Source organism: Herbaspirillum sp. C9C3 (genome assembly GCF_013359625.1).
GTDB lineage: Bacteria > Pseudomonadota > Gammaproteobacteria > Burkholderiales > Burkholderiaceae_D > Herbaspirillum.
Genome location: NZ_JABFMQ010000003.1, coordinates 123,097 through 179,656, shown reverse-complemented (window position 1 = coordinate 179,656; position 56,560 = coordinate 123,097). Strand labels below are relative to the sequence as shown.

55 protein-coding genes and 1 tRNA gene (1 of these 56 cut by a window edge) are annotated in these 56,560 nt (G+C 63.0%); 37 read left to right on the top strand and 19 right to left on the bottom strand.

Annotation, left to right across the window (positions count from 1 at the left end; translation table 11 throughout):
* The 6 genes from HNO82_RS04840 to lpxC form a co-directional block, all read left to right on the top strand.
* Window positions 1-763 carry the 3' portion of a D-alanine--D-alanine ligase gene (locus HNO82_RS04840; RefSeq protein WP_008334541.1) on the top strand. Its footprint begins 242 nt before the window's first position, so 763 of the gene's 1,005 nt are visible here — the last part of the coding sequence; its start codon lies beyond the left edge, outside the window; its stop codon occupies window positions 761-763.
* A gap of 28 nt (window positions 764-791) precedes the next feature.
* Window positions 792-1,562, top strand: coding sequence for a cell division protein FtsQ/DivIB (locus tag HNO82_RS04835; RefSeq protein ID WP_008334542.1), 771 nt, complete (start codon window positions 792-794; stop codon window positions 1,560-1,562).
* A 10-nt stretch (window positions 1,563-1,572) separates the two neighbouring features.
* A complete protein-coding gene (gene ftsA / locus HNO82_RS04830) occupies window positions 1,573-2,805 on the top strand; it encodes a cell division protein FtsA (protein WP_008334543.1) in 1,233 nt (410 codons plus the stop codon).
* A gap of 315 nt (window positions 2,806-3,120) precedes the next feature.
* Window positions 3,121-4,311: a cell division protein FtsZ gene (gene ftsZ, locus HNO82_RS04825; protein ID WP_175342923.1), complete on the top strand. Its 1,191-nt coding sequence runs from the start codon at window positions 3,121-3,123 to the stop codon at window positions 4,309-4,311.
* 194 nt (window positions 4,312-4,505) lie between these two features.
* Window positions 4,506-5,012, top strand: a complete 507-nt coding sequence (locus HNO82_RS04820) for a peroxiredoxin (RefSeq protein WP_175342922.1) — start codon at window positions 4,506-4,508, stop codon at window positions 5,010-5,012.
* A gap of 196 nt (window positions 5,013-5,208) precedes the next feature.
* A complete protein-coding gene (gene lpxC / locus HNO82_RS04815; protein ID WP_008334548.1) occupies window positions 5,209-6,144 on the top strand; it encodes a UDP-3-O-acyl-N-acetylglucosamine deacetylase in 936 nt (311 codons plus the stop codon).
* Window positions 6,145-6,260: 116 nt separating this feature from the next.
* On the opposite strand, the gene HNO82_RS04810 is transcribed toward lpxC, so the two are convergent.
* Window positions 6,261-6,815, bottom strand: coding sequence for a DciA family protein (locus HNO82_RS04810; protein WP_175342921.1), 555 nt, complete (start codon window positions 6,813-6,815; stop codon window positions 6,261-6,263).
* A gap of 53 nt (window positions 6,816-6,868) precedes the next feature.
* Here HNO82_RS04810 and HNO82_RS04805 point away from each other — a divergent pair, with 53 nt between their 5' ends.
* The 7 genes from HNO82_RS04805 (at window position 6,869) to HNO82_RS04775 (ending at window position 15,218) form a co-directional block, all read left to right on the top strand.
* Window positions 6,869-7,846, top strand: coding sequence for a M23 family metallopeptidase (locus HNO82_RS04805; RefSeq protein WP_008334553.1), 978 nt, complete (start codon window positions 6,869-6,871; stop codon window positions 7,844-7,846).
* A 299-nt stretch (window positions 7,847-8,145) separates the two neighbouring features.
* The gene (secA, locus tag HNO82_RS04800; RefSeq protein WP_175342920.1) at window positions 8,146-10,902 is read left to right on the top strand and encodes a preprotein translocase subunit SecA; all 2,757 of its coding nucleotides are present in this window, start codon (window positions 8,146-8,148) and stop codon (window positions 10,900-10,902) included.
* Window positions 10,903-11,074: 172 nt separating this feature from the next.
* Entirely contained in the window at window positions 11,075-11,881 is an 807-nt protein-coding gene (locus tag HNO82_RS04795) for a DUF2272 domain-containing protein (protein ID WP_175342919.1), read from the top strand.
* A gap of 13 nt (window positions 11,882-11,894) precedes the next feature.
* Window positions 11,895-12,647: an SGNH/GDSL hydrolase family protein gene (locus tag HNO82_RS04790; RefSeq protein WP_175342918.1), complete on the top strand. Its 753-nt coding sequence runs from the start codon at window positions 11,895-11,897 to the stop codon at window positions 12,645-12,647.
* Window positions 12,648-12,682: 35 nt separating this feature from the next.
* Entirely contained in the window at window positions 12,683-13,918 is a 1,236-nt protein-coding gene (gene argJ / locus HNO82_RS04785) for a bifunctional glutamate N-acetyltransferase/amino-acid acetyltransferase ArgJ (protein ID WP_175342917.1), read from the top strand.
* Between the two features lie 8 nt (window positions 13,919-13,926).
* Entirely contained in the window at window positions 13,927-14,802 is an 876-nt protein-coding gene (locus tag HNO82_RS04780; RefSeq protein ID WP_008334570.1) for an ATP-binding protein, read from the top strand.
* Entirely contained in the window at window positions 14,802-15,218 is a 417-nt protein-coding gene (locus tag HNO82_RS04775) for an NUDIX domain-containing protein (protein WP_175342916.1), read from the top strand. The genes HNO82_RS04780 and HNO82_RS04775 overlap by 1 nt, the downstream gene beginning before the upstream one ends.
* A 42-nt stretch (window positions 15,219-15,260) precedes the next feature.
* Here HNO82_RS04775 and yacG read toward each other — a convergent pair whose 3' ends face one another.
* From yacG to HNO82_RS04730, 9 genes are all read right to left on the bottom strand, one after another.
* Window positions 15,261-15,446 carry a DNA gyrase inhibitor YacG gene (gene yacG / locus HNO82_RS04770; RefSeq protein ID WP_034351612.1) on the bottom strand — a complete coding sequence of 62 codons (186 nt, stop codon included), beginning with the start codon at window positions 15,444-15,446 and terminating at the stop codon, window positions 15,261-15,263.
* Between the two features lie 36 nt (window positions 15,447-15,482).
* Window positions 15,483-16,238, bottom strand: coding sequence for a cell division protein ZapD (gene zapD, locus HNO82_RS04765; RefSeq protein WP_008334573.1), 756 nt, complete (start codon window positions 16,236-16,238; stop codon window positions 15,483-15,485).
* 216 nt (window positions 16,239-16,454) lie between these two features.
* Window positions 16,455-17,075 carry a dephospho-CoA kinase gene (gene coaE / locus HNO82_RS04760; RefSeq protein ID WP_175342915.1) on the bottom strand — a complete coding sequence of 207 codons (621 nt, stop codon included), beginning with the start codon at window positions 17,073-17,075 and terminating at the stop codon, window positions 16,455-16,457.
* Window positions 17,076-17,079: 4 nt separating this feature from the next.
* Window positions 17,080-17,943, bottom strand: coding sequence for a prepilin peptidase (locus HNO82_RS04755; protein WP_008334584.1), 864 nt, complete (start codon window positions 17,941-17,943; stop codon window positions 17,080-17,082).
* A 55-nt stretch (window positions 17,944-17,998) separates the two neighbouring features.
* A complete protein-coding gene (locus HNO82_RS04750) occupies window positions 17,999-19,255 on the bottom strand; it encodes a type II secretion system F family protein (protein ID WP_175342914.1) in 1,257 nt (418 codons plus the stop codon).
* Complete coding sequence (locus HNO82_RS04745; RefSeq protein WP_175342913.1) at window positions 19,242-20,381, bottom strand: GspE/PulE family protein; 1,140 nt, start codon at window positions 20,379-20,381, stop codon at window positions 19,242-19,244. Before HNO82_RS04745 ends, HNO82_RS04750 begins: the two co-directional genes overlap by 14 nt.
* A 150-nt stretch (window positions 20,382-20,531) precedes the next feature.
* The gene (locus tag HNO82_RS04740; RefSeq protein WP_175342912.1) at window positions 20,532-21,824 is read right to left on the bottom strand and encodes an HlyC/CorC family transporter; all 1,293 of its coding nucleotides are present in this window, start codon (window positions 21,822-21,824) and stop codon (window positions 20,532-20,534) included.
* A gap of 152 nt (window positions 21,825-21,976) precedes the next feature.
* On the bottom strand, window positions 21,977-22,945 hold the full coding sequence (locus tag HNO82_RS04735) for a 2-hydroxyacid dehydrogenase (RefSeq protein WP_175342911.1): 969 nt from the start codon (window positions 22,943-22,945) through the stop codon (window positions 21,977-21,979).
* Entirely contained in the window at window positions 22,942-23,799 is an 858-nt protein-coding gene (locus HNO82_RS04730; RefSeq protein ID WP_175342910.1) for an IclR family transcriptional regulator, read from the bottom strand. The genes HNO82_RS04735 and HNO82_RS04730 overlap by 4 nt, the downstream gene beginning before the upstream one ends.
* A 265-nt stretch (window positions 23,800-24,064) precedes the next feature.
* On the opposite strand from HNO82_RS04730, the gene HNO82_RS04725 reads away from it, so the two are divergent.
* The 10 genes from HNO82_RS04725 (at window position 24,065) to HNO82_RS04680 (ending at window position 33,638) form a co-directional block, all read left to right on the top strand.
* Window positions 24,065-25,150: an ABC transporter ATP-binding protein gene (locus HNO82_RS04725; protein ID WP_008334600.1), complete on the top strand. Its 1,086-nt coding sequence runs from the start codon at window positions 24,065-24,067 to the stop codon at window positions 25,148-25,150.
* On the top strand, window positions 25,147-26,064 hold the full coding sequence (locus tag HNO82_RS04720) for an ABC transporter permease (protein WP_175342909.1): 918 nt from the start codon (window positions 25,147-25,149) through the stop codon (window positions 26,062-26,064). The genes HNO82_RS04725 and HNO82_RS04720 overlap by 4 nt, the downstream gene beginning before the upstream one ends.
* 3 nt (window positions 26,065-26,067) lie before the next feature.
* Complete coding sequence (locus HNO82_RS04715; RefSeq protein ID WP_008334602.1) at window positions 26,068-26,862, top strand: ABC transporter permease; 795 nt, start codon at window positions 26,068-26,070, stop codon at window positions 26,860-26,862.
* Window positions 26,859-27,173: a (2Fe-2S)-binding protein gene (locus HNO82_RS04710; protein ID WP_008334604.1), complete on the top strand. Its 315-nt coding sequence runs from the start codon at window positions 26,859-26,861 to the stop codon at window positions 27,171-27,173. Before HNO82_RS04715 ends, HNO82_RS04710 begins: the two co-directional genes overlap by 4 nt.
* Window positions 27,170-28,621: an NAD(P)/FAD-dependent oxidoreductase gene (locus tag HNO82_RS04705; RefSeq protein WP_175342908.1), complete on the top strand. Its 1,452-nt coding sequence runs from the start codon at window positions 27,170-27,172 to the stop codon at window positions 28,619-28,621. The genes HNO82_RS04710 and HNO82_RS04705 overlap by 4 nt, the downstream gene beginning before the upstream one ends.
* Entirely contained in the window at window positions 28,618-29,790 is a 1,173-nt protein-coding gene (locus tag HNO82_RS04700) for an NAD(P)/FAD-dependent oxidoreductase (protein WP_008334608.1), read from the top strand. Before HNO82_RS04705 ends, HNO82_RS04700 begins: the two co-directional genes overlap by 4 nt.
* The gene (locus tag HNO82_RS04695; protein WP_008334609.1) at window positions 29,787-30,836 is read left to right on the top strand and encodes an ABC transporter substrate-binding protein; all 1,050 of its coding nucleotides are present in this window, start codon (window positions 29,787-29,789) and stop codon (window positions 30,834-30,836) included. Before HNO82_RS04700 ends, HNO82_RS04695 begins: the two co-directional genes overlap by 4 nt.
* Window positions 30,837-31,354: 518 nt before the next feature.
* Window positions 31,355-31,618 carry a translation initiation factor IF-1 gene (gene infA, locus HNO82_RS04690; RefSeq protein ID WP_006713209.1) on the top strand — a complete coding sequence of 88 codons (264 nt, stop codon included), beginning with the start codon at window positions 31,355-31,357 and terminating at the stop codon, window positions 31,616-31,618.
* Window positions 31,619-31,723: 105 nt separating this feature from the next.
* On the top strand, window positions 31,724-31,984 hold the full coding sequence (locus HNO82_RS04685) for a hypothetical protein (RefSeq protein WP_175342907.1): 261 nt from the start codon (window positions 31,724-31,726) through the stop codon (window positions 31,982-31,984).
* A gap of 577 nt (window positions 31,985-32,561) precedes the next feature.
* A complete protein-coding gene (locus tag HNO82_RS04680; protein WP_175342906.1) occupies window positions 32,562-33,638 on the top strand; it encodes an acyltransferase family protein in 1,077 nt (358 codons plus the stop codon).
* Between the two features lie 325 nt (window positions 33,639-33,963).
* Here the strand turns inward: HNO82_RS04680 and HNO82_RS22085 are convergent, their stop codons facing one another.
* The 4 genes from HNO82_RS22085 to ispB form a co-directional block, all read right to left on the bottom strand.
* On the bottom strand, window positions 33,964-34,839 hold the full coding sequence (locus tag HNO82_RS22085) for a hypothetical protein (RefSeq protein ID WP_217509806.1): 876 nt from the start codon (window positions 34,837-34,839) through the stop codon (window positions 33,964-33,966).
* Window positions 34,840-34,912: 73 nt separating this feature from the next.
* Window positions 34,913-35,284, bottom strand: coding sequence for a DUF6538 domain-containing protein (locus HNO82_RS22450; protein WP_502709266.1), 372 nt, complete (start codon window positions 35,282-35,284; stop codon window positions 34,913-34,915).
* 101 nt (window positions 35,285-35,385) lie between these two features.
* A tRNA-Pro gene (locus HNO82_RS04670) sits at window positions 35,386-35,462 on the bottom strand.
* Window positions 35,463-35,478: 16 nt separating this feature from the next.
* Entirely contained in the window at window positions 35,479-36,408 is a 930-nt protein-coding gene (gene ispB / locus HNO82_RS04665; protein WP_175342997.1) for an octaprenyl diphosphate synthase, read from the bottom strand.
* A gap of 379 nt (window positions 36,409-36,787) precedes the next feature.
* Here ispB and rplU point away from each other — a divergent pair, with 379 nt between their 5' ends.
* The 4 genes from rplU (at window position 36,788) to proB (ending at window position 39,947) form a co-directional block, all read left to right on the top strand.
* Window positions 36,788-37,099 carry a 50S ribosomal protein L21 gene (gene rplU / locus HNO82_RS04660; RefSeq protein ID WP_006713215.1) on the top strand — a complete coding sequence of 104 codons (312 nt, stop codon included), beginning with the start codon at window positions 36,788-36,790 and terminating at the stop codon, window positions 37,097-37,099.
* A gap of 48 nt (window positions 37,100-37,147) precedes the next feature.
* Entirely contained in the window at window positions 37,148-37,405 is a 258-nt protein-coding gene (gene rpmA, locus HNO82_RS04655) for a 50S ribosomal protein L27 (protein ID WP_006713216.1), read from the top strand.
* A gap of 202 nt (window positions 37,406-37,607) precedes the next feature.
* Window positions 37,608-38,717 carry a GTPase ObgE gene (obgE, locus tag HNO82_RS04650; protein WP_008334622.1) on the top strand — a complete coding sequence of 370 codons (1,110 nt, stop codon included), beginning with the start codon at window positions 37,608-37,610 and terminating at the stop codon, window positions 38,715-38,717.
* Between the two features lie 111 nt (window positions 38,718-38,828).
* Window positions 38,829-39,947 carry a glutamate 5-kinase gene (proB, locus tag HNO82_RS04645; RefSeq protein WP_008334624.1) on the top strand — a complete coding sequence of 373 codons (1,119 nt, stop codon included), beginning with the start codon at window positions 38,829-38,831 and terminating at the stop codon, window positions 39,945-39,947.
* A 135-nt stretch (window positions 39,948-40,082) separates the two neighbouring features.
* Here the strand turns inward: proB and HNO82_RS04640 are convergent, their stop codons facing one another.
* Together HNO82_RS04640 and HNO82_RS04635 are read right to left on the bottom strand one after the other, a co-directional pair.
* Window positions 40,083-40,661, bottom strand: a complete 579-nt coding sequence (locus HNO82_RS04640) for a CNP1-like family protein (RefSeq protein WP_175342905.1) — start codon at window positions 40,659-40,661, stop codon at window positions 40,083-40,085.
* Between the two features lie 5 nt (window positions 40,662-40,666).
* The gene (locus HNO82_RS04635) at window positions 40,667-41,257 is read right to left on the bottom strand and encodes an RNA pyrophosphohydrolase (RefSeq protein WP_008334627.1); all 591 of its coding nucleotides are present in this window, start codon (window positions 41,255-41,257) and stop codon (window positions 40,667-40,669) included.
* Between the two features lie 226 nt (window positions 41,258-41,483).
* Between HNO82_RS04635 and HNO82_RS04630 the strand changes: the two genes are divergently transcribed.
* Window positions 41,484-43,211, top strand: coding sequence for a proline--tRNA ligase (locus tag HNO82_RS04630; protein ID WP_175342904.1), 1,728 nt, complete (start codon window positions 41,484-41,486; stop codon window positions 43,209-43,211).
* A 71-nt stretch (window positions 43,212-43,282) separates the two neighbouring features.
* Here HNO82_RS04630 and HNO82_RS04625 read toward each other — a convergent pair whose 3' ends face one another.
* From HNO82_RS04625 to ffh, 3 genes are all read right to left on the bottom strand, one after another.
* A complete protein-coding gene (locus HNO82_RS04625; RefSeq protein WP_175342903.1) occupies window positions 43,283-43,699 on the bottom strand; it encodes a hypothetical protein in 417 nt (138 codons plus the stop codon).
* Window positions 43,700-44,030: 331 nt separating this feature from the next.
* Entirely contained in the window at window positions 44,031-44,495 is a 465-nt protein-coding gene (locus HNO82_RS04620; protein WP_175342902.1) for an SWIB/MDM2 domain-containing protein, read from the bottom strand.
* A gap of 417 nt (window positions 44,496-44,912) precedes the next feature.
* Entirely contained in the window at window positions 44,913-46,283 is a 1,371-nt protein-coding gene (ffh, locus tag HNO82_RS04615; RefSeq protein ID WP_175342901.1) for a signal recognition particle protein, read from the bottom strand.
* A 319-nt stretch (window positions 46,284-46,602) separates the two neighbouring features.
* Here ffh and HNO82_RS04610 point away from each other — a divergent pair, with 319 nt between their 5' ends.
* The 9 genes from HNO82_RS04610 to HNO82_RS22195 form a co-directional block, all read left to right on the top strand.
* On the top strand, window positions 46,603-47,568 hold the full coding sequence (locus HNO82_RS04610) for an ABC transporter substrate-binding protein (protein ID WP_008334633.1): 966 nt from the start codon (window positions 46,603-46,605) through the stop codon (window positions 47,566-47,568).
* A gap of 16 nt (window positions 47,569-47,584) precedes the next feature.
* The gene (locus HNO82_RS04605) at window positions 47,585-48,406 is read left to right on the top strand and encodes an ABC transporter permease (RefSeq protein ID WP_008334639.1); all 822 of its coding nucleotides are present in this window, start codon (window positions 47,585-47,587) and stop codon (window positions 48,404-48,406) included.
* Between the two features lies 1 nt (window position 48,407).
* A complete protein-coding gene (locus HNO82_RS04600) occupies window positions 48,408-49,229 on the top strand; it encodes an ABC transporter ATP-binding protein (protein ID WP_175342900.1) in 822 nt (273 codons plus the stop codon).
* 136 nt (window positions 49,230-49,365) lie between these two features.
* Window positions 49,366-50,178, top strand: a complete 813-nt coding sequence (locus HNO82_RS04595) for a cytochrome C assembly family protein (RefSeq protein WP_008334647.1) — start codon at window positions 49,366-49,368, stop codon at window positions 50,176-50,178.
* Window positions 50,175-50,474 (top strand): PP0621 family protein, encoded by a 300-nt coding sequence (locus HNO82_RS04590; protein WP_008334650.1) that lies wholly within the window; start codon window positions 50,175-50,177, stop codon window positions 50,472-50,474. The genes HNO82_RS04595 and HNO82_RS04590 overlap by 4 nt, the downstream gene beginning before the upstream one ends.
* 2 nt (window positions 50,475-50,476) lie before the next feature.
* Window positions 50,477-51,100: a 1,6-anhydro-N-acetylmuramyl-L-alanine amidase AmpD gene (gene ampD, locus HNO82_RS04585; protein ID WP_175342899.1), complete on the top strand. Its 624-nt coding sequence runs from the start codon at window positions 50,477-50,479 to the stop codon at window positions 51,098-51,100.
* Between the two features lie 398 nt (window positions 51,101-51,498).
* Window positions 51,499-54,483 carry a ribonucleoside-diphosphate reductase subunit alpha gene (locus HNO82_RS04580; protein ID WP_175342898.1) on the top strand — a complete coding sequence of 995 codons (2,985 nt, stop codon included), beginning with the start codon at window positions 51,499-51,501 and terminating at the stop codon, window positions 54,481-54,483.
* 211 nt (window positions 54,484-54,694) lie between these two features.
* The gene (locus HNO82_RS04575) at window positions 54,695-55,861 is read left to right on the top strand and encodes a ribonucleotide-diphosphate reductase subunit beta (protein WP_008334654.1); all 1,167 of its coding nucleotides are present in this window, start codon (window positions 54,695-54,697) and stop codon (window positions 55,859-55,861) included.
* A 503-nt stretch (window positions 55,862-56,364) separates the two neighbouring features.
* The coding region (locus tag HNO82_RS22195; protein ID WP_249776932.1) for a hypothetical protein at window positions 56,365-56,560 on the top strand (196 nt) is incomplete at its 3' end.

The window sequence follows — 56,560 nt, the reverse complement described above, 5'->3', positions numbered from 1 at the left end:
AGGTGCGCTGGAACAGATGGGCTTGCCCTATACCGGCCCGGGCGTGATGGCCTCCAGCATCGCCATGGACAAGATCATGACCAAGCGCATCTGGCTCTCGCATGCTCTGCCCACGCCGCGCTTCCTGAGCCTGGATGCCAAGGCCACCTCGCGCGAGCAATTGCGCGTGGTGCCCGACGAGCTGGGTTTGCCGCTGATGCTCAAGGCGCCGCATGAAGGCTCGACCATCGGCATTGCCAAGGTCAACGGCTATTCCGACATGCAGGTGAGTTTCGAGATGTGCGCCCGCTATGACAGCGTGGTGCTGGCCGAGGAATTCATCCGTGGCCGTGAACTGACGGTGCCGGTACTGGGGCAGGGACGCGATGCGCGGGCCTTGCCGGTCATCGAGATCTGCGCGCCGGATGGCAACTACGACTACCAGAACAAGTATTTCACCGACGACACGAAATATTATTGCCCCGCCCCTCTGGATGCGGAACTGACGCGCCATATCCAGGATCTGGCGGTACGGGCTTTCAATGCGTTGGGTTGCCGTGGCTGGAGCCGCGTGGACTTCATGCTGCGTGAGGCGGATGGAAAGGCTGAGCCTTACCTGATCGAAATCAACACCTCGCCCGGCATGACCGGCCATTCGCTGGTACCGATGGCGGCCAAGGCGGTGGGCATGAGCTATGAAGACCTGTGCTGCGAGATTTTGGCGATGGCCGCGCTGGACATGAGGCCATCGAAGGACTGGACGCCGCAGGCGGGCCAGCCGTGATGGTCCGGGTTTAAGGAAGAACGCGTCGATGTGGCAGGACGTCAAGATGCTCAACGCCATCAGCAGTGCGCTTTTTGCGCTGGTGCTGCTGGCCCTGGTGGCATCGGGTTTGTGGTGGGTAGCGCAGCGGCCGATGTTTACGCTGCACACGATACGCATCGAATCAGCCAGTGATATGCCGCTGGAGAAGGTCAATGCCTTGACGGTGCGGGCCACTGCGGTGCCGCGCATCCATGGCAATTTCTTCACGGCCGACCTGACGGCGGTGCGCGCGGCCTTCGAAGCCGTGCCCTGGGTGCGCAAGGCCATGGTGCGGCGTGAATGGCCGGACCGGCTGGTGGTGAAGATCGAGGAACACAAGGCCCTGGGTACCTGGGGCGAAGATGGCAAGTTGTTGTCGCAGAAGGGTGACGTGTTCACCGCCAACCTGGCCGAGGCCGAGGATGACGGTGAGCTGCTGGAGTTCGATGGCCCCCCCGGCAGCGAGAAGCAGGTGGTGGCGCGACTGGCCTTGTTCCGTCAGTGGTTCGCGCCCATCAAGCTGGAGCCGGAGTCGGTGGTGCTGTCGAACCGCTATGCCTGGACCGTACGGCTGGACAATGGCATGACGGTCGAGCTGGGCCGCGAGCAGGGCGATGCGATATTGAAGGAACGGGTGGCGCGGCTGGTGGCGGCATATCCGCAGCTGATGGAACGATTGCAGGGAAAGATAGAAAGCGTCGACCTGCGCTATCCCAACGGGATGGCCTTGAAGGCGGATGGCCTGGTGCTGGCGGCAATGAACGGGAAAAAGAAATAAGCGGAACGCTATGACAAAAGACGCAAAAAATCTGATCGTCGGTCTGGACATCGGCACCTCGAAAGTGGTGGCGGTGGTGGCCGAGGTGCTGCCCGATGGCCGCCATGAAGTGATCGGGCTGGGGCAGTCCGAATCCAAGGGGCTCAAGAAGGGCGTGGTCGTCAACATCGAGGCCACCGTCGAATCGATACAGCGCGCCCTGGAAGAAGCCGAGCTGATGGCCGACTGCAAGATCCGCAATGTCTACACGGGCATCGCCGGCAGTCACATCCGCAGCTTCAATTCCAGCGGCATGGTCGCCATCAAGGACAAGGAAGTGACCGCCGCCGACGTCTCGCGCGTGATCGAGACCGCCAAGGCCGTCAACATCCCGACCGACCAGCAGCTGCTGCACACGGTCCCGCAGGAATTCATCGTCGACAACCAGGAAGACGTGCGCGAGCCCATCGGCATGAGCGGTATCCGCCTGGAAGTGAAGGTGCACATCGTCACCGGTGCGGTTTCCGCCGTGCAGAACATCGTCAAGTGCGTGCGCCGTTGCGGTCTGGAAGTCTCCGACCTGATCCTGCAACCGATGGCCTCGGCCGATTCGGTGCTGACCACGGATGAGCGCGAACTGGGCGTGGTGCTGGTCGACATCGGTGGCGGCACCACCGATGTGGCGGTCTTCACCGAAGGCGCGATCCGTCATACCGCGGTGATCCCGATTGCCGGTGACCAGATCACCAACGACATCGCCATGGCCCTGCGCACCCCCACGCTGGAAGCCGAAGAGATCAAGCTGCGCTATGGCGTGGCCAAGCAGATCCTGGCCGATCCGACCGAGACGCTGGAAGTGCCCGGCCTGGGCGACCGCAATCCGCGCACCCTGTCGCGCCAGGCGCTGGCCGCCGTCATCGAGCCGCGCGTCGAAGAGCTGTTTGCGCTGGTGCATCAGGTGGTGCGCGAGTCGGGTTATGAAGAGGTGCTGTCCTCGGGCATCGTGCTCACCGGTGGCTCGGCAATGATGCCGGGCATGACCGAACTGGCCGAAGACATCTTCCTGAAACCGGCGCGCCTGGGCACGCCCGAATACAGCGGCCAGCTGGCTGACGTGGTACGCAGCCCGCGCTACTCGACCGTATTGGGCCTGCTGCAGGAAGCCAAGAAACAGTATCTGCGCGGCTACATCGTGACCCGCCAGGAAGGTTCGGTCAAGGCGGTCTGGCAGCGCATGAAGGAGTGGTTCCTCGGCAATTTCTGAACCCTTCGCGAGGGCCGTCGCGTGCGGCCATCGAGGAATGCTTCAGGATGTAAAAGCATTGGTTGTTGCTGGCGGTTCAGTTGTAGGGTTCTGGCAGTAAAAAAATGATGAAGACCGCAGCAAATTTGCAGCAGGGTTTTCTTGGAATAGCGGTATCAAGGCATCATTCGCAGTATTCGCAGCATTGGCAGTACGGCATTAGAAGAAACAACAGGGAATCAAGTACATAGACAGCAGTGATCAGTTGCTAGTCGTCACACCGCGTGATGCCTATCAACTGCCAGCTGCAGGACACATATATTTTAAGGAGTCATCATGGAAATCGATATGGTCGACAATGCGACGCTGGGTACGATCATCAAGGTCGTGGGCGTTGGCGGTGCTGGCGGCAATGCCGTGCAGCACATGATTAACAAGGGTGTGTCCGGCGTCGAATTCATCGCCGCCAACACGGATGCCCAGGCACTGAAGCAATCCAAGGCGCACAACGTCATCCAGATCGGCGACACCGGTCTGGGCGCCGGCATGCAGCCCGACGTCGGTCGTCGGCTGGCCGAGGAAACCCGGGCCCGCATCGAAGACTCCCTGCGCGGCGCGCACATGGTCTTCATCGCCGCCGGCATGGGCGGCGGCACCGGCACCGGTGCTGCTCCGGTGGTGGCGCAGGTGGCCAAGTCGCTGGGCGCACTGACGGTGGCCGTGGTCTCCAAGCCCTTCTCCTACGAAGGCCAGAAGTGCATGGACATCGCCGATGCCGGACTGGAAGAGCTGACCCAGCACGTCGATTCGCTGATCATCATCCTCAATGAAAAACTGGAAGAGATCTACGAAGACGACAGCATGATCGAATGGCTGTCTCACGCCGATGACGTGTTGAACAATGCGGTGGCCGGTATCGCCGAAATCATCAACGTGCCCGGCCACATCAACGTCGACTTCAACGACGTCAAGACCATCATGGGCGAGCAGGGCAAGGCCATGATGGGCACCGCTACCGCTGCCGGTGTCGACCGCGCCCGCGTGGCCGCCGAGCAGGCCGTGGCTTCGCCGCTGCTCGATGGCATCGATTTGTCCGGCGCGCGCGGCGTGCTGGTCAACGTCACTGCCAGCCGCAGCCTCAAGGGCAAGGAAATCAAGGAAGTCATGGCCACCGTGCGCGCCTTCGCCGCACCGGACGCCTCGATTGCCCAGGGCATCGCCTACGATGACAGCATGGGTGACGAGATCCGCGTGACCGTCGTGGCCACCGGCCTGGGCCGTGCCCGCAAGGCCGTGCAGCTGGTGCAGACCCCGGTCATGCGCACCGGTACCCACAACGAGCCGATGATGGCCGTCGGTGGCGCCATGCCGCAAGGTACGGCACAACCGGCCGGTGCCACTTTCGGTGGTCTGAAGGCCCCGGCCGTGTGGCGTCGCGAGTCGGCTTCGGACACCGTGCGCGCCCTGGAAAAGAACGGCATGGAAACCTACGACATCCCGGCCTTCCTGCGCAAGCAGGCGGACTGATCGTCGTTGTCGAGGAGCGGTCGGCGGCTTCAAAGCAGGCCGGCCGGTTCCAAGGCATACTAACGCCGCGCCACGTGCGCGGCGTTTTTTCGTGCGCAGCGTGCCGGCAATTCATCTGCTGAATCGATCAATCGCGGCAGAGGCATCTGTTTCACCACTTAATTCACAGTCCTACAACCAGACGAGGAAACACCATGACCATCAAGATCGGCGACCGCCTGCCCGAAGGCACCCTGACCGAATTCATCGAGACCGAAACCGAAGGCTGCAGCCTGGGGCCCAATGCCTTCAAGGTGTCGGACCTGGTCAAGGGCAAGAAGATCGCCCTGTTCGCACTGCCCGGCGCCTTCACCCCGACCTGTTCGGCCAAGCACGTGCCGGGCTACATCGCCCTGGCCGACCAGTTCAAGGCCAAGGGTGTGGATGAGATCTGGTGCCTCTCGGTCAACGACGCCTTCGTCATGGGCGCCTGGGGCCGCGACCAGAAGGCCACCGGCATCGTGCGCATGTTCGGTGACGGCAGCGCCACCTTCACCAAGGCCCTGGGCATGGAATTCGACCTGACCGAACGCAACATGGGGGTGCGCTCGCAGCGCTATTCCATGCTGCTCGACGACGGCGTGGTCAAGCAACTGAACCTGGAAGCCCCGGGCAAGTTCGAAGTCTCCAACGCCGAAACCCTGCTGGCCCAGCTGGGCTGATGCGTCCGGGGAGCTCCCCGGCCAGGCAGTGAGCGCAAGACGGCATGCTGCGGCATGCCGTTTTTCCTGGGGGAAAGGTATTCATCGATCTGATTGCTCAATACCCCCGCCGTCGCCTGTTTTACAGATAGGAACGATTTGCAACAAAGCCGTACCATACGGGGCGGGGCCGGGGCATCTTGGCTATAATGACCGGATGTTGAAACAGCGCACAATCAAGAATCTGGTCAAGACCACGGGCGTGGGCCTGCACTCCGGCACCAAGGTCGAGCTGACCCTGCGTCCGGCGGCAGCCGATACCGGCATCCTGTTTCGCCGCGTGGATCTGGACCCGGTGGTCGAGCTGCCGATGATCGCTACCGGCGTGGGCGATACCCGCATGGCTTCGACCCTGACCAAGGATGGCGCCAAGGTGTCCACCGTCGAGCACCTGCTGTCGGCCTGCGCCGGCCTGGGCATCGACAATCTCATCATCGATCTGACCGCCGAAGAAATCCCCATCATGGATGGCTCGGCTTCGTCCTTTGTCTTCCTGCTGCAGCAGGCTGGCCTGCAGGAGCAGAACGCGCCCAAGAAATTCATCCGCGTGAAAAAGCCCGTGGAAGTGCGTGAAGGCAGCGGCGACAAGGAAAAATGGGCGCGTCTTGAACCGTACGACGGTTTCCGCCTGAAGTTCTTCATCGAATTCAATCACCCGGCCGTGGACGGCACCGGGCAGGTGGCCGAGGTCGATTTCGGCATCGACTCCTACGTCAAGGAAATCGCCCGCGCGCGCACCTTCGGTTTCATGCAGGATGTGGAAACCCTGCGCGGCATGGGCCTGGCCCGTGGCGGTTCCTTCGAGAACGCCATCGTCATGGATGAGTACCGCATCCTCAATGCCGACGGCCTGCGCTACGACAACGAGTTCGTGCGCCACAAGATCCTGGATGCCATCGGCGACCTGTACATCATCGGCCATCCGCTGCTGGCCAGCTACGATGCCCACAAGTCCGGCCACGGCCTGAACAATCTGCTGTTGCGTGAACTGCTCTCGCAACCGGATGCCTATGAAATCGTCAGTTTCGACCAGCTCGACCAGGCACCGCAGACCTATGTGATGCAGGCCCAGCAGGAGTGGGCACTGAACTGACCGATCCCCGCATCGACCCCATGAACGAACGCCCCGGCCTGGACCGGGGCGTTTGGTTTTCTGGCGATCTGACGAAAGAAATCTCGTAAATTTTTTATAAGGATTTCGTCAAGCGGCTATTTTCCCTCGGGAAATGGCGGATCTTCGCCTGCCTGTTTGGCCAATATGCGCTGGTCGCGGCGGCGTATCATGGCGTCGATGGCTTCCTTCAAGCCTTGGCTGCGCGGGTCGCGCGCCAGCGTACTGCTGAGTTCGGCAAAGGAGGAGAGGGCGTTTTCGGTCAGTTCCAGCACCCGTTTGGGCGCTGGGGGAGGGGCCGTCCGGCCAACTTGCACTTTGATTCGGATTGAATTAACCTGCCATCCGTCCTTCAGCAGGCGGTCCTGCAGCTTCGGGGTTTGCTGCTTCAACCGTGCCGCCAGCGCTGCATTGGGCGCGCTCATGACCAGCACGCCAGCTTCAAACTGCAAGATCTGACACGCGGCAAACATCGCCGGCAAGCTCGCGGCGACCGACTGCTGCAGCGTGCCCATGCGAGCCAGGGCGGGCAAGAGCGCCGCCATCGTCGAATTCGACCGCAAGAAATCCGCGGCTCCCTTCGTGCTCTTCGCCATGCGTTGGGCGCTCGTGGGAGCGGGCCGATAAGGGGTAAACGTAGATGGGACCTTCATCTTTAAACCTTATCACATCCGGTGTCTGACCGGCCGGAGACCAAGGAGCAAAGATGCAAATTATCCTGCTGCACCCCCGCTTTACCAAAGCCCGGTCTGTCACCCTCGGGACCCGGCACCTGCTGCTGATGATGTTGCTGCTGGTGGTGCTGATCGCCGCTTCCTCGCTGGGGATCACCTACTTCCTGATCAACAAGGCCACCGATCCGGATGCCGCGCCCATGTTGCACAAGCTGGCCGTCTCGATGAGCCAGGAAGAAGATGGCCGCAACGAGAAATTCCTCAAGGAAAACCTCGCCATGATGGCCGTGAAGGTCGGCGAGATGCAGGCCCAGATGATGCGTCTGGATGCCCTGGGCGAGCGGGTGCAGGGCCTGGCCGGCATCCGCCCCGAGGAATTCAACTTCAAGGAGTCACCCGGTCGCGGCGGCGCCGAAGTCTCCAGCCTGGCCGGACCCGGCCGCGACGTCGGCATGGACGAGCTGCGCCGCATGCTCGACACCCTGGCCGTGGACGCCGGTCACCGCACCGACTACCTCAACGCCGTCGAATCCACCCTGATGGGCGACAAGATCAAGTCGCGCCTGTTGCCGACCAATCAACCGGTCAACGTGGCCTACAACTCGTCGAGTTTCGGCTGGCGCCTGGACCCCTTCACCGGCCACAACGCCTTCCACGAGGGCCTGGACTTCCCGGCACCGGTGGGCACCCCCATCGTGGCCGCCGCCGCCGGGGTGGTGATCGCGTCCGAATATCATTACCAGTTTGGCAACATGCTGGAAATCGACCACGGCAACAACATCATCACCCGCTACGCCCACGCCTCGCGGCTGTACGTGAAGGTGGGCGACATCGTCAAACGCGGTCAGCGCGTGGCCGATGTGGGTTCGACCGGGCGTTCGACCGGGGCGCACCTGCATTTCGAGGTACGTATCCGGGGCGTGGCCCAGGATCCGCGCAAGTTCCTGGCCTTGGGCGCCACCGGCGGCAACCAGCCCAAGCAGTTGCCGGTCTTCGTGGCGGGGCGCTAGGCCGGACGGGTGTTTCCGGCCAGGCGAGCCGTCTGCAGGCCGCATTCCCGGCAAATTGCTGCATGCCGGGCAAGCGCAATATGGCGATTTCTGCCAAATTGCGTCCCCCCATTGAAACCTTGCAAACACGCCCGATCTAAAGCGAATGCTGCGCGTGGCCGCCCCGGCGAGCCAATGCCTTCGGCCTGCGTGCTAGAATCCATGGTTTATTTTCGGGCGTTATCGGCTGGAATCCCGCGAGCCGGGAGCCCAACGTCATTCTGCCGGATCGTTCATCGGCGCTTTTATAGAATCCAAGCATGTCATTCCTGACCAAGATTTTCGGCAGCCGTAACCAGCGACTGCTCAAACAATATCAAAAAATCGTCCGCCAGATTAATGCGCTGGAGCCGTCGGTCGAGAAGCTGAGCGACGCCGAACTGCAAGCCAAGACGCCCGAATTCAAGCAACGCATCGCCGGCGGCGAGGCGCTGGACGCGATCCTGCCGGAAGCCTTCGCGGTCTGCCGTGAAGCTTCCCGTCGCGTACTCAAGATGCGCCACTTTGACGTTCAGCTCATCGGCGGCATGGCGCTGCACTTCGGCAAGATCGCCGAAATGCGCACCGGTGAAGGCAAGACCCTGATGGCAACCCTGCCGGCCTACCTCAATGCCCTGGCCGGCAAGGGTGTCCACGTGGTGACCGTCAACGACTACCTGGCCCAGCGCGATGCCGAAGACATGGGTCGCCTCTACAGCTGGCTGGGCCTGACCACCGGCGTGAACCTGTCGCAGATGGAACACGACGTCAAGCAGGAAGCCTACGCCGCCGACATCACCTACGGTACCAACAACGAGTTCGGTTTCGACTACCTGCGCGACAACATGGTCTTCGACGCCGATGACCGCGTGCAGCGCGCCCTGAACTTCGCCATCGTCGACGAAGTGGACTCGATCCTGATCGACGAAGCGCGTACCCCGCTGATCATCTCCGGTCAGGCCGAGAACCACACCGAGCTGTATCACAAGATCAACGCCGTACCGCCGCTGCTGACCCTGCAGATCGGTGAGGAAACCCCGGACGGCAAGGGCAAGATCGAAGTCCCCGGCGACTACACCAAGGACGAGAAGAGCCACCAGGTGCTGCTGACCGAAGCCGGTCACGACAAGGCCGAGGAAATCCTCACCCAGATGGGCCTGCTGCCCGAAGGCGCCTCGCTTTATGATGCCGCCAACATCACCCTGATCCACCATCTGTATGCCGCCCTGCGTGCACACACCCTGTATCACCGCGACCAGCACTACGTGGTGCAGAACGGTGAAGTGGTGATCGTCGACGAATTCACCGGCCGCCTGATGACGGGCCGTCGCTGGTCCGACGGCCTGCATCAGGCCGTCGAAGCCAAGGAAGGCGTGAAGATCCAGAACGAGAACCAGACCCTGGCCTCGATCACCTTCCAGAACTACTTCCGCATGTATGCCAAGCTGTCCGGCATGACCGGTACGGCCGATACCGAAGCCTACGAATTCCAGGAAATCTATCACCTGGAAACCGTGGTGATCCCGCCCAACCGTCCCAATGCCCGCAAGGACCGCCAGGACCAGGTCTACAAGACCGCGCAAGAGAAGTACATGGCCATGGTCAAGGACATCCAGGACTGCTACGAGCGCGGCCAGCCCGTGCTGGTGGGCACCACCTCGATCGAGAATTCGGAACTGCTCTCGGGCATCCTGACCAAGTCCAAGCTGCCGCACAATGTCCTGAACGCCAAGCAGCACGCGCGTGAAGCGGAGATCGTGGCGCAGGCCGGCCGTCCCAAGATGATCACCATTGCCACCAACATGGCCGGTCGCGGTACCGACATCGTGCTGGGCGGCAACGTGGGCAAGCAGATCCAGCTGATCGAAGCCGACGAGTCCCTGTCGGAGGCCGACAAGGCCGCCAAGTCGCAGCAGCTGCGCGATGAATGGCAGTCCCTGCACGACCACGTGGTCAATGCCGGCGGCCTGCACATCATCGGCACCGAGCGTCACGAATCGCGCCGCGTGGACAACCAGCTGCGTGGCCGTTCGGGCCGCCAGGGCGATCCGGGTTCCTCGCGCTTCTACCTGTCGCTGGACGATGCGCTGCTGCGCATCTTCGCCGGTGACCGCGTGCGCGCCATCATGGACCGCCTGAAGATGCCCGAAGGCGAACCGATCGAAGCCGGCATCGTGAGCCGCTCCATCGAGTCGGCCCAGCGCAAGGTGGAAGCCCGCAACTTCGACATCCGCAAGCAATTGCTGGAATACGACGACGTCGCCAACGACCAGCGCAAGGTCATCTACCAGCAGCGCAACGAGTTGCTGGAGTCGGTCGAGATGGCCGAGATGATCGCCTCCCTGCGCGAAGGTGTCTTCACCGACCTGTTCCGCCAGTACGTGCCGGCCGAGTCGATGGAAGAGCAGTGGGATATCCCCGGCCTGCAAGCCGTGCTCAACAACGAATGGCAGCTCGAGGTCGATCTGGAAGCCCTGCTCAAGGACGAGCCCGACATGGCCGACGACGAGCTGCTGGAGCGCCTGCTCACCGCCGCCAAGGATGCCTACGAATCCAAGGTGGCCGTGGTTGGCGTGGAGGCCTTCGCCGGCTTCGAGCGCAGTGTCATGCTGCAGAGCATCGACAACCACTGGCGCGAACACCTGGCCGCGCTGGATCACCTGCGCCAGGGCATCCACCTGCGCGGCTATGCGCAGAAGAACCCCAAGCAGGAATACAAGCGCGAAGCGTTTGAGCTGTTCGCCCAGATGCTGGACCTGATCAAGAACGAAGTCATCAAGGTCGTCATGACCGTGCGCATCCAGAGTCGCGAAGAAATCGAAGCGGCCGAGGAAAGCATGTCCGGTGGCTCGCCCATCAACGTCAACTACCAGCACGCCGACTTCGATCCCGAAGCGGCGCCGGAAGAACTGCTGGCACCGACCGCGCAGGCCGGGTCCGAGGACGATGGTTCGGAATACCCCAAGGTCGGCCGCAACGATCCCTGCCCCTGCGGCAGCGGCAAGAAGTACAAGCAGTGCCACGGCAAGCTGGCCTGAACCAGAGTCCCCGGTTCGGCCGCAAACTGGCCAGATGTGAAGAGGCTGTCCACCCAAGCGGGTGGGCGGCCTTTTTTACATCCTGCAGGTGAAGGCTTCTGCAAAATTGCCCCGGCTCCCCTTATGATGAGCGCTCCGGCAGCCAACGCCTGCCGCCCAGGAGAACAAGAAGATGTCCCTCGCCAAGATGTTTCGTGCGTCCCGTTCCGGCTTCACTGCCACCGCCATCGCCGTCCTGCTGGCCGGCTGCGCTTCCTCGCCGCTACCGCAATGGCGCGACAGCGACAACCCGGGCTACGCGCCCATCACTCCCTCCATCCCGGTGACCAACACCGGCGTGCCCGCCGTGGCCATCAGCACGGCTGCGCCCACGCGTGCGGCACTGGTGGAAGCGGCCAAGGCCGAGTGGGATTTCTTCGGCAACCAGCAGATCGACATGCGCCATGAGCCCTTCAGCGCCCCGCGCCTGGGCTTGCTGGAAGACGAGGGCGAGGCCGTGCAGCGGGTGGCCGAATATTGGCACGCGGTCGGCAAGAACCTGACCGGTGCGGACTGCCAGCAAGCCTGGTCGGCTGCCTTCATTTCCTGGCTGATGGTGAGCACCAATGTGCCGCCCCAGGATTTCGCGCCCAGCGAAACCCATTTCAATTACCTCAGTTTCCTCAAGGAGCGGCAGTCACGCCCCTCGCCGCAATTCGTCCTGCGCCCCCCCGAGAGCGAGCCGATTGCACCCGGCGACCTACTCTGCGCCCCGCGCGGCAACAACAACATCACCTCCATTGACGAGATCCGTCCCGGTCTGGCGGGCCACTGCGATATGGTGGTGGAGGTGCATGCCGATGATGGCTGGGCCGGGGTGATCGGCGGCAATGTCTTCAATTCGGTGTCCGAATCCCTGATCCCGGTGGATGAGCAGGGCCGCGCCCAGCCGATTGCGGCGCGTCCCTGGCTGGTGGTGGTCAAGAATCTGCTGCCCTGATGCGCAGGCTGTCATGCTGATACTGGCCAAGCTGCTGTTGGGTCCGCTGTTGCTGGCGCAGGCCAGACGCCTGCGCAAGACCGCGCTGCGGCTGCCGGAAGCGGCCGGTCCGCGCAGCGGCGTGGAGTTCGCTCCCCTGCGCGGGACGCTGGTGGCTGAACCTTTGCGCGTGCTGGTGGTGGGCGACTCTTCCGCAGCGGGCGTCGGCGTCGAGCATCAGGAGCAAGCCCTGGCCCAGCCGCTGGCACGCCAGCTGGCCGTGCGCACCGGCCATCCGGTGGCCTGGCAGCTGGTGGCGCAGAGCGGTGTCAATTCGCTGGAAGCGCTGGATCTGCTGGGACGCCACGAGATCGGCCCGGCCACCGTGCTGGTGGTGGCGCTGGGAGTGAACGATGTCACCTCGCAGATGAGTCCGCAGCGCTACGTGGCCAACCTGCGCCTGCTGTGCGAGCGTCTGATGGCGCAGGCCGGGGTGGAGCACATCGTCTTTTCGGGCTTGCCGCCCATGCACCTGCTGCCGGTGGCGCCGCAGCCGCTGCGCTGGTACCTGGGCCGCTATGCGCGCAAGCTGGACCGGGCGCTGCGCGACTGGATCGGCGCCGACGCCGCGCTGCGCTACTGCTCGCTGCAATGGGCGCTGCCGCATGAGATGGCCATCGACCGCTTCCACCCTGGCCATGGCCAATATGCAGAATGGGCGAGGATGAGCGCCGAGATCATCGAAAGCGAGTTCCTGCGTCATCAGCCGGTGACGGAAAGTGTTTAAAATACGCGTTCCGATTTTTACGCTGAAAGCTCGCCATGGCCGTCAATTCCCCGATTCCCGTTCCTTCTGACCTGAAAGCCGTTGCCGGCATCGAACTCGGCCATGCCGAAGCGGGCGTGCGCAAGGCCAATCGCAAGGACGTGCTGGTCATGAAGCTGGCCGAGACCGCCACTGTGGCGGGCGTCTTCACCAAGAACCGCTTCTGCGCCGCCCCGGTGCAGATCTGCCAGGCCAACCTGGCGCAGCTGAGCGCCGGCAAGCCCATCCGCGCCCTGGTGATCAACACCGGCAACGCCAACGCCGGCACTGGCGAAGAAGGCCTGCAGCGCGCCAAGTCGGTCTGCGCCGCGCTGGCCCGGCAGATGGGTGTGGAGCCGCAGCAGATCCTGCCGTTCTCCACCGGCGTGATCCTGGAGCCGCTACCGGCCGACCGCATCATCGCGGGCCTGCCGCAAGCCATCGGCAACCTGAAGGCCGACAACTGGTTCAATGCGGCCGAGTCCATCATGACCACCGACACCCAGCCCAAGGCCGCTTCGCGTACGCTCACCATCGGTGGCAAGCAAGTGGTGATGACCGGCATCAGCAAGGGTGCTGGCATGATCAAGCCCAACATGGCCACCATGCTGGGTTTCCTGGCCTTCGACGCGAAGCTGCCGCAGGCACTGCTGAACCAGCTGGTCAAGGATGCCGCTGACCATTCCTTCAACTGCATCACCATCGATGGCGATACCTCGACCAACGATTCCTTCATCCTGATGGCCACCGGTGCCGGCGAACTGGAGATCACCAGCGCCGACAGCGAGGAATACAAGCAACTGGCCGCGGCCGTCACCGACCTGTCGCAGCACCTGGCGCACCAGATCGTGCGCGATGGCGAAGGCGCGACCAAGTTCATCGAAGTGGCCGTGGAAGACGGCAAGAGCATCGAGGAATGCCGCCAGATCGCCTATTCCATCGGCCATTCTCCGCTGGTCAAGACCGCCTTCTTCGCCTCCGACCCGAACCTGGGCCGCATCCTGGCCGCCATCGGCTATGCCGGTATCGATGATCTGGATGTGTCGAAGATCAACCTGTGGCTGGACGACGTGTGGGTCGCCAAGGATGGTGGCCGCAACCCGGATTACCGCGAAGAAGACGGCCAGCGCGTCATGAAGAAGGCGGAGATCGTGGTGCGCGTGAAGCTGGCGCGCGGCACCGCCAAGGCCTCCATCTGGACCTGCGACCTGTCGCATGACTACGTGTCGATCAACGCCGACTATCGTTCCTGAGCATCGCCATGACCCAGCTAGATCAATTCCTGCAGCGTGCCGAAGCCTTGCTGGCGCGCGTCGAAGCCATCCTGCCCAACGCCGCCGCCCGTGAACCGGACTGGAACGCCGCCGTCGCCTTCCGCTGGCGCGGCGCCACCGCGCAGCGTGCCGGTTACCTGCAGGCGGTGGGCCACATCTCCAGGATCGGCCTGTCGGACCTGCACAATATCGGTCCGCAAAAGGAACAGATTGACCAGAACACCCGCCAGTTCGTCGAAGGCCGCCCGGCCAACAACGTACTGCTGACCGGTGCGCGCGGTACCGGCAAGTCCTCGCTCATCAAGGCTTGCCTGAACCAGTACGCCGACCGTGGCCTGCGCTTGATCGAGGTGGACAAGGATGACCTGCACGACCTGCAGGACATCGTCGAGCTGGTGGCCTCGCGCCCGGAGCGCTTCATCGTCTTCTGCGACGATCTTTCCTTCGAGGAAGGCGAGGGCGGTTACAAGGCCCTGAAGGTGGCGCTGGACGGCAGCATCGCCGCACAGTCGGACAACGTGCTGATCTACGCCACCTCCAACCGTCGCCACCTGATGCCGGAGCGCCTCTCCGACAACAGCACCTATACCCACACCGAGGACGGCGACCTGCATCCCGGCGAGACGGTGGAAGAAAAGATTTCGCTCTCCGAGCGCTTTGGCCTGTGGGTGACCTTCTACCCCTTCAAGCAGGATGATTTCCTGGACATCGTGGCGCACTGGCTGCGCCACTTCGGTTGCAACGATGCCCAGATCGCCGACGCCCGCGCCGATGCCCTGCGCTGGGCCCTGCAACGCAGCTCGCGCTCGGGCCGCGTGGCCTGGCAGTTTGCGCGCGACTACGCGGGCAAGGCGCAAGGCTGATGGCGGCGACGCCATCCAGGCCCATCGACGTGGCCGTGGGCATCCTGATGCAGCCCAATGGCGACGTGCTGCTGGGCCAGCGTCCGGAAGGCAAGCCCTATGCAGGCTACTGGGAATTCCCCGGTGGCAAGGTGGAGCAGGGGGAAAGCATCTTCGCGGCCTTGCAGCGCGAGTTCAAGGAAGAACTGGGTATCGAGGTGCTCGATGGCGAACCCTGGTGCGGCGTCGAGCATGTCTATCCGCATGCCCATGTGCGTCTGCATTTCTACATCAGCCGCCAGTGGCGCGGCCAGCCGCAGAGCTTGGAAGGCCAGGCCTTTGCCTGGCAGGGCGGTGTGGACGTGGCGCCACTGCTGCCGGCCACCATCCCGCTGATCCAGTGGCTGGATCAGCTCAGGTACGGCGACAAAGGCTGAAAATAGGCGGGTTTGAGGCGATATGAAGGAAAAAGCCCGTGATCACTGCACGGGCTTGTCGCCTTCGTCTTCCAGGGGCAGGTTCACTGCGGGGATGGTGTACTTTTCTTCCGCCCAGGCACCCAGGTCGATCTGCTTGCAGCGTTCGGAACAGAAGGGGCGGTACTTGTTCTTCTCGTTCCATTCCACTTTGGTGCCACAGGTCGGGCAGTCTACGATCGTTGCCATACGTTTTACTTCACTTCATTTCATTCAGATTACAGGTCAAAAGCCGCACAGCGCCAGCTCGAAGGGCACTTCGCCATCGAAGGCACGCGGCTTTTCGTCGCCATCCTGCTGGGTGAAGCGCACCCACAGCATGTATTTGTTGGCCGAGATCTCGGGAATTGCGCCGAGTTCGATGTCGAGCGACAGGCGCAGCATCTGGTAGACCTTTCCCTGCAGCATCTGCTGGTAACTACCGCCTTCGGCGTTGATCTTGACGGCATGTCCCGATTCGCGCAGCAGGCGCATGACGATGCCGATGGCATCGAACAGCGGGATCAGCGGGGCGAACCAGTTGGAGATGTCCTGGAAACGGCGGTCGAAGGGATGCTGTTGCCAGGCGTAATAGGCCGGCAGGTCGAATTCGCAGGCCCCGCCCGGGATGATGGTGCGTCCGCGGATGCTCATCAACCATTCATTGTCGCGGATGTTCTGCCCGGTCTTGCCCTGGGCGGCTGCGAGGGCGCTGCTGGCCTGGTCGACTTCGGCCAGGATGGCGCTGAGCATCTCGGGCTCGACATTGGGGTTGGACTGGTAGGCCAGCAGGATCTGCTTCTGTCGTTCCAGCTCTTGCAGCAGGTCGGACTTGAGGTCGGCGCGTCCGGCGACCTCAAGCATTTCGAAAATGGTGGCAAGGGCGATGTGATGCTGATGCGGGCTTTCCTGGTGCAGGAAGAAGACGAATTTCTCGTAGAGGTCTTCCAGTCGCAACAGCGTGCGAATACGCTCGTTGAAAGGGTATTCGTAGACGATCAAAGCATGATCCCTTTATTGGTTGAACCGGACTTGTTAGGCCGCTGACAGGCCGCGTGGGTGCAATAACCTCGTCAACATGTGCAATGTCTGTGATTCTGACCCATGCAGAAGAAAATTACAAATGCAGTCGGCATCAAATGAAGCTGCTTTGCCGGTTCGCCTTTGCCCGGCTGCCCGTGTGCATTGTCGCCTCATCAGGGGATGCCTGCCCGTGCTTCAGGACGCCCCCGCCAGCGCCAGGTAACGCGCATGCAGCGCACGGACCTGGTCCGGCAGCGCGGCATTGCTGCCACCGTTGTCGATGACATCCTGCGCCACGGCCAGGCGGGCCTGGCGGCTGGCCTGGGCGGCCATGATGGCTTCCACTTCTTCACGCTGCAGGCCATTGCGCTGCATGACGCGCTCGATCTGGACCTCTTCCGGGCAATCCACCACCAGGATACGGCTGGCGCGACCGACCCAGGTGCCGGACTCCACCAGCAGCGGCACCACGAAGATGACGTAGGGGCCGGTGGCGAGCTCGGCCTCGCGCATGGTCTCGCTGCGGATCAGCGGATGCAGGATGGCTTCCAGCGCATGACGCGCGCTCGGATTGCCGAACACGTGCTGGCGCATGCGGGTGCGGTCCATGGCGCCGTGGGCATCGATGAACTGGTCGCCGAAATGCGCGCGAATGGGCCCAATGGCCAGGCCCTGCGGTGCGGTCAGGGCATGGGCGATGGCATCGGTATCCACCAGCGCAGCGCCCAGCGCGCCGAACAGATTGGCCACCGTGGTCTTGCCGCTGCCGATGCCGCCGGTCAGGCCGATGGTGAAGCGTTCAGTCAGTGAGGTCATGGGGTCAGAAATCGTAGAGAAGCCGGGTGAGCCAGCCATGGCCCATCAGCAAGGTCAGCATGCCGGCGAGGGCCAGGCAGGGGCCGAAGGGAATCGCCTGGCCGCGCTGGTGGCGGCCCAGGCCCATCAGGAGCAGGCCCAGCAGCGCACCCAGCGCCGAGGCCAGCAGCAGGACCAGCGGCAGGGCTTGCCAGCCCAGCCAGGCGCCCAGCGCCGCCATCAGCTTGAAGTCGCCATAGCCCAGGCCCTCCTTGCCGGTGGCCAGCTTGAAGATCCAGAAGATCAGCCACAGCAGGACATAGCCGGCCATTGCGCCCAGCACCGCATCCTGCAACGGCACCAGGGGATGTACCAGATTGACCAGCAGCCCCAGCCACATCAGTGGCAGGGTGAGGTCGTCGGGCAGCAGCATGGTGTGCGCATCGATGACGGCCAGCGCAATGAGAAAGGCGGCGCATACCATCAGCGCCACCCCGTGCAGGCCCAGGCCGAAGCGCCAGCCCAGCAGGGCGAACAGCAGCGCGCTCAGCAGTTCCACCAGGGGATAGGCCGCGCCGATGGGGGCCGCGCAGAAGCCGCAGCGTCCGCGCAGCAGCAGCCAGCTCAGGAGCGGAATCTTGTGATGCAGCGCCAGCGGTCTGGTGCAATGGGGACAGGCGGAGGCGGGCAGCCAGAGGTTGTAGCGATCGGTATGCGGCATGGTCTCGCCACGTTCCTGGGCGACGAAGTTGGCAGTCTCGCGCAGCATCATGCGCGGCAGGCGATGGATCACCACGTTCAGGAAACTGCCCACCAGCAGGCCCAGCAGCGCCGCCACGGCCGCTGTGGCCGCATGGCCGGGGAGGGCGAGGGCATCGGGGAAAAACATCGTCGCGTTCAAGTCCGTGTCGATCGAGAAGGAAGCGGGAAGGCGGCCTGTCGTTTCATACCACCGCACCCATGCGGAACACCGGCAGGTACATCGCCACCACCAGGCCGCCGATGACCACGCCCAGCACCGCCATGATAACGGGTTCCATCAGGCTGGTGAGGGCCGTGACGGCCTCGTCGACCTCGCGTTCGTTGAGCTCGGCGATCTTCGCCAGCATGGCATCGAGTGCACCGGCCTCTTCGCCCACGGCCGTCATCTGCACCGCCAGGTCCGGGAAGACGCCCGTGACCTGCATGGCCTCATGCAGCGAGGCGCCGTTGCGCACGGCATCGCGCACGGCCAGCGAGGCCTCGGCATAGACCACGTTGCCGGCGGCTCCGGCCACCGTCTCCAGCGCCTCCACCAGGGCGATGCCGGCCCCGAAGAGGGTGCCGAAGGTGCGGCTCCAGCGCGCCAGGGCGGCCTGTCGCAGCAGTTTTCCGAACAGCGGCAGCGACAGGCTCAGGCGTTGCGCGGCCCGTCGCAGCGCGGGATAACGTCGCCACGCCAGCGTTGCCGTTACGCCCGAGATCAGCAAGCCCAGCAGCAACAGGGGGCCATGGCGACCCAGCAGATGCGCCATGCCCATCACGATGCGCGTGGGCAGTGGCAGTTCGGCACCGAACTGCTGGAACATCTGCTCGAAGGCCGGTACGACCCACAGCATGATGACCACCGTCACCACGACCGCGACCAGCACCACCGCGCAGGGATAGGCCAGTGCCGCGCGCACCTTGCCGCGCAAGGCCAGCGATTTCTCACGATAGAGGGCGATGCGCTCCAGCATGCTATCCAGCATCCCGGCTTCCTCGGCGGCGCGCACCAGGTTGCAGAAGAGCGCATCGAACTGGCGTGGATGGCGCGCCAATGCGGCATGCAGGCTGTCGCCGCGCGCCACGGCTTGCCGCACGTCGGCCAGCAGCCCGGCCAGCGCAGTCCTGGTCGCGCCCCGGATGGCGATGTCCAGCGATTGCAGCAGCGGCAGTCCGGCTTGCAGCATGGTGGCGAGCTGGCGTGTGAAGAGGGCGATCTGTTTGGCGGTGATGCGTCCGCGCATGATCGGGGTGCTACTGCCGTCCTGCGTGAGGTCGGCGGTGCGCGCGCCGTCATCGCGCCGCAGCCGTGCCACGCGCAGGCCCTGTTGACGCAGCCGGGCGCGTGCCTGGGCTTCATCGGCGGCGGTAAGGACGCCGCGCTGCGGACGGCCGTGGCGGTCCAGTCCTTCCCAGCGGAAGGGGAGGCCGGAAGGCAGGCGATCAGGTGCAGGCAAGGATTTCTCCCATGCTGGTTTCGCCCCGCAAGACCTTCAGCAGCCCGGCCCGGCGCAGGTCGATGACGCCTTCGGCCTGCGCCTGCCGTCCCAGCTCCAGCGTGCCGGCCTGGGCCAGGATCAGCGACTGCATGGCCGCGCTGACCGGCATGACCTGGTAGATCCCGGTGCGTCCGCGAAACCCGGTCTGATTGCAGGCCGGGCAGCCCTGCGGCAGGAAGGTGGCGGGCGTGCCGCCGGCCGGACGGCGGCAGCGGCACAGCTTGCGCACCAGCCGCTGGGCCACGATCAGGCTGACGGAAGCCGCGATGTTGTAGGCCGGCACCCCCATGTTGAGCAGGCGCGTGAGCGTGGCGGGAGCGTCGTTGGTGTGCAGGGTGGAGAGCACCAGATGCCCGGTCTGCGACGCCTTGACCGCGATGTCGGCGGTCTCCAGATCGCGTATCTCGCCCACCATCAGTACATCCGGGTCCTGGCGCAGGAAGGCGCGCAACGCCAGGGCGAAGTCCAGACCGGCCCGCTCGTTGATGCTGACCTGGTTGATGCCGGGCAGGTTGATCTCCACCGGGTCCTCGGCGGTGGCGATGTTGATGCCCGGCTGGTTCAGCCGTTGCAGGCAGGCGTATAGCGAGACGGTCTTGCCCGAGCCGGTCGGACCGGTCATCAGCACCAGGCCGTGCGGCTTGGCGATGGCCTGCAGCAGGGCTTCCTGCTGGGCCGGTTCATAGCCGAGCTGGGCAATGGACAGGGTGGCCTGGGTGGTATCGAGGATGCGCAGCACGATCTTCTCGCCGAACTGCGTGGGCAGCGTCGAGACGCGGAAGTCCACCGTGCGCTGGTCCAGCGCCAGGCGCATCTTGCCATCCTGGGGCAGGCGCTTTTCGGCGATATCCAGCCGCGCCAGGATCTTGAGCCGGGTGGCCAGCTTGTCGCGCAGCGTCAGCGGCGGCTGCGCCAGTTCGTGCAGTACGCCGTCCAGGCGCAGGCGTACGCGGAAGAGATGTTCGAAGGGTTCGAAATGCAGGTCGGAGGCGCCCATGCCGACCGCATCGGCCAGCAGCTTGTGCAGCAGGCGCACCACGGGGACATCGTCGTCGGCCACGGCCGTGTCGGGAGCGGATTGCATGGGAGACCTCGCGCGCAGGGGCGCTGCCGCAGGGCAACGCACAGGGAGGGGAAGTCTCCCACGCGTTGCCGCTGCCCGGAAAGCGGAGCGGCGATTTGCGTGGGACAAATTCGGAGGACTTCGATACGGTCCGGCCCGGCGAGGGGCGAATCAGTCCGGTGTCTTCCCGTCAGCCGGCATGGCAATGAGCTTGACCATGCGGATGGCCTGGTTCTGTACCTGCACGATCTCGATCACGCAGCCATCGATCTTGACGGCCACGCTGGCTTCGGGGATGTCCTGCAGGGTTTCCAGCAGCAGGCCGTTGATGGTCTTGGGGCCATCCAGCGGCAGTTTCAGGCCCAGGCGCTTGTTGATGTCGCGCAGGGTGGTACTGCCTTCGAGCAGGCAACTGCCGTCCTTGTCCCAGCCAAAGCCTTCCCCCGAGGAACCGGGCGAGGAGGTGGTGAATTCGCCGATCATTTCCTCGATGATGTCTTCCAGTGTCACCAGCCCCTGCACTTCGCCGTATTCATCGACCACGATGCCCAGGCGCTCGTGGTTTTCCTGGAAATATTGCAGCTGGGTGAAGACATCGGTCTCCACCGGCACGTAGTAGGGGGTCGAGAGCAGGGCGCGGATGTCGTCGTGGGTGATGTCGTCTTCCTGGCGGAACAGCGCGACCGTCTTGCGCACATGCAGGATGCCGGCGATATGGTTGATCTCGCCCTCGAACACTGGCAACTTGTTGTGATAGCAGGTGGCCAGCTGGTGCAGGATGTCTTCCACCGGCGCGGCCAGGTTCAGGGCCTCGACCTGGGCGCGCGGGGTCATGACGTCTTCCACCGAGATTTTTTCCAGGTCGAACAGGTTCAGCAGGATGCTCTTGTGTTTCTGCGGAATGAAGCTGCCGCCCTCCAGCACGATGGAGCGCAGCTCTTCCGGCGAGATGCGCTGCTCCGCTGCGCGGGAACCGGTCTTGATGCGCAGCACCTTGAGGATGGCCGATACGAAGATGTTGACGAACCACACCAGCGGCTTGGCCACCCGCATCAGCGGCTTGAGCACGAAGCTGGTAAACAGCGCAATGCGTTCCGGATGGGTGGCGCCGATCACCTTGGGTACGATCTCGGCGAAGACGATCAAGAGCGCCGCCACGAAGGCGGTGGCCGCCGTGATGACGCGCTGGTGGTTGCCGAAGGCAGCAATGGCCAGCGCCGTCACCAGGGCCGTGGCCAGTGCATTGATGACGGTATTGGCGATGAGGATCAGCGAGAGCAGCCGTTCAGTGCGGTCCAGCAGCCACAGGATGGTGATGGCGGCACGGTTGCCTTGTTTGGCCAGGTGCCGCAGGCGATGGCGATTGGCGGCCATCAGCGCCGTCTCGGTCATGGAAAAGAAGGCCGAGAGCAGGATCAGGAGCAGGAGTGCAAGAGCTTGCACCCATATGGGTACGGTATCCAAACGTTGCCGTCAGTGGGTTGCCCTCACGCATGGGAGGGAGTCGGCGGGCCTGTTCACCTGTCATCACGACAGGCAAGCCAGGGCGGCCAGCAAGCGCCAAAGTCTAGACGATGGGGGCGTATCCCGCAAGCCGTGCGGTCCCGACTTGCTTCTCAGTAACCCCGTGCGCGATCGTAGAGATGCGGTGGCGGCAGGCCGTTGAGCACGGCCGCCATCGCCACCGCCGCCTGTCGTGCGCGCTCGCGCCGCGAGGGGGTGGCCGCTGCATGGGGTGTGACCAGTACGCGCGGATGCCGCCACACGGCGGCCCCGGCAGGCAGCGGCTCTTCCTCGAATACGTCCAGCACCGCAGCCGACAAGTGAGCGCTGTCGAGCGCGGCCAGCAGGTCGGGCAGGCAGACGTGGCTGCCGCGTCCGACGTTGATGAGCGCCGCCCCCTTGGGTAACTGGCTTAGCAGTCCGGCATCGATGATGTGGCGGGTGTCGGCGGTCTCGGGCAGCAGGCAGATCAGGAGGTCGGTTCGGGCCAGGAAGGCCGGCAGCGCCTCGGCGCCGGCAAAGCAGGCCAGACCCTCTTCGCTGCGCGGCGAGCGCGCCCAGCCGGCCGTCTCGAAACCGACCGCCGCATGTATGCGTGCCGCCGACAGGCCCAGCGCACCCAGACCCAGTACGCCCACCCGGGTTTCGCGCGCGGTGCGCGGGGTGGAGAATTCGCGCCACTCGGCGCGCGCCTGCTGGGCGATGATGCGTGGCATGTCCTTCAACAGCATCAGGCTGCTCATGAGCGTGAATTCGGCCATGCGCTGCTGGGTTTCGGGGGTGACCATGCGCACGATGGGCAGCTCCGGCAGGTGCGGGTCGGCGAGGATGTGATCCACGCCGGCTGCCGCACTGAGGATGGCCTTCAGGTTGGGAAACTGCGCCAGTCTTCCCGCTTCGGGCTGCCACACCAGCACGAACTGCACACGCGCCGGATCGACTTCCGGATCGTCCCAGGCGCGCACTTCGAGGCCCAGCCCGGGCGCGAATTCATCAAAGCTGGCGCGCCACTCGGCCAGCGCGGCAGCACCGCCTGACTTGATCAGCAGCACGGGGGCAAGGGCAGAGGCGGGCGAGGTCATGCTTGCGGCTCCCCCGGATTGGCCTGGTGCATGGGCCGACGCAAGGCAGGATCGAAGGGATTCATCCGGCGCGACAGGGCTGCCGCTTCCCGCTGCAGCATCTGCACCACGGTGGGTAGCCGTTCCTCGGTCAGACGCGAGGTCAGCGTGCCCACGCTCAAGGCGCCGACGATGCCGCCGGCGGCATCGAACAGCGGCACGCCCAGGCCCGCCATGCCATCGAGCAAACCGGCCTGGCGTGCCGCGTAGCCGGTTTCCCGCACCCGTTCGATCTCGGTACGCAGGTAGACCTCGTCATAGACACCGAACTCGCGCAGGCGCGGCACGTTGTAGCGGATCACTTCCTCGCGTTCTTCTTCCGGCAGGAAGGCGAGGATGGCCAGTGCTCCCTGCCCCACACCCAGCGCCACGCGTCCGCCGATGTCGCCGGTGAAGGCGCGGATCGGGAAAGGGCCATCGACGCGGTCCACGCACACCGCATCGAAGCGCGAGCGCAGCAGCAGGAAGACCGTATCTCCCAGGCTGCCGCACAGCCGCAGCAGGGCCGGACGGCACAGGCTGCGCACATCCGAGGCATTGCCGGCGCGCGCGGCCAGGGCGAACAGGTCCATGCCCAGGCGGTACAGCTTGCTGCGCTCATCCTGCTCCACCACGCCTTCGACGGCCAGCGATTGCAGCAGCCGGTGCGTGGTGCCCTGGGTCAGACCGATGGCCTTGGCCACCTGGGTCACGCGCATGCCTTGTGGTGGTGCATCGGCCAAGGCACGCAACACCGCGAAGGTGCGCTGGATGCCGTTGACCGGCAGGGAGGCTGGGGCGCTGGCCGCCGCGGCCTGGTCGTTGTGCTCGCTCATGAGGGGACTTTGTCTGCTGGGTGGAATCGGGGGTGGTCGGTCCGCCGATGTATTTCGTTGAACGGAATAAATATAAAAAATTTCCTGACAGTCGAAATACGATAGCAGAATTGGCACCGAAATTGCATCAATAACGAAACAGGAGACGCGCCACCCACCTCGCTCAGCGCCGCGGTGGCGTACTTGAAAGAATGCATCGGAGCGCCCGCCGGCCGACAAGCCCGCCAGCCGTGCAGCGCCCGAGCCTTGCGACAGGGAGCTTGCAATGTCATTTCTTACGCTGACCAATGTCAGTAAGTTCTATGGTGATACCCAGGCGGTATCGGGTTTCAACCTCACGGTGGAAAAGGGCGAGTTCATCTCCCTGCTGGGGCCCTCGGGCTGCGGCAAGACCACCACCCTGCAGATGATTGCCGGTTTCGAAGCCGTCAGCGGCGGCCGCATCGAACTGGACGGACGCGACATCACGCACGCCAGGCCCAACAGCCGTGGCCTGGGTATCGTGTTCCAGACCTATGCGCTGTTCCCGCACATGACGGTGGAGCAGAACGTGGCCTTTGGCCTGGAGATGCGCAAGTGCGGCCGGGCGGAAAAACGTGACCGCGTAGCGCAGGCCCTGGCCCTGGTGCATCTCGAAAAACACGGTGCCCGCTATCCGCGCGAACTGTCCGGCGGCCAGCGCCAGCGGGTGGCCCTGGCGCGTGCGCTGGTGATCGCACCGCCCGTGCTGCTGCTGGACGAGCCCTTGTCCAATCTCGACGCCAAGCTGCGTGAGGAAATGCAGTTCGAGCTGCGCGACATCCAGCGCAAGGTCGGCACCACCACCATCATGGTCACGCACGACCAGAGCGAAGCCATGTCCATCAGTGATCGCGTGGTGGTGATGGAGGCCGGTCACATCACCCAGGTCGGGCGTCCTCTGAACGTGTATGAGCATCCGGCCAATCGCTTCATTTCCACCTTCGTGGGCAAGGCCAATCTGCTCGAGGGTCAGGTGGTCGGTGCGGCCGGCGAGCGCGCCGATATCGCCGTGGGTGGCATGATGCTGTCCCTGGAGAGTAGCGATACCGGCCTGCGCGGCGGTGGTCGCGTGGTGCTCGGCCTGCGTCCGGAAAAGATCCGCTGTACCGCGCCCGGCCAGGGCCGCTGCAATGGCGACGTGGTGCGCCGTTTCTTCCTCGGCAGCCAGTGGATGTATGAAGTGCAGACGCCGCTGGGTCTGCTGTCGGTGCTGTCGGCCAACGATGGCGCCGAGGCGCTGGAGCAGGGCGCTGCCGTCGGCCTGGCGTGGAGCGACTACAGTCTGCGCCTGGTCTCCACCGCCCGCAGCGATGAACAGGTGACGGCATGAGCGCGGCCGGCACGACTTCCGTAGCGCCACCCGCAGTGGCCCCCGGCGACAGCAGCAAGGTCCCCGGCCAGCGCAGCCTGCCCTGGCTGATGTCGGCCCCGGCCATCCTGCTGTGCACGGTGATGCTACTGGTGCCGCTGGTGCTGACCCTGGTGCTGTCCTTCAACGCCTATGATGCCGAGACCGGCCCCAAGGCCGGCACCTTCACGCTGGAGCACTACTATGCGGTGCTGACCGATCCGTACTACTACGGCATCTTCTGGCGCACGCTGTGGATCTCGGGCCTGGTCACGCTGATCTGCATCGTGGTGGGCGCGCCCGAAGCCTACATCCTCAACCGCATGCGCAAGCCATGGCGCTCCGTCATGCTGCTGGTGGTGCTGGCCCCGCTGATGATCTCGGTGGTGGTGCGCGCCTTCGGCTGGAGCATGCTGCTCGGTCCCGAAGGACTCATCAACGGCACGCTGGCCGCACTGGGCTTTGCCCGGGTCAGGCTGCTCTACACCGAAACGGCCATTGTCATTGCGCTGGTGCATGTGATGTTGCCCTTCATGGTGATCCCGGTGTGGACCTCGCTGCAGAAGCTCGACGGTGGCGTGGCCAATGCTGCGCTTTCGCTGGGGGCCACGCCTGCCACCGTACTGCGCCGTATCGTGCTGCCGCAGATCATGCCCGGCATCTTATCGGGCAGCCTGATCGTCTTTGGCCTCTCGGCCAGTTCCTTTGCCATTCCGGGCCTCCTGGGCGGACGGCGTCTAAAGATGATGGCCACCATCATCTACGACGAATACCTGCACGAACTGAACTGGCCACTGGGCGCAGCCATCGCGCTGCTGCTGCTGGTGGCCAACCTGGTCATCATGCTGGGCTGGAACCGCATGATCGAACGCCGCTACAAGAAAGCGCTGGGCTGAACCATGAACAAGAACGGACCGATTGCATTGTGCTTCAATGCGCTGGTGATCCTCTTCACGCTGGCGCCGATCCTGGTGGTGTGCGTGATCGCCTTCACCCCCGAAAACACCCTGACCATGAACGGACCGGAATTCTCGCTGCGCTGGTTCAAGGCAGTGTTTGAATTCCCCGATTTCGTGACTTCCTTCTGGAACAGCCTGTGGCTGGCCCTGGCCGCCGCCACCATCTCCACCGGGCTGGCCATACCGGCGGCCATGGCGCTGGTGCGCTATCCGCATCGCTGGTCGGGCATGTTGCAGGGGCTGTTCCTGTCACCGCTCATCATTCCGCACCTGGTGCTGGGCGTGGCGCTGCTGCAGCTGTTCTCGGTGGTGGGCGGCGCCGGCAACTTCGGCTGGCTGGTGCTGGCGCACTCGCTGGTGGTGACGCCCTATACCATGCGCCTCATCATGGCCGCCCTGATCGGTTTTGATCGCAGTGCCGAGCAGGCGGCGCTGTCGCTGGGCGCTTCGCGCACGAAGGTATTGTTGCGCATCACGCTGCCGATGATCCTGCCCGGCATCACCGGTGGCTGGCTGCTGGCCTTCATCAACAGCTTCGATGAAGTCACCATGTCCATCTTCGTGACGGCGCCCTCGACGGTGACGCTGCCGGTGCGCATGTACATGTATGCCACCGAATCGATTGATCCGATGATGGCGGCGGTGTCGGCGCTGATGGTGGGCATCACGGCGGTGGCAATGATCATCCTGGACCGGGTCTATGGCCTGGACCGCGTGCTGGTGGGACGTTCATGACACCGACCTCCTCCCCGTCACAGGCCCAGCTGGTGCGGCTGGCCGAGCGTGATCGCGCCACGGTCAGCTTCACCCTGGACGGCCGTCCGGCCACCGCGCTCGAAGGCGACACCGTGCTGACCGCCGTGCTGACCAACGCGGGCAGCCTGCGTCGCAATGAATTCAGCGGCCAGCCGCGGGCCGGATTCTGCATGATGGGCGCTTGCCAGGATTGCTGGATCGCCACCGATAACGGTGAGCGCTTGCGCGCCTGTTCCACCTTCATCCGCGCCGGCATGCAGTTGCTGAGCGGGCAGGGGGAGACCGCATGAGGCGCCGTGCTCCCGTCATCGTCGGTGCCGGTCCGGCCGGTGTGCGCGCGGCCCAGACGCTGTTGGCACACGGCCTGCGTCCGGTCGTCATCGATGAAGCCGCGCGCGCGGGCGGCCAGATCTATCGCCAGCCACCGCGCGGATTCCTGCGCAGCCGCAAGACGCTGTATGGCTTCGAGGCCAGCCGCGCGCAATCGGTCCACGATACCTTCGACACCTTGCGCGAGGCCGTCGATTACCGGCCCGACACCCTGGTCTGGAATGCCCAGCCGGGTTTGCTGGATCTGATGGATGGCGGCGCACAATCGGCCTCCACCCTGGTCTGGGAAGACATCATCGTGGCCACCGGGGCCACTGATCGCGTGCTGCCATTCCCTGGCTGGACCACGCCGGGCGTCTACACGCTGGGTGGTGCGCAGGTCGCGTTGAAGTTCCAGGGATGTGCCATCGGCCGCTCGGTGGTACTGGCCGGCAATGGCCCGCTGCTCTATCTGGTGGCCTATCAATATGCCAAGGCCGGCGCGCATGTGGCGGCGGTACTCGACAGCAGCAGCCTGACCGACCGCATCGCCGCACTGCCGGCCATGCTGGGACAGCCCGCGTTGCTGGCCAAGGGCATCTACTACCTTGCCTGGCTCCGCCTGCATGGGGTGCCGGTGCATTCGCACGCGCGAGTGTTGCGCGTGGAAGGCGATACACGTGTGCAGGCACTGGCCTGGCGTCGCGAGCATCTGGCAGGCGCGGGCGGCAAGCCCGGCCCCGAGCAGCGTATCGCGTGCGATGCCGTGGGCTTCGGCTATGCACTGCGGTCGGAAACGCAACTGGCCGACCTGCTGGGTTGCCGCTTCCAGTTCGATGCCCTGCAGCGCGCGCATCTGCCGGTGCGCGACGCTAGCACCCGCAGCAGCGTGCCCGGCGTCTACCTGGCCGGTGACGGTGCCGGCATCATGGGCGCCGATGCAGCTGAACTGGCCGGCGAACGTGCCGCGCTCGCGCTGTTGCAGGATCGTGGCATCGCAGTCGATGCAGCACGGGTAGCGCAGATCGAGGCGGAGCTGGCGCGTATCGGTGCGTTCCGTCTCGGGCTGGAACGCGCATTTCCCTTCCCCGAACGTTGGGCGGCCACTGCACCGGATGATCTGGTGGTGTGCCGGTGCGAGAACATCCGGGCCGGTGAATTGCGCGCCGCCGTGCGCCAGCAGGGGGCCACGGAAATGAACCGGCTCAAGGCGCTCACGCGGGTGGGGATGGGCCGTTGCCAGGGCCGCATGTGCGGCGCGGCCGCGACCGAAATCCTGGCTCACGCGGCCGGCCTGCCGGTGTCGCAAGTGGGACGCCTGCGCGGGCAGGCGCCGATCAAGCCGATTCCCCTGGGCATGCACGTGCCCGCTCCCGAGCCTGTTCCGGCGCGGGTGATCGCGCTGCCTGTCCAGGAAGATGCCTCATGAAAACTCTTGCCACCGAAGTCCTCATCATCGGCGGCGGCATCGTCGGCGCCTCCGCTGCGCTGGTGCTGGCCAAGGCCGGACGTCGCGTGACCGTGCTGGAGCGCGACCTGTGTGGTGCACGCTCCAGCGGTATCAACTATGGTGGCGTACGGCGCCAGGGGCGGCCCGAAGTGCAACTGCCGTTGTCGCAGCGGGCGCATGAGATCTGGGGCCAGCTCCAGGACCTGATCGGCACCACCGGCGAATACGAACGCAGCGGTCACTTCAAGCTGGCCCGCAGCGAGGCCGACATGCAGTCACTGGCGCGCTATGCCGAACTGAGCCGTCCTTATGGCCTGGGCATCGAACTCATCAGCGGTGAGCGCCTGCGCCAACAATGTCCCTGGCTGGGCGGCGCGGCAGTCGGTGGCTCGTTGTGTCCGGAAGATGGCCAGGCCAATCCGCGCCTGATCTCACCGGCTTTCGCACGCGCTGCCGAGGCCGCCGGTGCGACCATCGTCGAGCGCTGCGAAGTGCTGCAGGTCGGCCATGATGGTCGCGACTTCGTGGCCGAAGCGCGACATGGGGAAAGTACCCTGCAGGTTCGCGCGGAAGTCCTCATCAACTGTGCCGGGGCCTGGGCCAACCGCGTGGCGCAAGCCTTTGGCGAAACCGTGCCGCTGACCAGCGGCCACCCCAGCATGGTGGTCACCGAACCGATTGCGCACTTCCTGCCCTGGAGCCTGGGTGTGGAGGGAGGCTCCATCTATTGCCGCCAGGTGGCGCGCGGCAACGTGGTGCTGGGCGGCGGACGTGGCTATGTGCTCGATGAGCAGCGCGCCCGCGCCTCGCATGATTCCATCCTCGGTCTGCTGCCGCAGGCGGCGGCCCTGCTGCCGGCACTGCGCCATGTACACATCATCCGGACCTGGAGCGGTGTGGAAGGCTACCTGCCGGACCAGCATCCGGTGATCGGCCCCAGCACTACGCAGCTGGGCCTGCTGCATGGCTTCGGCTTCTGCGGTGCCGGTTTCCAGATCGGTCCGGCAGCCGGCGAAGCGCTGGCAGAACTGGTGCTGCACGGTCGCAGCACCATTGCGCTGGATGCCTTCTCGATCGGCCGCTTCCTCCCGGCGCGTGCCGCTGTCGTCGACCTGTTGTCCTCCCACCCTGAAAGGAAGATCTCATGATGTCGCTCTCCCGCACCGCTGCCCTCGGACTCCTGCTGGCCACCGCCAGCGCCGGATCACAGGTGCAGGCACAGACCCGTACGCTGTATGTCGGCATGAATGGCGGCAACATGGAGAAGACCTTTACGCAGGCGGTGTTCGGTCCCTTCGAGCAGAAATACAACGTCAAGATCGCCGTGGTGCCGGGCGGTTCGGCCGACATCCTGGCCAAGGCCCAGGCCGCCAGGGACAAGCCGCAGATGCACCTGATGTTTCTGGACGATGGCGTGATGGCCCGCGCCGTCGGCATGGGGCTGTGCGAGAAGCAGAAGCCCAATCCCAACCTGGCCGACCTGCTGCCGGTGGCGCACATCAAGGATGACATGGCCACCGGTGTGACCATCAGCGTCACCGGCCTGGCCTACAACACCAAGGTCTATGCCGAGAAGGGCTGGGCGCCGCCGACCTCGTGGCTGGATCTGGCCGATCCCAAGTTGAAGGGGCGCGTGGTGTTCCAGTCGCTGCCCTCGTCCACCTTCGGGCTGCATGCCTTCCTCGCCTTCAACCAGATCAAGGGCGGCACCGATGCCAATGTCGATCCGGGCTTCAAGGCCTGGCCCAAGACCATCGGTCCCAATGTGCTGGAGTACATCGCCAATTCGGCCAAGATTTCCGAGATGGCACAGACCGGCGAAGCCGCGCTGTTCCCCTATACGCCCACACTCTCCACGCTCCTCAAGAGCAAGGGTGTGCCCGTGGAATACGTGCAGCCCAAGGAAGGTGCCATCGTGCTGATGGTGGCGCAGTGCGTGATCGCCAACAACAGCGAGCCGCAACTGTCACAGGAGTTGGCGGCCTATCTGCTCTCGCCGCAGGCTCAGGCGCTGGCGCTGGAAAATGGCAACTACAACCCGACCAATACCAAGGTCCAGGTCAGTGGCGCGGCAGCCGCCGAGCAGACCCGCATGAACGCTTTCGTCAAGGCGGCCCGGGCGGTGGATTGGGATGAAATCAACAAGAATCGCGCGGTGTGGAATACCCGCTGGAGCCGCACCATCGAACGCTGATGACTGCCGCTCCACGGCGTGAAATGCGGAAATGATCTAAATGATCTAAATGATTTATCTGGTTTTGCAGAATCTCTGGCAGTTTTTTGCGCCACCTTTGCGGTGGCGTTTTTTTCGATGAAGGCGTGCGGCGCAGTTTTTGTTTATCTGCGGCATCGATGAATCGATATCGATTGTGCAATGGCGTAGATAAGCCGCAGCAGGGCGGGCAGTGAGGCGCATTGGCGAGAGGGGCAAAAATCGCGTATAATGCCTGGATCGCTCAAGAACCGAGCGGAAATCCTGATCCCCACGCGCCTTGTCGTACCAGCACCCTGCAATCCGCGTGATTCGCATCTTCATCCGCTTCCCCGAGTAAAGCACCAGCGCTGCCGGCTTCGCCGCGTGCGCGGTCAACTGTCCTCCGACCTTAACGCTCCCGGCCTCCACTTGGCGTGGCCAGTCGTCAAAGCCAGAGAATGCAAATCCCCGAGCCCTTCCTCGCTGGAGGTCGCGCGCTCACGCACAAGAAAGAGAAAATGGCAAAAGAAGAACTGATCGAAATGCAAGGACAAGTCTCCGAAGTCCTCCCTGACTCCCGTTTCCGCGTGGCGCTGGACAACGGCCACTCGCTGATCGCCTACACGGCTGGTCGCATGAAGAAGAATTTCATCAAGATCCTGGCGGGCGACAAGGTTACGCTGGAACTGTCCCCCTATGACCTGAACAAGGGGCGCATCATCTTCCGTCACCTGGAACAGCGCGGCCCCAGCGGCCCGCGTCCGGGCTTCCGCCGTCGCTGAGCTTGGAGCGGCGTGATGCTGTGGCGTCGCGTCGCCTGATGCCCTGCGGCACGCCCAAGGCGCTGGCCTGCGCTCACATGATCGGTTTTGCGAAAGAAAAAAAATATGCAAGCTCCGGTCCACCATCAGGAGCAGTACAAGGGCTTCCACATTTCGCTGCGCTGTAGCGGCGCACAAGGTCTGTGGGAGGTGAGTGACGTGCACATTGCCCACGGCAGTGCAATGGCGCCGGCCCTCTTTCCGCGCCGCCAGTTGCCGGGTCGTTTCGAGAGCGCCGGACTGGCCATCGAGCGCGGCATGGGCTGGGCCAGGGCGGTGATCGACAATCTTGACCCGGCGCTCGATGGAGAGCGGACGGCCAGCTGAGCTGGCTGCTGCTCTTTCATCCAGCGCATCTCTGGCCGGATCGGCCATCTTCATCTACGCACCGCATTGATGTTCGACGTGGACATCTTCCTGGGCTTGTTCCCCTCTCCGGCCAGCCTGCTGGCGCTTCGCTCCTGCATTTTCTGCGGAACTAGTTGCCGCGCCGACTTTCAGTGGATTATCGCAACAGGCGCTGTCGACGGGATTGCGAGGCTATCGCCTCGACCCTGTCAGCGTCGCTTGTGGTCGGCGTGCTTCGCAACATAGAATAGCGCCGCGACTCATTCATTTTTGTTAAGTATTCGGGTGCCGGCTGAAGGCCATGCGGCAATGTTTTTCTGTGGCAATGCGTCGTCGAGATATCGGTCCCTATCCCGAATTTCCTTCCACCTGTGTCAGATCGGCAGATCTGCTCAAGAGCGCGGACGAATTGCGCCATAAACGCCATGCACATTCATTTCAGCCCATGCGCACATGATGCGTCCGGTAGCGCAGGCCACCCCGTGGTCGCGCAGTCTTGCGCATCGACGGGCTTGCAGCGCCGTGCTGCGACCCTGGTCAACCATGGAGGTGTGGCATGAGTATCCCGGTCATGTCGGAGAGTGGGGCAGGCGCCGCGCGTTTCACCGGCTATCGGCCGTGGCTCGATGGTGTCAGGGCGGTGGCCATCTTGCTGGTGCTGTTGGAACATACCAATCTGTTCAAGCAATTCAATCTGGGCGGTGTTGGCGTTGGCATCTTCTTTGCGCTGTCGGGTTATCTGATTACCGGTTTGTTATGGGATGAGTTTGCCCGGGAAGGGCGACTGGCGCTGGTGCCGTTCTACCTGCGGCGCTTCGCGCGCCTGGCACCGGCGCTGGTGATCGTGGTGGTGGTCGCGGGCGTGGCGTTTCTGGCGGAGGGGCAGCGGCGCGCTGCTTTCAATGGCTTGTTTGCCGTGACTTATACGGCCAATTACGCCGCCATCTTCAGTGGCCACCATCTGGCCGGATTCGGACATACCTGGTCGCTGGCGGTGGAGGAGCATTTCTATCTGGTCTGGCCACCGCTGATGCTGCTGTTGCTCCGACGCCTGCAGGCGCCCGGCTTCATCAAGGCGGTGCTGGCACTCTGCGTGGCGGTGCTGTGCTGGCGCGCCTTGCTGTTCGTGTTCTTCGGCGAGCAGGTCAGGCTCATGCTCTATGCGGGCAGCCTGGAGCGACTCGATTCCCTGCTCTATGGATGTGCCGCGGCGGTTGCCGTGCGTCGCGGCTGGCGTCCGGGCATCGGTGCGGTGCTGGCTGGGGTGGTCGCGGTTGCTGCCAGCATCGTGTGGCTGGCGCCCTTGAGCAGCGTATTCGGTCCTACCCTGATCGGTGCGGGTGGCGCCTTGCTGATTGCGGCGCTCGACTGCGAGCGCAGGGCCGTGATGCAGCAACTGCTGTCGGCAAAGCTGATGGTGCGCACCGGCATCCTCTCCTATGGCATCTACCTGTGGCATATCCCTTTGCTGCAACTGGTCACCAGGAACGGCGAGGGACCATTGCTCCATATTCTGGCGGCGATGGGGCTGGCAGTGATCCTGGCGTATGTGTCCTATCGGTATTGCGAAGTGCCGATCCGCGACAGCGTGCGGCGCCGGCTGGCGGGCAAGCCTGGTCCTGCGCCGATATGAAGGAAAGGGCCGTGTTCCGGGCGCTCAGGCTGGTACCTCGGGCGGGGCAGGAAATTGTCGGTGGTGGATGTGAAAAAACAGGCAGAAATCGGTCTGGCCCCTGATGGGGCTGGACACAGAAGATGCAGGCGGGACGCACAAAGAAAAACAGCGAGTTCAATAACTCGCTGTTTTTGCTTGGGTAATTCTGGTCGGGGTGAGAGGATTCGAACTCCCAGCCTAGCCCGTATATACCGGGTTTGCGGGCGATGAGCAGAAGAAAAAACGCCATCGAATTGACGCAACTATACCCTAGCACATGCTCCTGTTTTGCCTGATGAGTGATCTAGCGCCTTAACATTTCCGCTAACTGCGCGAGCGTGACGAACTTAACCCCGAAATTTTCTGTGAGGCATCTTCTATTATCTTCGCTAAGTATGGATTGACTGCCTGCGCCTTTAGCAAAATCATCAGAGCAAAATAGCTGAATGCCAAATCCATAATGAGAGGCGATGCTGTCGCCATCTGCCCATTCAGCTACAGCCTTGGAGACAAGCGTTTTCTCATCCGCATTTGCACGTCCCAACCCTTGAAGCCATAGCTCAGGCTCAGGCGCGTTGGCCCGCTTGGAAAACTCCAGGCCAAGCTTCACCGCCACAGCACGGCCTAAGTGGCGTCGCTCAATTTCGGTCGCAAGATAATTAACCTTGTCCATGCAGCTAACCAGCGCTGATACCCCTCCTTCTGGTTCATATAGCGAATAGCGCTCATCCTTCAGATGCTTCGCACCAATTCGAGCCGGTGAGCGTAAGGCCAGCATTCCGAGTGCATATGCGGCTTCAACTCGTTTAGAGAGCTTTTGGGGAATTTCATTAGGAGGGTGTCGGAAACCGATGGAGAGATCAATCGTGTTCTTGGACGTAGCAGACGAGCTTGTAACAACTCGGGTTTTACCAAGAGTCTCGAAGCGCTGTTTTTTGGGGATGCCTTCAATGGTGACCACTGTCTCACTAAAGAATCCTCGAACTCGTCCGACTCCTATTGCTGAATTGACAAAATGACCGTCGTCCGAGGTGTCGCGTTGTGCTTCATCAGGAAAGACCACTGAGTTGAGAGTGTTTGTGTCAAAAGTCACGGTTAAAGTAAAACCCGTCTCAGTGTGCTCAGATGTCATATTTGCCCCCTTATGCAGCCAATAGTTTTTGGGTTCGACGTCAAGCATAGCGGGTAGCGTCCGAGCCTTGGGCATGGCGATGAAGGAGGGCTGAATTTGGAAGTGGCTGGTCGCTGAAGAACTACAGCGATGGGACATGTTTCGGGAGGTTTAGGCGAGACAGATCATCGAAGGCCAGGATTTCCCAGGGTGCCAAGGTGGCCAAGTGGTCCGCCTTGGCCTCGATCATGGGTTGCTTGAGCGGGTTTGTCGCTGCCTGCTTGGCTATGCTGCGCCGAGTAAACTCCGCGTCCCACTCGGCAATTAGCTGTCGGGCTTGGGAGTGGGCGGTGTTCCTATCGGACGTGCCAAGGCTTCGCCTGTAGGCATCGACAGGAGGCTTGCCGCTTTTATTGAGGGGGAATGTATCGCGGAGGTCTTTCGGGATACCGATGCGCAGCCAGTAAATGTTACTGCCGGGCCGGGTATAGACTCCATCAGGAGGGGCTGCCATATCTCGCTGTGATTTGGAGTGAATTGATACAGCGTTATGACTCAGTACCGCCCTAAAACAAACGCCAGCCCTGAAGTCTCAGGACTGGCGTCGTATATATCTGGTCGGGGTGAGAGGATTCGAACCTCCGGCCTCTACGTCCCGAACGTAGCGCTCTACCAGGCTAAGCTACACCCCGTCGAGTGAGATCTAAGTCAGTGATTTCGATCTACTGCGAAAGCCGATAATTCTAACAGGGATTTTTTGAATTGGCTATCCGGAAGTGAAATAATTGCGTCCGCAGCCCGTCGCGCAGCGATTTCCGCCTGTTCGCGCGTATAGGCCAGGGCGCCGGAATGGGTGATGGCCGACAGCACTTCGTCGAAATGCTGCTCGTCACCATTCTCGATGCAGGTGCGCACCAGCTCGCGTTGCTGCGGCGTGCCATGCTGCATCAGCCAGATCAGCGGCAGCGTGGGCTTGCCTTCGCGCAGGTCGTCACCGACGTTCTTGCCGATCTCGGCGCTGTTGCCGGAATAATCCAGCACGTCGTCGATCAGCTGGAAGGCGGTACCGATGGAACGGCCATATTCGCCAGCGGCTTCAATGCCCGCCTCGTCGGCGCCGGCAATGAGCGCACCAATCTGGCTGGCCGCCTCGAACAGCTTGGCGGTCTTGGAACGGATCACCTGCAGGTAGCCCGCCTCGTCCACATCCGGATTGTGCATGTTGAGCAGCTGCAACACCTCGCCCTCGGCGATGACGTTGGTGGCATCGGCCACGATTTCCATCACGCGCGGATTGCCCACCGCCACCATCATCTGGAAGGCGCGCGAATACAGGAAGTCACCCACCAGCACCGAGGCCGCATTGCCAAACATCGCATTGGCGGTCTGCTTGCCACGACGCAACGACGATTCGTCGACCACATCGTCATGCAGCAGGGTGGCGGTATGAATGAATTCGATCACCGCCGCCAGCGCGTGATGATGCTCGCCCTTGTAGCCGAAGGCATTGGCAATGAGCACGACCAGCACCGGGCGCAGGCGCTTGCCGCCCGCACTGATGATGTATTCGGCGACCTGGTTGACCAGCGGCACTTCCGAATACAGCTGCCGACGGATGACTGCGTTGACCGCCTCCATGTCGGCGACGATCGGATGCAGGATGGTTTGTTGCGAAGCGGTTTGTACGGCGGCAGACAAGGCGGAACCTGTGGGAAATGGTTATTGCCCGGATTATACGACGACAAGGCAGTGCCACGCCAAAGTGCCTCAGACCAGATGATGCCGCTTTTGCCTTGTCGAAATGAAAACATGCGTCCCGAGCGGGGTGGCTGACAGGGGCGCCCCTGTTCCTTGTCCGCCCGGAAACTCTGTTGTACAGAGGCCCGGCAAAGTGTCAAGTCTTTTGACCGTGCAGCTAAGTGCCTGTATAATTTGCGGTTTTCCTGTTTCGCCATGGGTTTTTGACGGGCGCGGCAAGGGAAAAATCGTTCTTATTCATTCATTCGTGAGGTTTCACATGTACGCGGTCATAAAAACCGGCGGCAAACAATACAAAGTTGCTGCTGGCGAAAAACTCAAAGTAGAACAGATACCGGCTGACATTGGCTCCGAAATCACTTTGGATCAAGTGCTCGCAGTGGGCGCAGGCGAAACCGTGAAGTTCGGTGCGCCGCTGGTCGCAGGTGCTACGGTGCTGGCTACTGTGGTAGCACAAGGTCGCCATGACAAGGTCCGCATCTTCAAGATGCGTCGTCGCAAGCACTACCAAAAGCGTCAAGGCCATCGTCAGAACTACACCGAACTGCAAATCGTCTCGATCAACGCTTGAGCGTTGACCCGAACGAACTGCTCATCCAAAGTCATCAAGGAGTTTTAAATGGCACACAAAAAAGGCGGCGGCACTACGCGCAACGGCCGTGACTCAGAATCGAAACGCCTGGGCGTCAAGGTTTATGGCGGCCAAGTGATCAACGCTGGCGGCATCATCGTCCGTCAACGCGGCACCCGCGTCCACGCTGGCGAAAACGTCGGCGTCGGCAAGGACCACACCCTGTTCGCCCTGAAGGACGGCAAGGTCAAGTTCGTTGTCAAGGGCCTGCAACAGCGTCAATACGCTACCGTCGTTACGGCGTAAGCGTTCCTGTCATCCGGGTCCGCCCGGAAACCAGGCATAAAAAAGGCTCTGCCGGTGGTGGAGCCTTTTTGATTTTTGAAGAGCCGTCAACAAAGCGCCGAGCCTCGGCTTGCATGGCAAGTGCAGGGGTGGGGCCTGACCCTGACCGGGCAGGTATCGACGTTTTGTTAGCGGCTCCCATGTCCCATGAGGCGTCCAAATCATGAAATTCATCGACGAAGCACGTATTGAAGTCGTGGCAGGCGATGGCGGCAACGGCGTCGCCAGCTTCTGCCGCGAGAAATTCCGCCCCTTCGGCGGTCCCGACGGCGGTGACGGCGGCAAGGGCGGCACCATCTGGGCCGTGGCCGACCGCAACGTCAATACCCTGATCGACTATCGCTACGCCAAGCTGCACCGCGCCGGTCGCGGTGAAAATGGCCGTGGCTCGGACTGCTACGGCAAGGGTGCCGATGACGTCTACCTGCGCATGCCGGTGGGCACGCTCATCGTCGACATCAACACCGGCGAGCACATCGCCGACCTGACCTTCCACGGCCAGACCGTGATGCTGGCCAAGGGCGGTGAGGGCGGCTGGGGCAACATCCACTTCAAGACCTCCACCAACCGCGCCCCGCGTCAAAAGACCGAAGGCAAGGAAGGCGAGCGCCGCGAACTGCGCCTGGAACTGAAGGTGCTGGCCGATGTGGGTCTGTTGGGCATGCCCAATGCGGGCAAGTCGACTTTCATCACGGCCGTCTCCAACGCGCGTCCCAAGATCGCCGACTATCCCTTCACGACACTGCACCCCAATCTGGGTGTGGTGCGCGTGAGCCACGAGAAGAGCTTCGTGATCGCCGACATTCCCGGCCTGATCGAAGGGGCTGCCGATGGTGCCGGTCTGGGCGTGCAGTTCCTGCGCCACCTGCAGCGTACCGGTCTGCTGCTGCACATCGTCGACCTGGCGCCCTTCAATGATGAAGTCGATCCGGTCAAGGAAGCCAAGGCCATCGTCCAGGAACTGAAGAAATATGACCAGTCCCTGTTCGACAAGCCGCGCTGGCTGGTCCTGAACAAGCTGGACGTCGTCCCCGAGGCCGAGCGCGCCAAGCGGGTGAAGGATTTCGTCAAGCGCTTCGGCTGGAAGGGCCCGGTCTTCGAGATCTCGGCCCTGAACCGCGATGGCTGCGAAGAACTCATCAACGAGATCTACAAGTACCTGGAAACCAAGCGTGCCGAAGAGCACCGTTCGGAAGAAACCCAGATGACCGAGGAAGCCCGCGCCATCTCCAGCATCGATCCGGACGATCCGCGTTTCAAGGTCCTGGACTGATTCCTCTCTTGCGTAGCCCCTGCCGGGGCTGCGCGCGGGGGCGGTTCGGGCTATCATCTCTGCCTGTCGGAATTTCCTCCCGCTCCCAGAAGAATCAGAACCCGGAACACTATGCAATCGGTCATTCAACGCGCCAAGCGACTCATCATCAAGGTGGGCTCTTCCCTGGTCACCAATGATGGCAAGGGCCTGGACGCCAACGCCATCGCCCGCTGGGCCGAACAGATCGCGCAACTGCGCGCGCTCGGCAAGGAAGTGGTGCTGGTCAGCTCCGGCGCGGTCGCCGAAGGTATGCAGCGTCTGGGCTTCGACAAGCGCCCGACCGGCATCCATCACCTGCAGGCTTGCGCCGCCGTCGGGCAGATGGGCCTGGCGCAGATCTACGAAACGAGTTTCCGCAAGCATGACCTGCACACTGCTCAGGTGCTGCTGACCCACGCCGACCTGGCCGACCGCGAACGCTACCTCAATGCCCGCTCCACCCTGTTCGCCCTGTTGCAACTGGGGGTGGTGCCGGTCATCAACGAGAATGACACGGTGGTCACCGATGAAATCAAGTTCGGCGACAACGACACCCTGGGTGCGCTGGTGGCCAACCTGATCGAAGCCGAAGCGCTCATCATCCTCACCGACCAGCCGGGCCTGTTCACGGCCGATCCGCGCAAGGATCCGACGGCTACCCTCATTTCCGAAGCGCGTGCCGGCGATCCGTCGCTGGAGCTGATCGCAGGCGGTACCGGTACCGGCATCGGCCGTGGCGGCATGCTGACCAAGATTCTGGCGGCCAAGCGCGCCGCCACCTCCGGCGCCCATACCGTGATCGCCTGGGGCCGTGAAGAGCAGGTCTTGACGCGCCTGGCGGCCGGTGAAGCCATCGGCACCCAGCTCAATGCCGAGACCGCGCAACTGACCGCGCGCAAGCAATGGATGGCTGACCACCTCAAGACCGCCGGTCGTGTGGTGCTCGATGCCGGTGCGGTGCAGAAGCTGAGCCTGGAGGGCAAGTCCCTGCTGCCCATCGGTGTGGTGGAAGTGTCGGGCGAGTTTGGCCGGGGCGATGTGATCACCTGCGTGGACGAGAGCGGTCGCGCCATCGCCCGTGGCATGAGCAACTACAACAGCTCGGATGCGCGCCGCATCATCCGCCATCCATCTGCCGAGATCCAGGCCATCCTGGGCTTCGTCGAGGAACCGGAACTGGTGCATCGGGACAACCTGGTGTTGCTGTGACGGCACCGCGCCGACCTGCGTCGGATGGATGATTCATCGCCTATCGTATAAATCATTTATACGATATAAATGATGTAAAGAAAAACGCGGCCGAGGCCGCGTTTTTTGTTGCCCGGTCCGGGCTCCTTGAGGCAATCAGCGACGCACCGGATCGAGGCGGGTCTGGGACTTCAGGCGGCTGAGGATGCTGCTGAGGTTCTCATTGTCGGCGATCATCTTGCCTTCGCAGAAATAATCCCTGAACAGCGCACCGTCGATGCGATTGACGCCAATATCCCGAATCGGCTGCCATTTGTCGCGGCGCGAGCGTGACCATGTGCCATCCGGGTGGCCGAAGGCGTAGGTCTTCTTTTCCCAGGTCTCGCAGCGCATGCCTTCGTAGATCACGTTCACCGCACCGCCTTCGGTCTTGGTCACGACCGTATAGCGCACCACCTTGTCGGTACCGATGGAGACCGAGTTCAGGTCGACATAGGCCTTCATGGTGGCTTGCGGGCTGAGGTAGAACTCGGCCAGGTTCTTCTCCTGCGGTGTGGGAGGCAGATGCACGGCGATTTCCTGCCAGGGCTTCTCCTCGTCGTCGAATTCTTCATCGAAGCTCTGCGCCAGCGTGCTGGCGCAGACCGCCAGCAGCGAGCAGGCGAGGACGGCGCGGCGCAGGCTGCGCAGGGTGAACGGGGAACGTTGGGTGTCAGCGTGCTGGGAAGAGGGCATGGAACTCACTTGGTTTCGGGCGTGCTCGCGCCGTTGCAGGACTGGCCTGTGGCGGCCTGGCCCGGATTTTTGTGGGGATGCGCAAGGCGTCCGGCTTGCTCGGCGCGGCGCTGGCCGTGCGCCGGCCGGTTCAGGAAGCGCGACAATTCCTGCAGTGCCTGCTGGTAGACCTCGCGTTTGAATTCGATGACCACGTCCAGCGGCACCCAGTAGTCATGCCAGCGCCAGGCATCGAACTCCGGATGCGAGGTACCGCGCAGGTTGACATCGCAATCGCGCCCGACCATGCGCAGCAGGAACCAGATCTGTTTCTGGCCGCGGTAATGGCCGCGCACTTCGCGCTTGATGAAATGGTCGGGGACTTCGTAGCGCAGCCAGTCACGGGTGCGGCCGATGATCTTGACGTGCTCGGCACGCAGGCCGATCTCTTCTTCCAGTTCCCGGAACATCGCCTGTTCGGGGGTCTCGCCGTGCTTGATGCCGCCTTGCGGGAATTGCCAGGAGTGCTCGCGTACGCGCTTGCCCCACCACACCTCGTTATTGGCGTTGAGCAGGATGATGCCGACGTTCGGGCGGAAGCCTTCTCGATCCAGCATGGTGATCCTCAAACTTTCTGCGGCTGGAAGTCCCTTTCAGGCAGGCTCGTGCGACTGCGGGCATACACGGAAAACCGGTACGCCAGGCGGGTCAGGAGCAATCACATCGATGCACGGATGTCATTGAAACTGGGAGCAAATCTGCAAAGAAAGGGCGCATCAGCCAGCTAATCCTTTAAAATTGGAATGATTATAACCCTCCTCTTTTTAAAAAGAACCGACCGTCATGCGCGCCTCACGTTTTTTTATTTCCACCCTGAAAGAAGCCCCTTCCGACGCTGAAATCGTGAGCCACAAGCTGATGATGCGCGCCGGCATGATCAAGCGTCTGGGCGCCGGCATCTACACCTACATGCCGATGGGGCTGCGCGTGATCCGCAAGGTCGAGGCCATCGTGCGCGAGGAAATGAACCGCGCCGGTGCCGTCGAGCTCCTGATGCCGGTGGTGCAGCCAGCCGAGCTGTGGCAGGAAACCGGCCGCTGGAACAAGATGGGCGCCGAGCTCATGCGCGTGAAGGATCGCCATGGCCGCGACTTCGCCATCCAGCCGACCTCGGAAGAAGTGGTCACCGATGTGGCCCGCACCGAGCTGCGCAGCTACAAGCAATTGCCGGTCAACTTCTATCACATCCAGACCAAGTTCCGCGACGAGCGCCGTCCGCGTTTCGGCCTCATGCGCGGCCGCGAATTCACCATGAAGGATGCCTACTCCTTCGACCGCGATGTCGATGGCTTGAAGAAGTCCTACCAGGCCATGTATGACGCCTACGTGCGCATCTTCACCCGCTTCGGCCTGGAGTTCCGCGCCGTGGCAGCCGACAACGGTGCCATCGGCGGTTCCGGTTCGCACGAATTCCACGTCATCGCCGCCACTGGTGAAGACGCGCTGGTGTATTGCCCCACCTCCGATTACGCCGCCAACATGGAAGCGGCCGAAGCGCTGCCCGTGGACAGCAGCCGCGCTGCCGCCACCCAGGCGCTGGAAAAGACCGCCACGCCCGGCAAGTCCAAGTGCGAGGTCGTGGCTGAACTGCTGGGCCTGCCGCTGGCGCGCACCGTCAAATCCATCGTGCTGGCAGTGGACAACGAAGATCCGGCCAAGAAGGAAATCTGGCTGCTGCTGCTGCGCGGCGACCATGAACTCAACGAAGTGAAGGCCAGCAAGATCCCGGGCCTGTCCACCTACCGCTTCGCCAATGAAGCCGAAATCGTCGAGTGGTTCGGCACGCCGCCGGGCTACCTGGGTCCGATCGGGACCAAGAAGCCGGTCAAGGTCGTCGCTGACCGCACGGTCGCCAACATGGCCGATTTCGTCTGCGGTGCCAACGAAGCCGATTTCCACTATACCGGCGCCAACTGGGGCCGCGACCTGCCCGAGCCGCTGGTGGCCGACATCCGCAACGTCGTCGAAGGCGATGCCTCGCCGGACGGCCGTGGTGTGCTGGCGATCCAGCGCGGCATCGAAGTGGGCCACGTGTTCCAGCTGGGCACCACGTATTCTGAAGCGATGAAGGCGACCTACCTGGATGAATCCGGCAAGCCGCAACCGCTGGTGATGGGCTGCTACGGCATTGGCGTCACCCGTATCCTGGGCGCGGCCATCGAGCAAAACTTCGATGATCGCGGCATCATCTGGCCGACCTCGATTGCGCCCTTCGAAGTGGTGCTCTGCCCCATGGGCTATGACCGCAGCGAAGCTGTCAAGACCGAGATCGACAAGCTCTATGCGCAGTTGAGCGAAGCCGGTGTGGACGTGGTGCTGGACGACCGAGGCGAACGTCCGGGCGCCATGTTTGCAGACTGGGAGCTGATCGGCGTGCCGCATCGCATCGTGGTGGGCGACCGTGGCCTCAAGGATGGCAACATCGAATACCAGGGGCGTCGTGATACCGAAGCGACCCAAGTGCCGCTGGCCGAGGCGCTGGCCTTCATCCGGGGCAAGCTGGCCGCCTGATCTTTCCACAGGTAGCAATGACAAAGGCGGGCGCCATGGGCGTCCGCCTTTGTTTTTGGGGAGGGATCGGCTTACCTGGCCGGTACGATGGTCACGGTCTCGCGCAGGATACCGCCCGAGGCGACGCTACCTTCGCTGCTGCCCTGGCCATTGACGCGTTTTTCGCAATCGATGCGATCCGACTGCGGCAGGCCTTCGCAGCGACGCAGGGCGTTTTCCTTCAGTTGCGCCGGGCTCGGGTCGGTCAGCGTGCCGCGTGCGGCGGCTTGCTGGGCGGCGCCGGCTTCACGCAGGCAGGTGGCGCGGTCCTCGGTGGAAGCACCGCTCTTGCAGGCGGCGATCTGTTGCTGGTATTCCGAATTGCCGGCCTTGCCGGCGGCAAATACGTGCGAGGCGCCGCCCAGCGCCGCCAGGCCGATCACGAGGGCGCTGGCCGAGCGCAGCAGTTGGTGGCGCAAGGATGCGTTGGGCGCGGTTTGGTTTGGCATGGTCATTTCCTTTCTCTTGGTCATGAGCGTCCAGGCTCATCAGTGGATGGCACAGGGGTAGACCCGGTTGACGGTTTTCGGTTCTTTTATTCAGTTCTGCGGGAAGCCATATGATCGGGAAAGTTTGTTACCAGGCTTTGCGGCCTCTGCCCCATCACGCAGAACCGCCATGATAGGCGCTTGCAGGCCGGGCCGCCATCAGAGAAGCGCCGCAAGGACCGTCAGACAAGAGGAAAACCCGACTGCGCCTGAAACATCCGGAAACAAAAACGCCCGCATGGCTTCTGCGGGCGTTTTTGTTTGCAAGTCGCTTGCAAACCGCGGGCGTCGATCAGCTCAGGTGAGCCGAGATCAGCTTGGTCATTTCGAACATCGTGACTTGCTTCTTGCCGCCGAAGATTGCCTTGAGCTTGTCATCGGCATCGATGTTGCGCTTGTTTTCGGCGTTTTGCAGCTTGTGCTTCTTGATGTATTCCCACACCTTCTTGGTCACCTCGGTGCGCGGCAGCGGCTTGGCGCCGACCACTTCGCCCAGGGCTGCCGATGGGGTCAGCGGCTTCATGAAGGCGGCATTGGGAGTACGTTTTGCGGCGGGCTTTGCTGCGGCTTTCTTGGGAGCGGCTGCCTTGGGGGCTGCCTTCGGTGCGGCTTTCGGCGCTGCCTTGGCGGCCGGTTTCGCTGCGGCCTTGGGGGCTGCCTTGGCAGCAGGCTTGGCGGCTGCTTTGGCGGCCGGCTTGGCGGCGGGTTTTGCTGCTGGCTTCTTTACTGCGGCTGCTGCTTTTTTTGCTGTGGCCATCGGAAAGACTCCTCACAAGAATGAGATGAATGCGTCATTTACGCACCGCTAATAGTGGTGCTGTTTGCACGGCCACGCAAGTATTTTTTAGTGGATTTTCCTGCGAATGCGCCAGGAAACAACGAGCCACCCCCATCCGCCGTCAAGCCGCGCCGGTAAAGGGATCGCGGCGGATCACCGGCGTCCGGGAAAGGACCGCTTTCGGGACTGCGAAGGCGATGCAAAAGCGATGAAAGAAGGGCATGTTTTCATGAGTCGCAAGCGGGCAGAAAATCGCATCCGCGAGCGCCGGGTCAGGCCAGGAAAACGGGGGGGTAATAGCGAAGGGGGGGCGGGACTGCGGCGGCAGAGGTGCCGCCGGAAATCTTGCAGCAGATGCGCAAAGCCTTTCCCAGCAAGGCTTTGCGACCGATGCCGTCAGCGCATGCCGCCGGGCAGCATGCCCTTCATGCCGCGCATCATCTTCATCATGCCGCCGCCCTTGAGCTTCTTCATCATCGATTGCATCTGCTCGAACTGGGACAGCATGCGGTTGACTTCCTGCACCTGCACCCCGGCACCGGCGGCGATGCGGCGCTTGCGGGTGGCCTTGATCAGTTCCGGCTTGGCGCGCTCCTGCGGGGTCATGGCGTTGATGATGCCTTCCATGCGGCGCACCTGCTTTTCGGCCTGGTCCATGTTGGCGTTGCCGGCAGCGGCCTGCATCTGGGCCGGCAGCTTGTCCAGCAGGCTGGTGAGGCCGCCCATCTTCTTCATCTGCGACAGCTGCGCCTTGAAGTCATTGAGGTCGAACTTGCCGCCGCCCTTGATCTTGTGCGCCAGATCCTGCGCGGCTTCCATGTCCACACCCTTGCGCGCTTCTTCCACCAGGGCCAGGATGTCGCCCATGCCGAGGATGCGGTTGGCCATGCGCGAAGGGTCGAAGGCTTCCAGGCCATCGAGCTTTTCGGCCACACCGGCGAACTTGATGGGCTTGCCGGTGATGTGGCGCACCGACAGCGCAGCACCGCCGCGCGAGTCGCCGTCCAGCTTGGTGAGCACCACGCCGGTCAGCGGCAGGGCATCGTTGAAGGCCTTGGCGGTGTTGATGGCGTCCTGGCCCAGCATGGCGTCGACCACGAACAGGGTTTCGATGGGCTTGATGGCGGCGTGCACGGCGCGGATTTCATCCATCATGGCCTGGTCGATGCCCAGACGCCCGGCGGTGTCCACGATCAGGACTTCGTGGTGGTGCTTCTTGGCGTAGTCCAGCGCGGCCAGGGCGATGTCGACCGGCTTGTCGGTCGGCTGGCTGGGGAAGAAGTCGGCACCGGCCTGCCCGGTCACGGTCTGCAACTGGCCGATGGCGGCCGGGCGGTAGACGTCGGCGGAGACGGTCAGCACCTTTTTCTTCTTGTTCTCGCGCAGGTACTTGGCGAGCTTGCCGACGGTGGTGGTTTTACCGGCACCCTGCAGGCCGGCCATCAGGATGATGGCGGGCGGCTGGGTCGCAAAGTTCAGTTGCGAGGCTTCGGCACCGAGGTCGGCCCCCATCAGGCTGGCCAGTTCGCGCTGGACCACGCCCACCAGCGCCTGGCCGGGGGTGAGCGAGCCGATGACCTCTTCGCCCATGGCTTTTTCCTTCACCTTGGCGATGAACTCGCGCACGGCCGGCAGGGCCACGTCGGCCTCCAGCAGGGCCAGGCGCACTTCGCGCAGCATCTCGGCGGTATTGGATTCGGTCAGTCGCGCCTCGCCGCGCATGGTTTTGACGACTTTGGCGAGGCGTTGGGTCAGGTTGTCTAGCATGGTGATATCTGCAAATAGGTGGATGGCCGCAGGCCGGGACGAAACGGGCAGGCGCGGCGGCGGGCAATCCTGCATTCTAACCGATCAGACCTGCTGCGCCCCCGCCGGCGCGTGCGGCCCAGATGGGGGGGATACGTAAAATTAACAGCTTGTACAGCCCGCGCTCTTTGTGTATACATGGGCGCTGAATTTCCAAGCGCACAGAACAACCAAGGTCCCCTGCCACGCAGCAGGGGCCAACGCCAGAGAGACTGCCGGCCCCGCACTGCTGGCGCCGGCGCGCCGTATCAACAACGATACACACAAGAGGAGAGTGGAAATGCAAAAGCAAAAGCAATGGATCGCCCTGGCCCTGCTGGCAAGTGCCGGCTTCTCGGCCGCCAGCCATGCCGCCGATGACGTGATTCGTCTGGGCAACCTGAAGTTCGCCCACTATGGCGCGGTGTCCTATATCAAGGAGATCGCTCCCAAATGCGGCATCAAGGTCGACGAGAAGGTCTTCGCCAAGGGGCCGGACGTGATGCAGGGCATTCTGGCCGGGGAGCTGGATGTGGGCACGACCGCGTCGGAAGCTGCCATCTCGGGACGCGCCAACGGTGCGCCGATCTATGTGGTGGCCGGTTTCGCCAAGGGCGGCGCGCGCCTGGTGGCGGGCAAGGATTCGGGCATCAAGTCGGTCAAGGACCTCAAGGGCAAGAAGGTCGGCGTGACCCGTGGCGGCATCCATGAAGTGCTGCTGGACGCCGAACTGGGCCAGAACGGCCTGTCGCCCAAGGATGTGACCATCGTCTACCTGGCCTTTGCCGACCTGAACCAGGCCCTGCTGGGCAAGAACATCGACGCCATGATGCAGAGCGAGCCGCAATCCTCGCAGGCCATCAACAAGGGCTTCGGGGTGGAAGTGATGAAGCCCTACGACACCCCCATCGGCGAGCCCTACCGCACCATGGTGATGACGGAAAAGTTCTATACCGAGAAGCGTCCACTGGCCGAGAAGTTCATGCGCTGCTTCCTGGAGGCGACCAAGACCTTCATCGACAAGCCGGAAGTGGCCGAGAAGTACGTGCGGGAAGTGATCTTCAAGAACCAGATCACCAAGGAAGACTTCTATGACGCCATCGGCAATTCCCCCTACGCCTACGACATCACCCCCGAGCACATCCAGGTGACGACCGACACCATGGCCAAGTATGGCACCGGCAAGATGGCCAAGCCGCCCGTGGCCAAGGATTGGGTCAGGACCGATCTGCTGGAGCAGGCCAAGAAGAGCATGAACCTGAAGTAAGCCGGGGGAATCTCGCATGGCAAAGCAAAACAAGGGCAGCTTCCTGCAGGGGCTGCTGGTGCCGATCCTCGTGATCGCCCTGTGGGAGGGGGCGTCACGGGCAGGCTGGATCAATCCGCAGATCCTGCCTTCGCCCTGGGCGGTGCTCAAGAAATGGGTGGAATACGCCACCCCCCTGAAACCCTATGACCCGCAGGAGGGCAGCTGGCTGGCCTGGGCCTTCTCGGGCGAACTGATCATGGATGCCATCGGCAGCCTGTATCGGGTGGTGGCCGGTTTCCTGATCGGTGCCGGGCTGGCCCTGCCGCTGGGCTTGCTGATGGGTTCCAGTCAGCGCATTTACGGGCTGATGAATCTGACCGTCCAGGTGATCCGTCCGATTCCGCCGATTGCCTACATTCCGCTGGCCATCCTCTGGTTCGGGCTGGGCAATCCACCGGCGCTGTTCCTGATCGCGCTGGGGGCCTTCTTCCCGGTGCTGATGAACACCATCGCCGGGGTGCGCCAGGTCGACAGCATCTACCTGCGCGCCGCCCGCAACCTGGGGGCGAGCCAGTCCACGCTGTTTCTGCGGGTGATGCTGCCGGCGGCGGTGCCCTACATCCTCTCGGGGGTGCGCATCGGCATCGGGACCGCCTTCATCGTGGTGATCGTGGCCGAGATGATTGCGGTGAGCAATGGCCTGGGTTTCCGCATCATGGAGGCGCGCGAGTATTTCTGGTCGGACAAGATCATCGCCGGCATGATCACCATCGGCCTCTTGGGCCTGGCGATCGACTTGGGCATGAGCCGCCTCAACAATTACATGCTGCGCTGGCATCGCGGACTGGAGAACTGAGATGAACCAGGCAATCAATCAGGCCAATGCCTTGCCCCGTATTCGTATACAGGGCGTGCAGAAGGTCTTCAAGACCGATGACCGCGAGGTCGTGGCCCTCAAGGACATCAACCTGGACATCCCCGATGGCCAGTTCGTCTGCCTGCTCGGCCCCTCCGGTTGCGGCAAGTCGACGCTGTTGAACGCCATCGCCGGCTTCGCCCTGCCGTCGTCGGGCCAGATCCTCACCGACGACAAGGTGGTCAGCGAGCCGGGGCCGGACCGTGGCATGGTGTTTCAGGAATATGCGCTCTTCCCCTGGATGACGGTGGAGCAGAACGTGGCCTTCGGGCTGGAGATCAAGGGCCGGCCCAAGGCCGAGATCCACCAGCGCGTCACGCAACTGCTGGACAAGCTGGGCCTGATCGACTTCCGCACCCGTTTCCCCAAGGACCTCTCGGGCGGCATGCGCCAGCGCGTGGCCATTGCCCGGGTGCTGGCACTGGATTCGCCCATCATGCTCATGGACGAGCCCTTTGGCGCCCTCGATGCCCTGACCCGCCGCAACCTGCAGGACGAGTTGCTGCGCATCTGGGACGAGTTCAGGAAGACCATCGTCTTCGTCACCCACAGCATCGAGGAAGCCATCTACCTGGCCGACCGCATCGTGGTCATGACCTACCGGCCCGGCACGGTCAAGCGCGACATGCTGGTGAACCTGCCGCGCCTGCGCGATCCGGCCGATCCCGAGTTCAATGCCTTGAAGCGCGAACTGGGTCAGCTGGTGATGGAGGAGCAGCAGCGCCATCACAACGCGGAGATGAAGTCGGCCGCCGTCGACTGAGGCGGTTTCGTCCTGCGGCAATGCCGCTACCGACACGGCAGGCACGCCCTGCCGTGTCGCTTTTGACGGGGACGATTCGCCTGCGGGCTGACCCGGCGCAAGCGGGCGGGGCACCGAGATAGTGTAAACTCGGGTGATGCAAACTTATTTTTTCATCCTGGCTGCGCTGCTCTATCTGGGCTGCGCTTTCATGCCTTCGCAGCGGCGCGTGCCGATTTCGGCGGGCATCGTGGTCGGCTGGGTGCTGCATGGCGGGGCGCTGCTGTCGGACATGTTCGCGCCGGAAGCGCTGCGGGTGGGCTTTGCGGTCATGCTGTCGTCCACGCTGTGGATTTCGGTGGCGGCCTACTGGCTGGAAAATCGCAATTTCTCGCTCGACAGCATGCGCGTGCTGGTGCTGCCGGTGGCCGCCGTGGCGGTGGTGCTGCCCAGCATCTTCCCCGGCAACATGGTGGCGCTGGCCGGCAAGTCCGACTGGTTCCTGGCGCATATCGCCGTCTCCATCCTGGCCTACAGCACGCTCACCATCGCCGCCTTCCATGCGGTGCTGATGGTGCTGCAGGAGTCGCGCCTGCATACCCGCCCCGGTCCGGCGGCGCAGTCCAGCTGGTTCGGACTGGCGCTGGATCGCCTGCCGGCGCTCTTGACCATGGAAAAACTGCTGTTTCGCCTGATCGCCTTCGGCTTCAGCTTGCTGACGCTGACGGTATTGTCGGGTGTCGTCTTTTCCGAGCAGTTGTTCGGGACACCGTTGAAGTGGGACCACAAGACGATCTTCACCATGCTGTCCTGGCTGTTGTTCGGCCTGCTCCTGGCCGGCCGTCGCTGGCAGGGATGGCGGGGGCGGACCGCGCTGAGCTTTACGCTGGCCGGTTTCGCCATTCTTTTATTGGCTTATGTGGGCAGCCGGTTCGTGCTTGAAGTCGTGCTGCATCGGGTTCTGACATGAAATATCTGATCTGGCTGGTCGTGCTGCTGGCCGTGGTGGTGTGGCTCCAGCGCGCCAAGAAATCCATGCTGGCCGGCAGCGACCCTGCCGCCGAGCGCAATGCCAACGCAGGCGAGCCCGAGCCTGGCATGCCGCGCCCCAAACCTTCGCGTTTCCGCCGCCGTGGCGACAGCAATGTCGAGACCATGGTGCAGTGCGCCCATTGCGGCATCCATTTCCCGTCCTCCGAGGCGGTGGTGCATGCCTCCGGCGCGCACTACTGCTGTGAAGAGCATCGCCGCCTGGCTTCCTTCTGAGCATGGACACCACCCCGTCCGAGCTCGACGCCTGGATCATCGATGGCGACGGCTGGTGCGATCACGCCCGCCGCGAAGCCTCGCCCAACTGCGACGAGCGTCCCGAGGGCGTGGCCGCCGAGCTGCTGGTGATCCACAACATCAGCCTGCCGCCCGGTGAGTTCGGTGGCCCCTACATCGCCGATCTGTTCTGCAATCGGCTCGACTTCGACGCCCATCCCTATTTCGACCAGTTGCGCCCGTTGCGGGTCTCGGCCCACTTCCTGATCCGTCGCGATGGCGAGGTGGTGCAGTTCGTAGCCGCGCATCGCCGTGCCTGGCACGCGGGCGTGTCCAGCTTCGAGGGGCGCGAGCGCTGCAATGACTTTTCCATCGGCATCGAACTGGAAGGGACCGACTTCGAGCCCTTCACCGAGGCCCAGTATACGGCCCTGGTGGCACTATCCCAGGCGCTGGCAAGACGCTACGGCCTGAGCGCCGTGACCGGTCACGAGCACATCGCGCCGGTGCGCAAGACCGATCCGGGCCCCTTCTTCGACTGGGCAGGCTATCACAACAAAATGGCGGAAATAATGAATACGGCGCAATTGCGCTTCCCTCTTGGCCTTCACAAAAGTCAAGCTTGAACGGCAGAAAAATTCTCGAAATAGCGGTTGCATCTGCCCGGACCCGCTACTAGAATTAGTCCCAATCGATGTTTTGATACTAGATGTAGTGCTCAGTTGAACTTATTGTTGTATTCGGGTCTGCACCCACAGCAGGCCCGTTCCAGGCAGTGCTTCAGAAGGTACCAGACCCGCGAGGCAGTAACCAAGTACGACAACGCCCCCGGTTCTCCTTCTTTTAAATCCGTTCCACACATCAGTTTCAAGCAGTTTTGCGTCAGCATGAATGTCCACGCAAGGGACAGTCATTGTGGGGCGCTTCTGTCGTTCGCCGGTCCGTGCAGTACGGTTCCGATGTAGTTATTAGCAACGCAGGCGGCAACCCCCGGCCGCCTGTCCCATGTACCCCAGGAGGCTAAGTGCGCTCAACCCAAGAAATGTCCGTCAAATCGCCCGCCCCGTTTGGCACGTCCGCCGAGCTGGAAGGCTCCGCCGAAGGCCAGTCCATCGTGTCCCAGACCGCAGGCCTGGGCGAGTACCGCATCATCCGCCGCAATGGCGCCGTGGTCGGTTTCGAGCCCTCCAAGATTTCCATCGCCGTGACCAAGGCCTTCCTGGCCGTCAACGGTGGCCAGGGTGCCGCCTCGGCGCGCGTGCGCGAGATGGTCGAGCAACTGACCACCAACGTGGTGTCGGCGCTGGTGCGTCGTCAGCCCACCGGTGGCACCTTCCATATCGAAGACATCCAGGACCAGGTCGAGCTGGCCCTGATGCGTTCGGGCGAGCATGACGTCGCCCGTGCCTACGTGCTCTACCGTGCCAAGCGCATGGAAGAGCGCGCCCAGCAAGGTGCCGCCACCAAGACCGAGGTGGCCGCACCGCAGCTTCACGTGACTGAAGATGGCCAGAGCCGTCCGCTGGACATCAATGAAGTGCGCTCCCTGATCGCCGCCGCCTGCGTCGGTCTGGACGCGCACGTGGACGCCGAAGCCATCCTGGCCGAGACCGTCAAGAACCTGTACGACGGTGTGCCCGTCGAAGAGCTGTACAAGTCCGCCATCCTGGCTGCCCGCGCGCTGATGGAGAAGGACCCTGCGTATAGCCAGGTGACTTCGCGTCTGCTGATGCACACCATCCGCAAGGAAGTGTTCGGCAAGGAAGTGGCTCAGGCCGATGCGCCCGCCGAATACCTGGAATACTTCCCGCAATACATCAAGAAGGGGATCGACGCCGAGCTGCTCGACACCAAGCTGGCCCAGTTCGACCTGGCCAAGCTGGCAGCCGCCATCAAGCCCGAGCGCGACCTGCAGTTCGGCTACATCGGCCTGCAGACCCTGTATGACCGTTATTTCCTGCACATCGGCGGTACCCGCATCGAGATGCCCCAGGCGTTCTACATGCGTGTGGCCATGGGCCTGGCACTGAACGAAATCGACCGCGAAACCCGCGCCATCGAGTTCTACGACCTGCTGTCGTCGTTCGACTTCATGAGCTCGACCCCGACCCTGTTCAACTCGGGCACCCAGCGTTCGCAGCTGTCCTCCTGCTACCTGACCACGGTGGCCGACGACCTCGACGGCATCTACGAAGCCATCAAGGAAAACGCCCTGCTGGCCAAGTTCGCCGGCGGCCTGGGCAATGACTGGACCCCGGTGCGCGCCCTGGGCGCCCACATCAAGGGCACCAACGGCAAGTCGCAAGGCGTGGTCCCCTTCCTGAAGGTGGTCAACGATACCGCCGTGGCAGTCAACCAGGGTGGCAAGCGCAAGGGCGCAGTGTGCGCCTACCTGGAAACCTGGCACATGGACATCGAGGAATTCCTCGAACTGCGCAAGAACACCGGCGACGACCGCCGCCGCACCCACGACATGAACACCGCGAACTGGATTCCCGACCTGTTCATGAAGCGCGTGATGGAAAAGGGCGAGTGGACTCTGTTCTCGCCCTCCGACACCCCGGACCTGCACGACAAGTTCGGCCGTGCCTTCGAAGAAGCCTACACCGCCTATGAAGCCAAGGCTGCCCGTGGCGAGCTGAAGCTCTTCAAGAAGGTGCAAGCCAACGACCTGTGGCGCAAGATGCTGTCGATGCTGTTCGAAACCGGCCACCCGTGGATCACCTTCAAGGATCCCTGCAACATCCGCTCGCCCCAGCAACACGTGGGTGTGGTGCACAGCTCCAACCTGTGCACCGAGATCACCCTGAACACCAACGAGAGCGAGATCGCGGTCTGCAACCTGGGTTCGGTGAACCTGCCGGCGCACCTGGTCAATGGCGAGCTGGACCATGCCAAGCTGCAAAAGACCATCCGCACCGCCATGCGCATGCTGGACAACGTCATCGACATCAACTACTACGCCGTCAAGAAGGCACGTGATTCCAACCTGCGCCACCGTCCGGTGGGCATGGGCATCATGGGCTTCCAGGACTGCCTGCACATCAAGCGCGTGCCGTACGCCTCGATGGACGCCGTCGAATTCGCCGACCGCTCCATGGAAGCCGTCTGCTACTACGCCTACATGGCCTCGACCGAACTGGCTGAAGAGCGCGGCCGTTACGCTTCCTACCGCGGTTCGCTGTGGGATCGCGGCATCCTGCCGCAGGATTCCCTGAAGCTGCTGGCGCAAGAGCGCGGCGGCTACCTGGAAACCGACACCACCGAGACCCTGGACTGGGCCGCCCTGCGTGCGCGCATCGCCGAACACGGCATGCGCAACTCGAACTGCGTGGCCATTGCGCCGACGGCGACCATCTCCAACATCATCGGCGTGTCCGCCTGCATCGAGCCGACCTACCAGAACCTGTACGTGAAGTCGAACCTGTCGGGTGAGTTCACCGAAATCAACGAGTACCTGGTGCGTGACCTGAAGGCCCGTGGCCTGTGGGACGAAGTGATGGTCGCCGACCTCAAGTATTTCGACGGCAGCCTGGCCAAGATCGACCGCATCCCGCAAGACCTGCGCGACATCTACGCCACCGCCTTCGAAGTGGATCCGTCCTGGCTGGTGGAAGCCGCCTCGCGTCGCCAGAAGTGGATCGACCAGGCCCAGTCGCTGAACATCTACATGGCCGGTGCCTCCGGCAAGCGCCTGGACGAGACCTACAAGCTGGCATGGCTGCGCGGTCTGAAGACCACCTACTACCTGCGCACCATCGGCGCCACCCACACCGAGAAGTCCACTTCCCGTGCGGGCGCACTGAACGCAGTGGCTGTCGATGGCGGTGCCGGCAGCATGGCCTCGGCCTCGGGCAATGCGGTTCCCGCTGCGCCCATCGCCTCGGCCGCCGCGGCATCGGCTGCCTATGTGATGCCGAACCCGGGTGCTTCGATCGAAGCCGACGGTCCGGTCTGCACCATGCGTCCGGGCGATCCGGGCTTCGAAGAGTGCGAAGCCTGCCAGTAAGCAATCCGGGTGGGGCCCGGGCGGCCTGCTGATGAGGATGATCAAGGTCATCCAAGATGACGGCAGCACCACTGTCTGATGTCCCACCCACCCTAGCCGGCGCATCGCGGTGAACTTCACCGGATGCGCCGTTGTCACCTGATAGATACCCGCCGCGCCACGGTCATCCGACCTCGCCGGCAGCGACCGATAAAGTAAAGAGGAACCACAGATGCTTTCTTGGGATGATGAAGTCAAGCAAGCGCCCCAGGCGCCGCGTACCCCCAACCTGCAGCCGCAACTGCAACCGGCCTTTGGTCAGGCCAATGCCGCGCTGAACCCGGCGCTGATGGCCGGCAACAGCGAGCAGGTCGACACCACCCGTCGCGTCAATGCCGCCGACAAGCGCATCATCAACGGCCACACCGACGTCAACCAGCTGGTGCCCTTCAAGTACAAGTGGGCCTGGGACAAGTACCTGGCCGGCTGCGCCAACCACTGGATGCCGCAAGAGATCAACATGCAGCGCGACATCGAGCTGTGGAAGAACCCCAACGGCCTGACCGAAGACGAACGCCGTCTGGTCAAGCGCAACCTGGGCTTCTTCGTCACCGCCGACTCGCTGGCCGCCAACAACATCGTGCTGGGCACCTATCGCCACATCACCGCACCGGAGTGCCGCCAGTACCTGCTGCGCCAGGCATTTGAAGAAGCGATCCACACCCACGCCTACCAGTACATCGTTGAATCGCTGGGCCTGGATGAAGCCGAGATCTTCAATGCGTATCACGAGGTCGCATCGATCCGCGACAAGGACGAGTTCCTCATTCCCTTCATCGATACGCTGACCGATCCCGAGTTCAAGACCGGCACGATGGAGAATGACCAGAAGCTGTTGAAGTCCCTGATCGTCTTCGCCTGCATCATGGAAGGTCTGTTCTTCTACGTGGGCTTCACGCAGATCCTGGCACTGGGTCGCCAGAACAAGATGATGGGCGCGGCCGAGCAGTACCAGTACATCCTGCGTGACGAATCGATGCACTGCAACTTCGGTATCGACCTGATCAACACCGTGAAGATGGAGAACCCGCACCTGTGGACGCCTGAGTTCCGCGACGAAATCAAATCGTTGTTTTTACGCGCGGTGGAGTTGGAATATCGTTACGCAGAGGATACAATGCCGCGAGGCGTGCTCGGGTTGAACGCTACCATGTTCAAGGGCTACCTGCGATTCATCGCAAACCGCCGCGCACAGCAAATCGGATTGGACCCGCTGTTCGCACAAGAAGAAAATCCGTTCCCGTGGATGAGCGAGATGATCGACTTGAAGAAGGAGCGCAACTTCTTTGAGACCCGCGTCATCGAATACCAAACCGGGGGCGCACTGAGTTGGGAATGATGTGCAGTCTCGAAGTTCTCTTCATCGAGACATGATGCACAACAGCAGTCGGGTAGCTTGCAAGATACCCGGCTGCTGAAACGGAAAAGGCCTACGCCAAATTAATGAACAGTCAGAGACCGAATCAATCTTCTCTGTTATCGCCGCTTAACCCCATCTTGTCGGGTCAGGCGGCTTTTCCTTTGAAAAACACCAAGGTTTTTCAGGAACGCGATTCCGACGCTAGCGTTTGAACACGCTGGCGTTTTTTTTGGTGTCGCGCCTGCTCCCGTAGTCGCATCTTCCTGCGCCATCGCGCGGGCACTACCGGAGGGGCGTCGCCAAGATAGCTGAAGCGCTGCATAGGTGAGGGGATGCAGCAGTTCAGCTGGTGCCGAATTCATTAGCGCAAGCCACAGGCGGCTTGTGCCGATGAATAGCTCGCCCGCGTCATCGCGATGTCGCGTGCGGGTTGCTTATATCAAGCTTGATTTTTTCCATTCACGTGAAGAAGGAGAAACAAAATGGCAACAGCAGCAAAGAAGACCGCGGCGAAGAAGCCGGCGGCAAAGAAGGCGGCAGCCGCCAAGGAAACCACCAAGAAGGTAGCAGCGCCCAAGGCCGCAGCCGCCAAGAAGACCGTGGCCAAGGCCGCCGCCAAGCCGGCAGCAGCCAAGAAGGTTGCAGCACCGAAGGCAGCAGCCAAGAAGGTTGCAGCAC

Coding starts and splice junctions, on each gene's coding strand:
- HNO82_RS04680 (WP_175342906.1), top strand. CDS start 32,562: ATGAGTATCCCGGTCATGTCGGAGAGTGGGGCAGGCGCCGCGCGTTTC.
- HNO82_RS04695 (WP_008334609.1), top strand. CDS start 29,787: ATGATGTCGCTCTCCCGCACCGCTGCCCTCGGACTCCTGCTGGCCACC.
- lpxC (WP_008334548.1), top strand. CDS start 5,209: ATGTTGAAACAGCGCACAATCAAGAATCTGGTCAAGACCACGGGCGTG.
- HNO82_RS04810 (WP_175342921.1), bottom strand. CDS start 6,815: ATGAAGGTCCCATCTACGTTTACCCCTTATCGGCCCGCTCCCACGAGC.
- HNO82_RS04635 (WP_008334627.1), bottom strand. CDS start 41,257: ATGCTGGATCGAGAAGGCTTCCGCCCGAACGTCGGCATCATCCTGCTC.
- rpmA (WP_006713216.1), top strand. CDS start 37,148: ATGGCACACAAAAAAGGCGGCGGCACTACGCGCAACGGCCGTGACTCA.
- HNO82_RS04600 (WP_175342900.1), top strand. CDS start 48,408: ATGAACCAGGCAATCAATCAGGCCAATGCCTTGCCCCGTATTCGTATA.
- HNO82_RS22450 (WP_502709266.1), bottom strand. CDS start 35,284: ATGGCAGCCCCTCCTGATGGAGTCTATACCCGGCCCGGCAGTAACATT.
- HNO82_RS22085 (WP_217509806.1), bottom strand. CDS start 34,839: ATGCTTGACGTCGAACCCAAAAACTATTGGCTGCATAAGGGGGCAAAT.
- rplU (WP_006713215.1), top strand. CDS start 36,788: ATGTACGCGGTCATAAAAACCGGCGGCAAACAATACAAAGTTGCTGCT.
- HNO82_RS04710 (WP_008334604.1), top strand. CDS start 26,859: ATGACACCGACCTCCTCCCCGTCACAGGCCCAGCTGGTGCGGCTGGCC.
- HNO82_RS04605 (WP_008334639.1), top strand. CDS start 47,585: ATGGCAAAGCAAAACAAGGGCAGCTTCCTGCAGGGGCTGCTGGTGCCG.
- ftsA (WP_008334543.1), top strand. CDS start 1,573: ATGACAAAAGACGCAAAAAATCTGATCGTCGGTCTGGACATCGGCACC.
- HNO82_RS04720 (WP_175342909.1), top strand. CDS start 25,147: ATGAGCGCGGCCGGCACGACTTCCGTAGCGCCACCCGCAGTGGCCCCC.
- HNO82_RS04835 (WP_008334542.1), top strand. CDS start 792: ATGTGGCAGGACGTCAAGATGCTCAACGCCATCAGCAGTGCGCTTTTT.
- HNO82_RS04820 (WP_175342922.1), top strand. CDS start 4,506: ATGACCATCAAGATCGGCGACCGCCTGCCCGAAGGCACCCTGACCGAA.
- ampD (WP_175342899.1), top strand. CDS start 50,477: ATGGACACCACCCCGTCCGAGCTCGACGCCTGGATCATCGATGGCGAC.
- argJ (WP_175342917.1), top strand. CDS start 12,683: ATGGCCGTCAATTCCCCGATTCCCGTTCCTTCTGACCTGAAAGCCGTT.
- ffh (WP_175342901.1), bottom strand. CDS start 46,283: ATGCTAGACAACCTGACCCAACGCCTCGCCAAAGTCGTCAAAACCATG.
- HNO82_RS04685 (WP_175342907.1), top strand. CDS start 31,724: ATGCAAGCTCCGGTCCACCATCAGGAGCAGTACAAGGGCTTCCACATT.
- HNO82_RS04705 (WP_175342908.1), top strand. CDS start 27,170: ATGAGGCGCCGTGCTCCCGTCATCGTCGGTGCCGGTCCGGCCGGTGTG.
- HNO82_RS04700 (WP_008334608.1), top strand. CDS start 28,618: ATGAAAACTCTTGCCACCGAAGTCCTCATCATCGGCGGCGGCATCGTC.
- HNO82_RS04780 (WP_008334570.1), top strand. CDS start 13,927: ATGACCCAGCTAGATCAATTCCTGCAGCGTGCCGAAGCCTTGCTGGCG.
- HNO82_RS04725 (WP_008334600.1), top strand. CDS start 24,065: ATGTCATTTCTTACGCTGACCAATGTCAGTAAGTTCTATGGTGATACC.
- proB (WP_008334624.1), top strand. CDS start 38,829: ATGCAATCGGTCATTCAACGCGCCAAGCGACTCATCATCAAGGTGGGC.
- HNO82_RS04775 (WP_175342916.1), top strand. CDS start 14,802: ATGGCGGCGACGCCATCCAGGCCCATCGACGTGGCCGTGGGCATCCTG.
- HNO82_RS04630 (WP_175342904.1), top strand. CDS start 41,484: ATGCGCGCCTCACGTTTTTTTATTTCCACCCTGAAAGAAGCCCCTTCC.
- HNO82_RS04590 (WP_008334650.1), top strand. CDS start 50,175: ATGAAATATCTGATCTGGCTGGTCGTGCTGCTGGCCGTGGTGGTGTGG.
- HNO82_RS04640 (WP_175342905.1), bottom strand. CDS start 40,661: ATGCCCTCTTCCCAGCACGCTGACACCCAACGTTCCCCGTTCACCCTG.
- infA (WP_006713209.1), top strand. CDS start 31,355: ATGGCAAAAGAAGAACTGATCGAAATGCAAGGACAAGTCTCCGAAGTC.
- HNO82_RS04575 (WP_008334654.1), top strand. CDS start 54,695: ATGCTTTCTTGGGATGATGAAGTCAAGCAAGCGCCCCAGGCGCCGCGT.
- coaE (WP_175342915.1), bottom strand. CDS start 17,075: ATGACCTCACTGACTGAACGCTTCACCATCGGCCTGACCGGCGGCATC.
- obgE (WP_008334622.1), top strand. CDS start 37,608: ATGAAATTCATCGACGAAGCACGTATTGAAGTCGTGGCAGGCGATGGC.
- ftsZ (WP_175342923.1), top strand. CDS start 3,121: ATGGAAATCGATATGGTCGACAATGCGACGCTGGGTACGATCATCAAG.
- secA (WP_175342920.1), top strand. CDS start 8,146: ATGTCATTCCTGACCAAGATTTTCGGCAGCCGTAACCAGCGACTGCTC.
- HNO82_RS04755 (WP_008334584.1), bottom strand. CDS start 17,943: ATGTTTTTCCCCGATGCCCTCGCCCTCCCCGGCCATGCGGCCACAGCG.
- HNO82_RS04795 (WP_175342919.1), top strand. CDS start 11,075: ATGTCCCTCGCCAAGATGTTTCGTGCGTCCCGTTCCGGCTTCACTGCC.
- HNO82_RS04595 (WP_008334647.1), top strand. CDS start 49,366: ATGCAAACTTATTTTTTCATCCTGGCTGCGCTGCTCTATCTGGGCTGC.
- HNO82_RS04715 (WP_008334602.1), top strand. CDS start 26,068: ATGAACAAGAACGGACCGATTGCATTGTGCTTCAATGCGCTGGTGATC.
- yacG (WP_034351612.1), bottom strand. CDS start 15,446: ATGGCAACGATCGTAGACTGCCCGACCTGTGGCACCAAAGTGGAATGG.
- HNO82_RS04790 (WP_175342918.1), top strand. CDS start 11,895: ATGCTGATACTGGCCAAGCTGCTGTTGGGTCCGCTGTTGCTGGCGCAG.
- HNO82_RS04735 (WP_175342911.1), bottom strand. CDS start 22,945: ATGACCTCGCCCGCCTCTGCCCTTGCCCCCGTGCTGCTGATCAAGTCA.
- HNO82_RS04620 (WP_175342902.1), bottom strand. CDS start 44,495: ATGGCCACAGCAAAAAAAGCAGCAGCCGCAGTAAAGAAGCCAGCAGCA.
- HNO82_RS04730 (WP_175342910.1), bottom strand. CDS start 23,799: ATGAGCGAGCACAACGACCAGGCCGCGGCGGCCAGCGCCCCAGCCTCC.
- HNO82_RS04610 (WP_008334633.1), top strand. CDS start 46,603: ATGCAAAAGCAAAAGCAATGGATCGCCCTGGCCCTGCTGGCAAGTGCC.
- HNO82_RS04805 (WP_008334553.1), top strand. CDS start 6,869: ATGCAAATTATCCTGCTGCACCCCCGCTTTACCAAAGCCCGGTCTGTC.
- HNO82_RS04625 (WP_175342903.1), bottom strand. CDS start 43,699: ATGCCAAACCAAACCGCGCCCAACGCATCCTTGCGCCACCAACTGCTG.
- HNO82_RS04745 (WP_175342913.1), bottom strand. CDS start 20,381: ATGCAATCCGCTCCCGACACGGCCGTGGCCGACGACGATGTCCCCGTG.
- ispB (WP_175342997.1), bottom strand. CDS start 36,408: ATGGAGGCGGTCAACGCAGTCATCCGTCGGCAGCTGTATTCGGAAGTG.